We start from the raw sequence: 56,384 nt of genomic DNA on the forward strand, positions 1-56,384 counted from the left end.
TTCGCCGGGAACCAGGTCATCGCGCCCTGCGGCTCGCCCGCGACGAAGGCGCCGTCGTCGGTGGGGATCCAGCCGTCGAGGGAGCCGTCCGGGTCGGTGACGGGGGCGGGTCTGCCGGCGTAGGTGACGGTGACCCGGAACCACTGTCCCTTGTGCAGGGCCTTGCGCGGGGTGACGGTGAGTTCCTGTCCGCGGCGGCTGAACTCCGCCTTGTCGCGGCCCACCTTCAGCCCGGTGACCTTGAGGCCGTTCAGGTCCAGGTTGAAGCGGCTCAGGCCCTGGGTGGCGCGGGCGGTCAGGACGGCCGTGCCGTCGAGATGGCGGCTCGCCGGGTCGTAACGGAGGGTCAGGTCGTAGTGGTGGACGTGGTAGCCGCCGTTGCCCGCGAGCGGGAAGTACGGGTCGCCGGCGCCGGACGAGCCGGCCGTCGGGGGTGCCGCGGCGCCGAGCAGGGCGACGAGGGCGACGGGGACGGTTCCGAGGACGAAGGTGCGTCTGACGGCTCGTGGCACGGGCGCTCCTACGGTTGGGGGGCTGCTGTAACGGCCTCACACTAAGGGTGATCTCCGCGGAACTCTCCCTGCGTCGGGTCAAGTCACGCCCCGCCCCGAGTTACGCTCCGGCACACCCGCCGCCGCCCCGGAGAGGCCCTGCCATGAGCGTTCGCATCCGCCGCGTCTACGAGTCGCCCGAGCCGGAGGACGGCGTCCGTGTCCTGGTCGACCGGCTGTGGCCGCGCGGCCTGTCGAAGGACGCGGCCCGGGTGGACGAGTGGCCCAAGGCCATGACCCCGTCCACCGAGCTGCGCCGCTGGTACCACGCGGGCGAGGGTTCGTACGAGGAGTTCGCACGCCGCTACGAGGCAGAGCTGACCGCACCCGAGGCCGCCGAACTCCTTGCCCATGTCCGCGAGTTGACGGACAAGGGCCCGGTGACCCTGCTGACGTCCGCGAAAACCCCGGAGGAGAGCCACGCGGCCGTGCTCGTGCGGCTGTTGGGGTGAGGGCGCCGCGGGCAGGCGGCTGCTGAGCTGAAGGCGCCCAATCCCTCAGCGGCCGAGGTGAGGGCGCCCCGGTCACGCGGCTGTCAGCGAGAGGCCCAGAGCCGACCGCAGCCCACCGACGCGGCAGCTGGGCGATCGCACGGCTGCGGGGCGGCGAGCCCGCAGGTCACACGCCTGCCCGGTGGCGAGCCCGCAGGCCACACGCTTGCGCGGTGGCGAGCCCAGGGCGCATCCCTGCCGGGTGACGAGCCCCTGGGCCACAAGCCTCCCGGATCACGAACCCACCCGGGCGCATGGCTGCCGGGTGACGAGCCCGCAGGTCACCCACCTGCGCGGCGGCGAGCCCGCAGGCCACACGCCTGCGCGGTGGCGAGTCCAGGCCGCATCCCTGCCGGGTGACGAGCCCGCAGGTCACCCACCTGCGCGGCGGCGAGCCCGCAGGCCACACGCTTGCGCGGTGGCGAGTCCAGGCCGCATCCCTGCCGGGTGACGAGCCCGCAGGTCACCCACCTGCGGGGCGACGAGCCCGCAGGCCACCCACCTGCGGGGCGACGAGCCCGCAGGCCACACGCTTGCGCGGTGGCGAGCCCAGGGCGCATCCCTGCCGGGTGACGAGCCCCTGGGCCACAAGCCTCCCGGATCACGAACCCACCCGGGCGCATGGCTGCCGGGTGACGAGCCCGCAGGTCACCCACCTGCCTGCTGGCAACCCCGGCCGACCGCACGGCTGCCGGATGGCAAGCGCACCCGGTCACCCACCTGCCAGGCAACAAGCCCCCCGGTCGCACACCCGCCGGGCAACAAGCCCCCGGTCGCACGCCCGCCGGCTGCCAAGGCCACCAGACATCCGCAGCCGTACCGATAGCCCGGCCGCCACGGCACCGCCGGACTGAGCAGCCCGCCGGACACCCGACCTCACCGGACAGACCACCGCCGCACTGACAAGCCCACCGGACACCCGCCGCCGCACTGACGCCCCCGCAGGACTCACGCCCACCGTCGATCACGCCGCCGCTCAGACAGCGCCCTCGTGCGACGCCCCTCAAGTCACGCCTCACCCCGTCTGCTTCGCCGCCGCCCTGCCCGCCGCGCGGCCCGAGAACAGGCAGCCGCCGAGGAACGTGCCCTCCAGGGCGTTGTAGCCGTGGACGCCGCCGCCGCCGAAGCCGGCCACCTCGCCGGCCGCGTACAGGCCCTCGATCGGGGTGCCGTCGGCGGACAGGGCGCGGGAGTCCAGGTCGGTCTGGATGCCGCCGAGGGTCTTGCGGGTCAGGATGTGCAGCTTGACGCCGATGAGCGGGCCGGCCTCGGGGTCGAGGACGCGGTGCGGGGTGGCGACGCGGCCGAGCTTGTCGCCGATGTAGCGGCGGGCATTGCGGATGCCCTGGACCTGGGCGTCCTTGCTGTACGGGTTGGCGATCTGGAGGTCGCGCGCCTCGATCTGGCGGCGCACCACCGCGGCGTCGAGGAGCGGCTTGTCGGTGAGGGCGTTCATCTTCTCGACGAGCTCCTCGAGGCCGGGCGCGGTGACGAAGTCGGCACCCTTGCGCAGGAACGCGTCGACCGGCCCCGGCGCCCCCTTGCCCAGCACCCGCGTCTTGAGGAAGCCGACCCGGTCCTTGGCGGTGATGTCGGGGTTCTGCTCGGAGCCCGACAGCGCGAACTCCTTCTCGATGATCTTCTGGGTGAGGATGAACCAGGAGTGGTCGTACCCGGCGATGTCCTCGGTGGTGCGCAGGTGTTTGAGGGTGCCGAGGGTGTCGTAGCCGGGCAGGCACGGGTCGGGCAGTCGGCGGCCCAGCGCGTCGAACCACAGGGAGGACGGGCCGGGGAGGATGCGGATGCCGTGGCCGGGCCAGATCGGGTCCCAGTTCTGGATGCCCTCCGTGTAGTGCCACATGCGGTCGCGGTTGACGAGCCGTACGCCCGCCTCGGCGCTGATGTCGAGCATCCGGCCGTCGACGTAGGCGGGGACGCCGGTGACCATCTCACCGGGCGGGGTGCCGAGCCGCTCGGGCCAGTAGCGGCGCACGATGTCGTGGTTGGCGCCGATGCCGCCGGTGGTGACGACGACGGCCTGGGCGGTGAGTTCGAAGTCGCCGACGCGGTCACGGTTGGACTTCACACCGCGCGCGGAGTTGTCCTCGGCGAGGACCGTGCCGCGTATGCCGCGGGCCTGGCCGTCCTCGATGACGAGGGCGTCGACCTGGTGGCGGTGGTAGAAGGTCAGCAGTCCGTCGCGGGCGGCCTGCTTGGCGTGGTTCACGAAGGGTTCGACCACGCCGGTGCCGGTGCCCCAGGCGATGTGGAAGCGCGGCACGGAGTTGCCGTGTCCGTGGGCGCGCAGGTCACCGCGCTCGGCCCAGCCGACGGTGGGCAGGAACCTGATGCCGTGCCCCTCCAGCCAGGACCGCTTCTCGCCGGCCGCGAACTCGACGTAGGCGCGCGCCCAGCGCACCGCCCAGGAGTCCTCGTCCTCGACCCGGTCGAAGCCGGCGCTGCCCTGCCAGTCGCTCCAGGCCAGGTCGAAGGAGTCCTTGATGCCGAGCCGCCGCTGCTCCGGGGAGTCCACGATGAAGAGCCCGCCGAAGGACCAGAAGGCCTGCCCGCCGAGGTTGGCGGCGTTCTCCTGGTCCACCAGCGCGACCCGGCGGCCCCGGCTGGTCAGTTCGTGCGCGGCGACCAGGCCGGCGAGTCCGGCTCCGACGACGATGACGTCGGCATCCATGGCGACCGTCCCTTCCTCATACGGTGGTGTCGCTGCCGTCGGTCAGCAGCGCGGTGAGCAGTTGCTTCAGCCAGGCCCGGGCACGTTCGACGTCCCGGTCCAGGAGCAGTTGGGTGGTGACCCCGTCGTACGCGGCGACGACGGCGTGGGCGGCACCGTCGAGGCCGGCGAGCGCGGCGGGCAGTTCGGTGTGGCCCCGCGCGCGGGCGAGCCGTTCCTTGATCGCCTCGCGCAGCCGCGCCCGGTGTTCGAGGAGGCTCTCGGCGACGGCCGGTTCCCGGGCGGCGTGCACCAGGAAGTCCGTCTTCACCAGCAGCCAGTCCCGGTCGAGGAGCAGCACCTCGGTGACCCGGTCCACGGCGGCGGGCACGTCGAGGTCGGGTCCGTCGAGGGCCAGCGCGCCGGAGACCTGGTCGGCGATCAGGTCGGCGCGTTCCCGGTAGAGCGCGAAGAACAGCTCGTCGAGGCTGTCGAAGTTCGAGTAGAAGGCGCCTCGGCTGTACCCGGCGGCCTCGCAGACCTCCTCGATGGAGACCCGCCCGAAGCCCTTGGCGGCGAACACGGCGAAGGCGGCGTCGAGCAGGTTGGCGCGGGTGCGCACCCGGCGTTTCGTCACTCGTCGCACTGCGTCCACGGGCCGGCCTCCATTCGATACGGGAATGTATCCGATACATCGGTGTATCGAAAGAGGTTCGAGGAAGCCGTCCTCGCGCGATGAGGCCCCTCCCGCGATAGGAACAGATATTCGAATAAGGAGTACGCTGGATCCATGAGCACGCACCTCCAGTCCTCGCTCTTCGACCAGACCGACCGCCTGAGCCTCGGCCCCCTCGACGGAGTCGCCCGTACCGAGCTCGGCTCCGGCGCCTGGATCGACGTGCTGCCCGGCTGGCTGGCAGGCTCCGACACCCTTTTCGAACAGCTCGCCGCCGAGGTCCCGTGGCGGGCCGAGCGACGGAAGATGTACGACAACGTCGTCGACGTTCCGCGACTGCTCGCGTACTACGGCCGGGACGACGTACTCCCGCACCCGGTCCTGGCCGAGGCGCGGGAATCGCTCAGCGCGCACTACGCCGAGGAACTCGGCGAACCCTTCACCACGGCCGGCCTCTGCTACTACCGCGACGGCCGGGACAGCGTCGCCTGGCACGGGGACCGGATCGGCCGGGGTGCCCGCGAGAACACCATGGTCGCCATCCTCTCCGTGGGCGCACCCCGTGACCTGCTGCTGCGCCCGGTGCGCGGCGGCGCGGAGAGGACGGTGCGCCGGCCGCTGGGCCACGGCGACCTCGTCGTGATGGGCGGCACCTGTCAGCGGACCTGGGAGCACTGCGTACCGAAGACCGCACGCGCCGCGGGACCGCGCATCAGCGTCCAGTTCCGCCCGCACGGCGTGCACTGAGGCGGAGAGGCGGCCGCTTCGGACGCACGCGGGGGCTGCCTCCGGCGGACGGTGCCGGAGGCAGCCCTTCCTCTGTGCGGGACCGTGCCGCGCCCCCACACTGGGCGCGTGACCGTGGAAACCCCGGCCCGACGCGGCGAGTTGGACGCGCTGCGGGTCTTCGTCGTCCTCGGCCTCGTCTTCTTCCACTCGGCGCTGGTGTTCTCCCCGGACGACGACTACTACGTCAAGAACGCGGACACCACCGACGCGATCACCGTGCTGGCCGGGCTCGGGGTGATCTGGGCGATGCCCATGCTGTTCCTGGTGGCCGGGCTGGGTTCCCGGTACTCGATCCGGCGTCGCGGAGCGGCCCGGTTCACCCGCGAACGCCTGCTGCGGCTGGGCGTTTCGCTGGTCTTCGGAACGGTCGTGCTCTGCCCGCTCCCACAATGGCTGCGGCTGCGGGCTGCCGACTCCGGCTACCACGAGTCCTACGGGCACTTCTGGCCGCGCTTCCTCACCGTCCGACCCGACCTCGGCGACTTCCCGTTCGTGCTCGAAGGACGGTACTTCGAGACGGGCCATCTGTGGTTCGTGGTGCTGCTCGTCACCTTCAGCCTGCTCCTCGCCCCGGTGGCACGGCCGTTGGCGGGCTGGGGCGAGCGCGTGAGCGAGTCGGTGGCGCGCCGCCCGGCCCTGCTGCTGCTCCCCGCCGTGCCACTTGCCGCGATCAACGCGCTGCTGGGCATGGAGGAGGGTTTCGCGGGCTGGAACCGCTGGGCGTATCTGCTGTTCTTCCTCTTCGGTCACGTCTTCGCCGACGACGTCCGCGTCCGCGCGGGCCTGCGTCGGATCTCCGGACCGGTGGCCTGGACCGGCGGTCTGCTGTTCGCCGGGACCGCGCCGGGATTCCTCACACTCGACGACCCGTTCACCGAGTGGAACGCGCTCGCGCTGGTGACCCGGGCGGTGTTCGGGGCGGCGGGCTGGTGCTGGGTGGTGGCGATCCTGGGGCAGCTGGACCGGCCGCGCGGGCCCCGGCCGCCCTCGCGCGCGATGGTGTACCTCGGGATCGCCGCCCTGCCGGTGTATGTGCTGCACCAGCCGGTGGTGGTCGCCTTCGCCTACGGGGTGGTCGGCTGGTCGGCGCCGATCGTGGTCAAGTACGGGGCGATCGTGGCCGGTTCCCTGGCGGTGATCTTCGTGACGTACGAGTACGGGGTGCGCCGGACGCGCCCGACGCGCTTCCTGCTGGGCATGCGGGCGGCCCCGCCGAGGCCCCCGCCCCCCGTATCTGATGTGATGCCCCCGTCGGGCAGGGAACCTCCTCACACGCGGGACGATCATGCGGGCTGAAGTGCAGCAAGTCGCCGACGGCACCTATCTGGTGCACGGCTCCAACACCAACTGGGTGATCCTCACCGAGGGCGACGGCGTCACGCTCGTCGACACCGGCTACCCCGGGGACCGCGAGCAGTTCCTCGACTCCCTCACCCGGGTGGCCGGTTCACCGGAGGCGGTGACGGCGGTACTGATCACCCACGCCCACAACGACCACTTGGGCTCCGCAGAGCATCTGCGCGCCGCGTACGGCACCCCGGTCCTGCTGCACGAGGCCGAAGTGCCGCACGCCCGGCGGGAGTTCCTGCACCAGGTCACCGTCGGCGACGTGCTGAGGAACGGCTGGCGGCCGGGCGTCGTGCCGTGGGCGCTGCACGCGATCCGCTCCGGCGGCAAGGTGCACGTCCCGGTGACCGCGCCCGAGGCGTTCCCGAAGCCGGGTCCGCTCGACCTGCCCGGCCGCCCCGTCCCCGTGCACACGCCGGGCCACACCGACGGCCATGTCGCCTTCCACCTCCCGGAGTCCGGCGTGCTGATCTCCGGGGACGCCCTGGTGAGCGGCCACCCCACCTCGCGGATCGAGGGCCCGCAGCTGCTGCCGGACATGTTCCACCACGAGCGCGCCCGTGCCGTGGCCTCCCTCGACGTCCTCGCCGACCTGGACGGCGACCTCATGCTCCCCGGCCACGGCCCGGCCCACCGCGGTCCACTCCGTGAAGCGGCACTTCAGGCCAAGGAGCGCGCGCTCTAAGGTGAGGTGACGATCACCCGCGAGACGAGGACGAACGGCCCATGGCACTGCAGATCAGCGCGACGAACCCGGAGCATCCCGCGCTCCTGCTGGAACTGCCGTGGGACGTCCCCCTGGAGGAGTGGCCGGAGGAGGTCCTGGTCCCGCTGCCGCGCGGCATATCCCGGCACGTCGTGCGCTACGCCCGGGCGGGCGACGAGGTGATCGCGGTCAAGGAGCTCGCCGAGCGGCCCGCCCTCAACGAGTACGACATGCTCCGCGACCTCGACCGCCTCGCCATCCCCTCCGTGGACCCCTTGGCCGTGGTCACCGGGCGTACCGACCAGGACGGCAACCCGCTGGAGTCCGTCCTGGTCACCCGGCACCTGGGCGGTTCGATGCCGTACCGGTCGATGTTCGAGACGACGATGCGGCCCGCGACCATGCACCGCCTCATGGACGCGCTCGCCGTCCTGCTGGTCCGGCTGCACCTGGCCGGGTTCGCGTGGGGCGACTGCTCCCTGTCCAACACCCTCTTCCGCCGCGACGCGGGCGCCTACGCCGCCTATCTCGTCGACGCCGAGACCGGCGAGCTCCAGCCCCGGCTGAGCGACGGCCAGCGCGAGTACGACCTCGACCTGGCCCGCGTGAACATCAGCGGCGAACTCCTGGACCTGGAGGCCTCCGGGGCGCTGCACCCCTCCGTCGACCCGATCGAGTTCGGCATGGAGATCTGCAACCGCTACCGCAGCCTGTGGGAGGAGCTGACCCGCACCTCGGTCTACCCGGCGGGCAAGTACCACTACATCGAGCGCCGCATCCGCCGCCTCAACGACCTCGGCTTCGACGTGGCCGAGATGCAGATCGAGCACGCGAACAACGGCGACACGGTCACCTTCGTGCCCAAGGTCGTCGACGCCGGCCACCACCAGCGCCAGCTGCTGCGCCTGACGGGCCTGGACACCGAGGAGAACCAGGCCCGGCGGCTGCTGAACGACCTGGAGAGCTGGATGGCCACCCAGGACGACTACGCCCCGGGCGACCCCCTCGGCGCCCGCCCCGAGGTCCTCGCGCACCGCTGGGTGCGGGACGTGTTCCGGCCCACCGTGCGCGCCGTACCACTGGACCTGCGCGGCTCGATGGACCCGGCCGAGATCTACCACGAGCTGCTGGAACACCGCTGGTACATGTCCGAGCGGGCCCAGCACGACATCGGCCTGGACACGGCGGTCACCGACTACATCGACAACATCCTCCCCAAGGCCCGCGAGACCCTCCAGCCCACCGAACCGGTGCCGGAGGACTGACTCAGGCGGGCGGGACGACGGCCACCGGGCAGCCCGCGTGGTGCAGGACGCCGTGCGCCACGGATCCGATGCGGGCGCCCGCCGCCGTACGACGGGCCCGGCGGCCGACGACCATCAGCTGGGCCCGGCCCGCCACCGACAGCAGCACCTGCCCCGCGCTGCCCATCTCGACGTGCTCGACGACGGGGACGTCCGGGAAGCGCTTCCGCCAGGGCTCCAGGGCGGTCTCCAGCGCCTGCTTCTCTCGCGGTTCGAGGCCGCCCGCCTCGTCGAGGAGCTTCAGCGAGCCGGGGCTGTAGGCGAACACCGGCGGCAGCGTCCAGGCCCGTACGGCCCGTACCGTCGCCCCGCGCGCGGCGGCCGTCTCGAAGGCGAACCCGAGCGCGGCGGCGCTGTCCTCCGGGTCCTCGCCCTGCTGGCCGACGACGATCTCCCGCCCGGCGGCCTCGGCGGTGGGCTCGTCCCCGGCGCGGACCAGCACGACGGGCCGTACCGCCTCCGCGATCACCTGCTGGCCGACCGAGCCGAGCAGGAACCCGACGACCGGGCCGTGCCCGCGCGAACCCAGCACCAGCACCTCGGCGGTCGCCCCGGCCTCCACCAGCGCCTCGACGGTGCCGCCCTCCAGGACGTCGGTGGTCACGGTGAGCCCCGGGTGCCGGGCGGTGACCGCACGGGCGGCCTCGGCCACCGCGTCCCGCACCCATCCGGCCTGGGTCTCGGGGTCGGTGAGCACGTCGAGCGCCATGTCCGCCTGGAACCGCCAGGCCTGCACCACCCGCAGGTCCAGCCCCCGCCGGACCGCCTCCCGCGCCGCCCAGTCCAGGGCGGCGAGGCTCTCCTCGGTTCCGTCGAAACCCACGGTGATCGGGCGCGTCATACGGCTGTCTCCCTCTCCAGGAAATGATCAGGCACCTCGGCACCAGTCTTCACTACGCTGCCGCCATGAGCCTCGAATGGGAGCAAGTGATCGTGGACTCGGCCGACTCCGCCGCCCTGGGCCGCTGGTGGGCCGAGGCGCTCGACTGGGTCGTGGTCAATGACGCGCCCGACGAGTACGAGATCCGCCCGGAGCAGGACCGCGTGCCCGGACTGCTCTTCGTCCCGGTCCCCGAGCGCAAGACGATCAAGAACCGCCTCCATCTCGACTTCCGCCCCACCGACCAGGCGGCGGAGGTCGCCCGGCTCCTCGCGCTCGGCGCCCGGCACGTCGACATCGGGCAGGGCGAGCAGTCCTGGGTGACACTCCTCGATCCCGAGGGCAACGAGTTCTGTGTGCTCAGCGGTGGGACGCCGCATACCTGAGCGAAGCAGGACGTTCGAACATACGATGGGCGACAGCCACAGCCGACAACCCGGGGTGGGAAACGCATGACACAGGCCGCCGAAACAGCGCGGACCGTCATCCTGACCGTGGACGACGACCCGGGGGTCTCCCGTGCCGTCGCCCGTGACCTGCGGCGGCGCTACGGCGAGTCGTACCGGATCGTCCGCGCCGAGTCCGGCGAGTCCGCGCTGGACGCGCTGCGTGAGCTGAAGCTGCGCGGTGATCTGGTGGCGGTGATCCTCGCCGACTACCGGATGCCTCAGATGAACGGCATCGAGTTCCTTGAGCAGGCCCTCGACGTGTACCCGGGCGCCCGGCGGGTGCTGCTGACGGCGTACGCGGACACGAGCGCGGCGATCGACGCGATCAACGTCGTCGATCTCGACCACTACCTGCTCAAGCCCTGGGACCCGCCCGAGGAGAAGCTCTACCCGGTCCTCGACGATCTGCTGGAGGCCTGGAAGTGCAGTGACTACCGGCCGGTGCCCAGCACCAAGGTGGTCGGGCACCGCTGGTCGGCGCGTTCCTCGGACGTGCGCGAGTTCCTGGCCCGTAACCAGGTGCCGTACCGCTGGTACTCGGCCGACGAGCCCGAGGGGCAGCGGCTGCTCGCGGCGGCGGGGCAGGACGGGCAGCGGCTGCCGCTGGTGATCACGCCGGACGGGAGCCCGCTGGTCGCCCCCGAGGCGCCGGAGCTGGCCGCGCGGGTGGGCCTGGCGACCACGCCCACGTCCGAGTTCTACGACCTGGTCGTCATCGGCGGCGGTCCGGCCGGGCTCGGCTCGGCCGTGTACGGGGCCTCGGAAGGGCTGCGGACCGTGCTCGTGGAGCGGTCGGCGACCGGCGGACAGGCCGGGCAGAGCTCACGTATCGAGAACTACCTGGGCTTCCCCGACGGCGTGTCCGGGGCGCAGCTCACCGACCGGGCCCGGCGGCAGGCCGCGAAGTTCGGCGCCGAGATCCTCACCGCACGCGATGTGACGGCGCTGGAGATCAACGGCGCCGCCAAGGTCGTACGGTTCTCCGACGGCTCCGCGATCGCCGCGCACAGCGTGATCCTGGCGACCGGTGTGTCGTACCGGCAGTTGCAGGCGCCGGGCTGCACCGACCTGACCGGGTGCGGGGTGTACTACGGCTCGGCGCTGACCGAGGCGGCCTCGTGCCAGGGGCAGGACATCTACATCGTCGGCGGCGCCAACTCGGCCGGACAGGCGGCGATGTACCTGTCGAAGGGCGCCAAGTCGGTGACGCTGCTGGTGCGTGGCCCGGACCTGGCCGCGTCGATGTCGCACTACCTGATCCAGCAGATCGGCGAGGCGCCCAACATCTCGGTGCGTGCGCGGACGGTCGTCGAGGCCGCTCACGGCTCGGGCCATCTGGAGCAGCTCACGCTGCGAGATGTCGACACCGGGCAGACCGAACTCGTCGACGCGCAGTGGATGTTCGTGTTCATCGGCGCGGCCCCGCTCACCGACTGGCTGGACGGCACGGTGCTGCGGGACGACCACGGGTTCATCCTCGCCGGGCCCGACCTCACCGCCGACGGACGGCCGCCGGCGGGCTGGGAGCTGGACCGGCCGCCGTACCACCTGGAGACCAACATCCCCGGCGTGTTCGTGGCGGGCGACGCGCGCGCCGAGTCCGCCAAGCGGGTCGCGTCCGCCGTCGGAGAGGGAGCCATGGCCGTGATGCTCGTCCACCGCTATCTGGAGCAGTCATGAGCGGGCAGTTGATGCCGTGCAGCCCCGTGGAGATCGGGTCGCTGTTCCTGTTCGAGAAGCTGTCCCCCGAGCAGCTCGGGCAGTTGTGCAGCGCGGGCCGGGTGGAGAGGTTCGAACCCGGTCCCGTCTACACCGAGGGTGAGCCCGCCACCTGCTTCTACGTGATGATCGAGGGCACGGTCGTGCTGTCCCGCCGGGTCGCCGGCGACGACGTGGAGGTCACCCGTACCTCCCAGAGTGGGGTGTACGCGGGCTCGATGCAGGCGTATCTGGGCGACCGGGTGCCGCAGGTCTACAACAACTCCATGCGGGTCACCGAGCCCACCCGGTTCTTCGTGCTGCCGGGGGAGAAGTTCTCGGACTTCATGCAGGAGTGGTTCCCGATGGCGGTGCATCTGCTGGAGGGGCTGTTCTTCGGTTCGAAGAGCACCCAGCGGGCCATCGGCCAGCGCGAACGGCTGCTGGCGCTCGGCTCGTTGTCGGCAGGGCTCACCCATGAGCTCAACAACCCGGCGGCCGCGGCCGTACGGGCCACCGCGACCCTGCGCGAGCGCGTGGGCAAGATGCGGCACAAGCTCGCCATCATCGCCCAGGGGAACTACGCCCCCGAGGTCATGGCGAACCTCATCGACATCCAGGACCGCACGGCCGAACGGGTCGCCAAGGCACCGACGTTGAGCCCGCTGGAGGCCTCGGACCGGGAGGACGCGGTCACCGACTGGCTGGACGACCACGACATCCAGAACGGCTGGCAGCTGGCCCCCACCTTCGTGCAGGCCGGGCTCGACGTGGACTGGCTGAACCAGGTCGCGGCGGCCGTGGACGAGGAGCTCCTGCCGAACGCGATCGGCTGGCTCAACTACACCGTCGAGACCGAGCTGTTGATGGACGAGATCAACGACTCCACCAACCGCATCTCGCATCTCGTCGATGCCGCCAAGCAGTACTCGCAGCTCGACCGCGCGCCCTTCCAGAACGCCGACGTCCACGAACTCCTCGACAGCACCCTGCTGATGCTCTCCGGCAAGATCGGGCAGCGGATCAAGGTCGTCAAGGAGTACGACCGCACGCTCCCGAAGATCCCCGCGTACCCGGCGGAGCTCAACCAGGTGTGGACGAACCTCATCGACAACGCGGTCGCGGCGATCAACGGGGCGGGCGGGGAAGGCACGTTGACCGTGCGGACCGCGCTGGAGCACGAACGGCTGCTGGTGGAGTTCAGGGACACCGGGCCCGGGGTGCCGGCGGAGATCCGCGGCCGGATCTTCGACCCGTTCTTCACCACCAAGCCGGTCGGCGAGGGCACCGGCCTCGGCCTCGACATCTCGTGGCGGATCGTCGTGAACAAGCACCACGGAACGCTCCAGGTCGAGTCCGAGCCGGGCGACACCCGATTCCAGGTGCTGCTGCCGCTCACCGCCGAGGAGAACGACACCATCGAGGAGTTGGCATGACCGACATCCAGGGCCTGGACCCCAGCGTGCCGCCGAGCGGGAGCGGGTGCGTGGACTGTGACGCCGTCGGCGGATGGTGGTTCCATCTGCGGCGGTGTGCGCAGTGCGGGCACGTGGGGTGCTGCGACTCCTCCCCCGCCAAGCACGCGACGGCCCATTTCCAGGAGACCGGGCATCCGCTGGTGCAGAGCTACGAGCCCGGCGAGGAGTGGTACTGGAACTTCCAGACCAAGGAGATGTTCGAGTCGGGCCCCGCGCTGGCGGCGCCGGACAGCCATCCGGCGGACCAGCCGGCGCCGGGGCCCGAGGGACGGGTTCCCGCCGACTGGGCAAGGACGCTGCGCGGCTGAACGCCGAGGGCTCCCCCCGCGCCCGACCGGGTCGGCACAGTGACAGGATGGACGCGTGCCTCTGACCTCCTTCTCCTCGCCACTCGTCGGGCGTGACGACGAACTGGCCCGCCTCGCCACGGTCCTTGAGGGTGCGCGCGGCGGGGCCGCTCGGGCTGTTCTCATCGGTGGGGACGCCGGGGTCGGCAAGACCCGGCTGCTGGACGAGGTCACCCAGAGCGCCGCCCGGGGCGGGATGACCGTGCTCACCGGGCACTGCGTCGACCTCGGGGACGTCGGTCTGCCCTATCTGCCGTTCACCGAGATCCTCGGTGTGCTCGCCTCCGACGAGCGCTTCGCCCCCGTGCTCGCCGGTCATCCGGTCGCCGAACGGTTGCTGGGCGGCGAGGGCAGCGGCGGCCGGCTCCAGCTGTTCGAGGGCATCGCGGGGCTCCTGGCCGATCTCGCGGACGTGGCCCCCGTGTTGATCGTGCTGGAGGACCTGCACTGGGCCGACCAGTCCTCGCGGGACCTGCTGCGCTTCCTGCTCAGCCGGGGCATTCTGCAGCGCCCGGCCGGCGGGGCGCCCACGCATCGACTCGCGGTGTTCGCGTCGTACCGCGCCGACGATCTGCACCGGCGTCATCCGCTGCGGCCGCTGCTGGCCGAGTTGGTGCGGCTGCCCGCCGTGGAGCGCCTCGAACTGCGGCCGCTCGGCGACGCGGAGGTGACGCGGCTTGTGCAGGCGCTGCGGGGGCGGCCGTTGCCGGACGCCACGGTCCGGCGGATCGTGGAACGGGCCGAGGGCAACGCCTTCTACGCCGAGGAGCTGGTCGCCGCGACCGACACCGAGGTCGGCGGGGTGCCGAGCGGGCTGGCCGACGTACTCCTGATCCGGTTCGAGCAGTTGTCGGACACCGCCCAGCTGGTGCTGCGCACGGCCGCGGTGGCGGGGCGGCGGGTCGAGCACGACCTGCTGCGGGAGGCCGTGGGGCTTCCGGAGGACGAGCTGGAGTCGGCGCTGCGCGAGGCCGCCGGACGGCAGCTCCTCGTACCGGGCGACGGGGACACGTACTCCTTCCGGCACGCGCTCGCCCGTGAGGCCGTCTACGCCGATCTGCTGCCGGGTGAACGGGCCCGGCTGCACGGGGCGTTCGCCCGGCTGCTCTCCGCGCGGGGGCGTCGCGCGGAGTCCGCCGCGGAGCGCGCCCACCACTACCGCGAGAGCCATGATCTCGCCGAGGCCCTGGCCGCGTCGCTGGAGGCCGCCGATCACGCCCAGCGGGTCGGGGCGCCGGCCGAGGAGCTACGGCATCTGGAGGCGGCCCTCGACCTGTGGTCGGCGGTGGACGCGTCGGCGCGCCCCTCCGAGGACCGGGTCACGCTCACCCTGCGGGCCTCCGCCGCGGCGGCGCACGCCGGTGAGTCGCATCGCGCGGTCTCCCTCACCCGCTCCGCGCTCGCCGGCATCGACCAGGACGCCGACTCCGAACTCGCCGCCCGGGTCCGCTACACCCTCGCCGGGAACCTGATCAGCGTCGACAGTCTGACCGCGGCGTTCGCGTACAGCAGCGAGGCGCTCGCCCTGATCCCGGCCGATCCGCCGTCGCGGACGTGGGTGTGGGCGGCGGCCACCCATGTGATGGCGGCCCGTCATGTCGGTGAGAACGAGACCGCGTTGCGGATCGCGCACGAGGCGCTGCGGGTCGCCGAGCAGCTCGGGGCCACGGACGCGCGGGCCGACCTGCTCATCTCCCTCGCCGGCCTCGAAGGCGCCGGCCGGCGCACCCCGGAGGGGCGGGAACGACTGGCGCAGGCAAGGGAGTTGGCGCGCCGCTCGGGCAACGCACCGGTGGAGCTGCGGGCGTTGTTCAACCTCGCCATCGGCAGTTACGAGTCCGGCGATCTCGAAGAGGCGCTCCCCCATCTGACCGAGGGCATCGACCGGGCGCGGCGCGCCGGGCTGCTGTCCTCGCTGTACCCGCAGGCGATGCGCCATCTCCAGCTTCTGGTGCTGTACACGCTGGGCCGCTGGGACGAGGCACTGAAGGCGGCCGGCGGGGGCGGGATACTGCCGGCGATAGACGGGTACGCGGCCGGGCCCGCGCTCTATGTCGCCCTGGCCCGCGGCGACTTCACGGCCGTCGACCGGGCCCGCGCCCTGCTGCGGGGCCACTTCGACTGGATGGCCAGCCTGGTCGCGGCCATCGCGCTGACCGAGGCGGCGTCGTTGCGCGGGGACGCCGAGGCGGCGGTGGAGCAGGTGCGTTCGTCCGTGAAGGCCCTCACCGACGACGCGGGCACCCGTCCCGATGTCGCGGTCCGGCTGGCCGCCCTCGCCCTGTCCGCGGTCGCCGACACGACCGCCGGGCTGCGGCTGTCCGGGGACGAGGCGGGCGCGGGACGCTGGGCGGACCCGGCGGACGAGTTGCTGGAGCTGGCCCGGCACTCGGCAGCCCGGGGTGACGACGGGAATCCCCAGGGGCCGGAGGGGCAGGCGTGGCTGGCACGCGCCGAGGCGGAGTGGGTGCGGGCGGTGTCCGGTCCGGACGTGGTGGCCTGGGAGAAGGCCGTCGCCGCGTTCGACTTCGGTGACACCTATGAGCACGCCCGCTGCCGACTGCGGTACGCCGAGGCCCTGTTGGCGGCGGATCGGCGCGAGGAGGCGGCGGTGGCGGCCGGTGCGGCACGGGATGCCGCCGTACGACTGGGGGCCACGCTGCTGCTGGAGCAGACGGACGCGCTGATACGCCGGGGGCGGTTGTCCGCGGCGCCGAAGGCGGCGTCCGGGCCCTCGCCGCTGACCGCCCGTGAGCAGGACGTGCTGCGGCTCCTCGCCCTCGGCCGCAGCAACCGGCAGATCGGCGAGGAGCTGTTCATCAGCGGCAAGACGGCCAGCGTCCATGTCTCCAACATCCTGGCGAAGCTGGGTGCCGCGAGCCGTACCGAGGCGGTGGCCGTCGCCTATCGCGAGGGCCTGATCGCGCCGCGGTGACGGCCCGTCAATCCCCGGCGCATTCCAGGCTGTCGAGGTCGACGGCGTCCGCCATCGCCTGCATGCCCTTGTCGTTGGGGTGGATGTGGTCGCCGCCGTCGAAGAAGGGAAGCATCCGTTCGGGGTCGTAGGGGCTGCGCAGGATGCGGTCGAAGTCGGTGACCGCGTCGAACTCCCCGCTGTCCCTGATGAACCGGTTCACCTCCTGCCGTACGCTCTCGGCGGCGGGGTCCCATTCCGACCAGCCCTTGAAGGGGCCGACGGTGGAGACGACGAGGCACTTGCCGGCCGCGTGCACCCGGTCGGCGATCTCCCGGTAGCCGTCGATCATGTGCTGGGCGGTGACACCTGTGTGGGACTTGATGTCGTTGACGCCCTCCAGGAGGAACACCGTGCGCACACCCGGCTGGGAGAGGACGTCCCGGTCCAGTCGGTTCAGGGCGCTCTGGCCGGGGCCGTCCGTGAGCACCCTGTTCCCGGAGATGCCCTCGTTGGCCACGCCCTTGACGGTGGTCCGCGTCTTCTGGAGCCGCCGGGCCAGATAGTCGGGCCAGCGGCGGTTCAGGTCGGTCGTCGACTGCCAGCCGTCGGTGATGGAGTCGCCGAGCGCGACGACCGCACCGGTGTCCGGGGCGGCCCGCACGGAGACGGAGTCGAGGTAGGCCCAGGAGCCGATCGGCGCCGCCCACCGGGCGCCGCTCTCCTCGGCGGTGTGGTCGCCCTCGGTGAGGTACGACGTCTGCATGGCCATCCAGTGTCCGGTGACCGGGCCCGCCGCGTCCGGGCTGTGGACGCTGACGACCAGGTCGGTTCCGGCGGCCAGCTTCCCGGGCAGCGGATCGCTGTAGACGGTGGCACCGACCGGGACGGTGACGGAGTCCGCGCCGCCGAAGGCGAGCCGCCGGTTGCTGCCACGGACCAGCTCGGGGCCCTTCTGCTGGATCCCGGCGTAGACGCTGTCGAAGGTCACCGGCCGGTCGCCGAAGGCGTTGGAGAGCCGGATGCGCAGGTCCCGGCCGGCGACGCTGGTGTGCACGACCATGCGGTAGCCCCGGTCGGCGACTCCCTCACCCATGCGGTCGGCGCTCGCACCCCAGGTGACGACGCCGTAGGGCGGGCCGTCGGCGGCCGAGGCGGGGGTGATCTGGAGGGCCGCGACGGTCAGGCCGGCGGCCAGCAGGCGGCGGGCCCGGGTCATCGGTCGAAGTCCTTCAGTGTGACCGACGCGCCGGGTCGCAGCGTCACCGTGCGCCTCGATCCCCCGTACTCGACGGTCGTGGTACGGCCGTGGACGCTCCGTATGCGTGCCTCGATCGGTATCCCATCCCTCCACCGTAGATCGACGACGAAACCGCCCCGCGCCCCTACCCCGCTGACGGCTCCCGATGCGGCCCAGGCCGCCGGAAGTGCCGGGAGCAGTTCGATGTGGCCCGGGCGGGAGTAGACGAGCATCTCGATCACCGCGGCCGGGGTGCCGAAGTTGGCGTCGATCTGGAAGATGCCCCGGCCGCGCTCCACCTCGTAGATGTCGAAGAGGTTGAACGCGGTGCCGTTGCTGCCCTCGGTGGAGGGGCGGAGGTTGTTGACGACCAGCTGGTAGGCGTTCTCCGCGTTCTTGAGGCGGGCCCAGCACAGGGCGCGCCAGGCGTTCGCCCAGCCGAAGCTCTCCATGCCCCTGGCGGTGAGCAGGGCGGTCGCGCCCGCCACGAGGTCGGGCGGGGAGTCGGGGCGGATGCGGTCGCCGGGGAAGAGGCCGACGAGCGGGGACAGGTGCCGGTGGGTGGTCTCCCCGAGGTTGTCGGGGGACATCCACTCCTCCAGCCACCCCGTCTTCGGGCTGACCTGCGGCAGATGGAGGCGCTTGCGCAGACCGGCGACGGTGTCGGCGAAGCCGCTGTCCCGCTTCAACTCGGCCGCCGCCGTGCAGTAGTTGCCGAAGAGTGCCCACACCAGCTCCTGGGCGTAGGTGATGCCCTTGGCGTCGAGCGGCCCGTGTTCGGGCGACCAGTCGCTGTCGGCGACGAGCACCTCCCGTGTGGTGCCCGGCAGGGTGAGGGTGAGCAGCCGGGCCTCCCAGAACTCGCAGGCGCCCTTGAGGAGGGGGTAGATCTTCTCCAGATGGGTGCGGGAGCCGGTGAACTCGTAGTGCTCCCAGAGGGAGTTGCACAGCCAGGCGTTGCCCGCCGGGTGCCACCACCAGCCGCCCCCGCCGTACGGGCTGGTGGAGATGGCGACGGTCCAGCCGGCGTTCTTGCCGGTGGAGTTGCGGTAGCGGTTGCGCGGGTCGTTGAAGAGGCGGCGGGTCAGGTCCGTCCAGGACGGGAGCTGGGCGAGGCAGTAGTCGGTGAACGCGTCGAAGGACTGCGCGAGGCCCGCCCGGTCGGCCGCCCAGTAGTTCATCTGGAGGTTGATGTCGGTGTGGTAGTCGCCCATCCAGTCCGGGTCGTTGCCGTCCAGCCACAGCCCCTGGAGGTTCAGCGGAAGGCTGTCCCGTGATCCGGCGATCATCAGGTATCGGCCGAACTGAAGGTACTGGGCCTCCAGTTCGGGGTCGGGTACTCCGTCGCGGGCGCGGGCCTTCAGCCGCTCCCAGGTGTCCAGCGAGCGCTGGGCGGGCGTGGAGGTGCCGAGGGTGAGGTCGAGTTGCCCGAACAGGACGCGGTGGTCGGCGACATGGGTGCGCAGCAGGGTGTCGGCCGGGTGCGCGGCGGCGTCACGGACCTTGGTGCGGGCTAGCTTCTCGGGGTCGAGGGAGGGGTCGCGGTAGTGCGCGTTCGCGTCCGGCGCGTAGTTGGTGCCGCCGCTGACGAGCACGGTGAGCTCGCGACAGCCGGAGAAGTCGACGCGGGTGCCGTTGACGGCGACCCGGCCGCCGCTGCCGTACGCCTCGACCGCGGCGCCGTAGCGCAGCCCGTTGGGCAGGGCCGCCCCGAAGGAGACACCCGTCGCGCCCTCACCGTGCGTGCCCTCCAGCATCACCGAGCCGGTGTACCGGCCGCCGCCGCTCTGGGTGAAGTGCAGGACGATGACGTCGTCGGGGTGGCTGGCGAAGATCTCCCGGCGGTAGGTGACGCCGGAGCGGACGTACGACGTGGTGACCACGCCTCGGGCGAGGTCGAGGGTGCGGCGGTAGCCGTTGACGGCGGACAGGTCGTGGTCGGGGAGGTCCACGGCCAGTCGGGCGAGCAGGGTGAAGGAGCCGAAGTCCCCACGTCCGTAGGGGAACTGGCCGTCGGAGTCGAGGGTGTCGTTGAGGCCGCCGGTCCACATCGTGGCGTCGGTGACGAGGAGGAGTTCCCGGCCGGGGTCGTTGCTCGCGAGGGCGCCGAGCCGGCCGTTGCCGACGGGCAGGCCCTGTTCGATCATCGAGTGCTCGTCGGCGGGGGCCTGCCACCAGAGCGTGGTGCGGGAACCGCCTTCGTACGACGGTGAGTCGGCGGTGGGCCGGTCCGGGGCGGCGGTGGCGGTGTAGGTCGGCAGCGCGGCGAGGGCGCCGGTCGTCGCGGCGAGGGCCAGCAGGCCGCGTCTGGAGGGTTCGGTGGTCATGGCCGCTCCTGGTGGGGGTCAGGACTGGGGGACGTCGATCCGGTCGATGTCCGGCGCGTAGCCGGTGCCGCTGTCGAAGGTGACCGTGTTGGTGCCGGCCTTGAGGGTCACGGGCACGTAGACGCTGGAGACCGTGCCCCAGTCGCCGGTGGAGGGGAACTTGTGGGCGGTGCCCGCGCCGCCGTTGGAGGAGACGTTCACGGAGCGGGCGTCACCGCTGACGTAGGCGACCTTGATCTGGTAGGTGCCGGGCTCGGCGACCACGACGTTGTTGACGGTCAACTTGCCGCCGACGTAGAGGTTGCCGACCTTCTTGCCGTCGGAGCAGGCGGAGCAGTCGGCGACGGAGGCGTTGCCGGCGAGGGTGTTGGCCGGGGCCTCGGCCTCGATGCCGGTCCACCGCAGCGTCGTGCCGCGCGGGGTGACGGTGAACAGGCGGGAGCCGTGGGCGGGCAGGGCCTCGGTGATCCCGTTCTTGTGGGTGCCAAGGTTCTCGTGGTTCCACAGGTCACGGACGGCCGCCTTGCCCCGGAAGCCGAGGGTGGACCAGTCGGCGCTCACGGAGGCCGGTTTGTCGGCGAGGTTGAACAGGGCGACGGTGTAGGTGCCGTCGGCGTTCTTCGCGGCCCACACCTGCTGCGGGTCGGACGGGGTGACCGGGTGGGCGGGCGGGTCGGTGCCCTGGTCGACGGCGATGACCTCGCGGTTGGTCAGCAGGGAGAGGCCGTAGGAGTCGAGGCGGGTGAGGTCGTCGCCGGTGTAGAGCGGGGACTTGGCGATGGCCCACAGGGTGGCGTAACTCTGCCGCTCGGCCTTGGTCAGGCCGTCCATCTCGCCGTTGCCGACGTCGAGGGAGTCGAGGTCGTTCCAGCCGCCGGGTCCGGCGTGCCGCGTCCAGGCCGGAGTGTCGTCCCAGCGGTCGTCGACGGAGTTCTCCCAGCTGACGAGGGTGTTGCAGTAGCACTCGACGTCGGTGTCGACGCGCCAGCCCTGTGAGTACTTCTTCCAGTCGCCGGCGTGGCCGATGTCCAGGGACCAGGACAGTTCGAGGTGGATCGGGCGGCCGGTGGCGGCGATCGCCCTGTTCCAGGCGGCGACGTCGGCAACGTTGTCGTACTGGTCGCCGCTCTTGCCCGACCCGGGGCCGACGCCGTCGAGCTTGAGGAAGTCATAGCCCCAGTCGGCGATCAACTGCGCCTGGGAATCTATGTACTTCGCGGTGCAGGGCTTGGCGAAGTCGAGTTTGTAGGAGCTGTCCCAGCCGTTGGTGGTGCGCAGGTCGTCGTAGACGATGTCGGCGGTGGTGCAGCCGTCCGCGTTGCTGATCGGCGTTCCGCCACCGCCGTACGCGCCCTTCTCCAGGCCGGCCGGGAGATAGATGCCGGCCTTGAGGCCCTTGGCGTGGAGGTCGTCGGCGACGGCCTTCATGCCGCGCGGAAAGCGGCCGGGGTCGGGCTTCTGGCGGCCGTACTGGTCGAACCCGGACTTCCAGGTCTTGTCCATCCACCAGCCGGCGTCGATGTTGACGTGGTCGTAGCCGTACTTCTTCAGCTTGGTGGCCAGGGCGCCGGCCTGCTTCAGGACGTTGGCCTCGGTGAGATAGCTGTAGTCGCCGTCCGGGTTGAGTCCGGGGTACTTGGAGGACTGCATGCTCCAACTGGACCAGCCCATGTACGGCTTGGCGGCGAGGGCGGGCGCGGAGGTGTCCGCGGCAGGCGCGGGCGGGGTGGTGTCGGCGGCGTGGGCCGTGGGGACGGCGACCGCGGTCAGGGCGAGCACCAGCAGGGCTCGCGCGGGCAGGGCGAAGTACGAGGATGACCGCATGGGTCGTACCTCCTGGGGTCGGCTCGATTCAGCTGTCGGCTCGGATGAAGGACTGGATGGCAGTGGCGGCGGCTCCGCGCGCCCACTCCTCGAAGGGCAACGGGCGGGTACGGACGTCGCATTGGGCGGCGGAGCCGAAGGCGGCCGCGACGAAGGCGTCACGGATCTGCTCGGCGAACAGGTCGTAGGCGGCCAGGCCCTCACCGGAGATGATCACGCGCTCGGGACCGAGGAGGTTGGCGACGGTGGCGATGCCCCGGCCGATCGCCTCGCCGGCGCGTGCGTACACCTCCCGTGCCCCGGGGACGCCCCGGTGGGCCATGGCCAGGGCCTCGGCGGCGTCGGCGAGTTCGACGCCGGTGGCCTCCCGGATCTGGCGGACGATGGCGGCCTCCCCCGCGATCGCCTCCACACAGCCTCGGTTGCCGCAGTGGCAGCGCGGGCCGGCCGGGTCGACGGTGACATGGCCGATCTCCCCGGCCACACCGTGCGCCCCGGCGACCACCCGGCCGTGCACGACGAGACCGCAGCCGATGCCGGCGCCGACGGTCACCACGGCGAAGTCGGACAGTCCGGCGCCGGCGCCGAACCACTGCTCGGCGACGGTCAGGGCCCGCACGTCGTTGTCGACCGTGACCGGCAGCCCGGTGGTCATGGCGGCGAGTTCGGCGAGCGGCACGTCACGCCAGTCGAGGAACGGCGAGTAGCGGACGGCCCCTTCGCCGCGGTCGACGTCTCCGGAGACGGCGACGCCGAGGCCCAGGACGGGCGCCTGGAGGCCGTCCGCCTCGGCGAGGAGGGTCTGCGTCAGCTCGGCGATCGACGCCAGGACCGCCTTCGGGGCGCGGTCGGGCAGGGGTACGTGCCGGGCGTGGCGGATGCGGCAGCACAGGTCGGTGAGGACGCCGATGATCTCGTCGCCGGTCACCTTGACGCCGATGAACAGCGCCCGGCCGCCGTCGACCCGGACCAGGTTGGCGGGGCGCCCGAGCGCGGGCCGGGCTTCCGCGTCGACGTCCTCCACCAGGTATCCGGCCTCGATCAGCGGGCGGACCGCCTTGGTGACGGCGGCCGGTGAGAGCCCGACCCGCCGGGCCACCTCCAGCCGGGCGAGGGGGCCTTGGGTCAGGACGGCGGTGAACACCTGGGAGGTGGCGGGGGTGTTGACGGGGAAGGTCTCGGCTCCAGGGGTCGGACGCATGGCCGGAAACCTATGGGGGTTCTTTTCCGTCGTCAATAAAAGAAACAGAATTGACTGTGCGTCGGCTCTGTCGGCCCTGTGCCGAGCGGCCCGGCCGCCGGATGCGAGGCTTCCGACGGCCGGGCCGGTGGATCAGTGCCGGGCCGCGGGTGTGTTGGCCGCGGTCACGTTCACGGCGGCCCAGGAGCGGTCCACCGCCTTGTACTCCGTGCTGCCCGTGCCGTAGAGGTCCTTCGCCGCCTTCAGCGTCGCCTTGCGGGCGTCGTGGAAGTCGGTGGTGGAGACCATGTAGCGGGTCAGGGCGCGGTAGTAGATCGCCGTGGCCTTGGTGCGGCCGATGCCCTTCACGGGCAGGCCGTCGATGGTCGGCGAGTCATAGGTGACGCTGCCGATCGTCTTGCGGCCGCTGCCCTCGGCGAGGAGGTAGTACGCGTGCGAGGAGACGCCGGAGCCGGCGTGCACCTCGGCGTCGTAGACGGCCGGTGACCAGTAGTCGATGGCGCCTTCGAGCTCGTCGAGGGACGGCTTGTCGAGGCGGCGCAGGAACTTCTGGTCCAGGCCGAGCTTCTCACCGAGGAGGTAGTTCGGCGGGTTCTTCGGGTTGTTGGCGCTGAACTCGACGTTCGAGCCGAAGATGTCCGCCAGGGACTCGTTGAGGGAGCCTGCCTCGCCGTACTGGTTGCCGTCCGCGTCCACCCGGGTGGGCTCCAGGCGGGCGGTGGCGTCCACGACGCCGTGGGTGAGCTCGTGGCCGGTGACGTCGAGGACGACGAGCGGCTTCTTGAACATGTCGCCGTCACCGTCGCCGTACAGCATGCAGCCGCAGGTCGGGTCCCAGAACGCGTTGGCCACCTTGTTGCCGAAGTGGACCATCGCCTTGGCACCCTTGGAGTTGTTGGCGATGCCCTTGCGGCCGAAGGTCTTCTTGTAGAAGTCCAGGGTCTTGGTGATGCCGTACTGGGCGTCGACGGCGGCGCTGGCCCGGCTGGAGACGGTGCCGTTGCCCCACTTGTTGGTGGTGGAGGTGAACTTCTTGCCGCGGGTGAAGTTCTCCAGTTCCTGGCCCTTGGCGTCACGGGTCTCGGTGCCCCAGCGGCTGGGGTCCTTCAGGAGGTAGCTGCGCGTGCCCGTCTTGGTGGTGGTGAGCGTGACCTTGCCGGCGAAGAGCGAGTTCCCGGTGCCGGACGCCGTCGCCGCGAGCGCGGAGGCCTGCGGGGCGGTGCCGGTGGCCGGGTCGAGCGTCTCGCCGCGCTCCCGCAGGGCCTCGACGAGCTTGGGCGACAGGAACTCGTCGCTGTCGGGCGTGTTGCTGCGCACCTTGCCGGTGAGGGCGTCGACGACGACCGTGCGGGAGCCGCCGGCCTCGGTGGTGGCACTGTCGGTCACCCGCACCTGGTAGGCGAGGGCCGAGGCACCGTCCCGGGCGTCGACGACGAGTTCGGCCGGTTCCGCGGCGCCCTTCGCGACGGCGGCGGCCTTCTCCTCGGCCTGGTCGGCGGTCAGCCGGGCGCGCGCCGCCTTGGGCTCGACCTTGTGGTCGGCCGCCCGGGTGACACCCGCGTAGGTCAGCCGCTCGGTGAGGTGGACGACGAGATCGCCGCCGAGGACGGGCATGCCCTGGTGCGCCCGGACGAACCGGACATGCCGGGCCCCCTCCGGGTCGATCAGCACGTCCTGGGCGTGGAGTTCGTCACCCTGGGCCACACCGGTGGCGGTGGCGTTGGAGAACGCGGCGGCGCGGGCCGCGTCGACGACGGTCGTGGCGGTGACGGCCGCAGCCTGGTCGGGCTTCCCCGTGGACGGGTCGGCGAAGGCCGTACCCGCGAGCCCCGTGGCGGCTGTCGCCACGGTGACGGCGACAGCCAGGCTGCGTATGTGGGGTCTACGCACTGTTGAGGGTTCCTTCGTGCGAAAGCGGCCGGGATCACCAACCGCCCTGGGACATGGCGCGGTTGGGCGCCATGGGGGCTGGTCGGGCCCCGGTTCGCAACCCTTACGGATGAGTCATGTCCACGTAAAGCCTAAATCATCGGTTTTCTGGCTTTTCAGGGCAATACTTTGCAAATCCGCACCACCCAGTGATCAGCGGCTGACCAACTGTGCGTCGGCTGTGGAGATGTGACGGGACGCGAGAAGGTTGCCCGGCGTCCGTGTGACCGATCTCGCATCGAGGACTCACCGCCAGAAACGGGAGAAACAGTCGGATGTCATCACAAACACTGCGCACGGCAACGGTGTCGGGGACGGTCCTGCTGTCCCTGCTGGCGGTCCCCGCGCACGCCACGGCGGACAGCGCCCCCGCCCGGGCCGGCGCCACGGCCCTGGCGCAGCCGGACCTCGAAGGTGTCCGCGCGGTGCTGCGCACGGCCGTGCGGCAGGGCGCGCCCGGCGCACTGGCCCGCATCGACGACCGCGGCACGGTCCACCGGGCCGTCACCGGAGTCGCCGACCGCACGACCGGACGCACCATCAGCACCCTCGACCGGTTCCGCATCGGCTCCGTCACCAAGACCTTCTCCGCCGTGGTGCTGCTGCAACTGGTCGACGAGAAGAAGCTCCGGCTGGACACGTCCGTCAACCACTATCTGCCGGGACTGCTGCCCGACGACCGGATCACCGTGCGGCACGTCCTGAGCCATCGCAGCGGCCTGTACGACTACACGAACGACATGTTCGCGCGGACGGTCCCGGGCTTCGAGGCCGTCCGCACCAAGGTCTTCACCTACCGCGAGCTGGTCAAGCGCTCCCTGCGGCACGCCCGCACCAACGGCCCCGGCGCCGCCTACTCGTACTCCAACACCAACTTCGTCGTCGCCGGGATGCTCATCGAGAAGCTGACCGGCCACCCCGTGCAGACCGAGTACCAAAGCCGCATCTTCGAGCCCCTGAAACTGCGCGACACCTTCTACGTCCACCCGAACACGAAGCTCCCCGGCCGCCACGCCCGCGGCTACCTCACCCCGGACACGCCGGGCGCGGCCCTCGTCGACGCCACCCGGCAGACCACGTCCTGGGCACAGAGCGCGGGCTCGATCATCTCCACCGCCGGGGACCTCAACACGTTCCTGTCGGCACTGCTGCGGGGCAGGCTCACCTCCGCCGCGAGCCTGGACCAGATGCGCCGCTGGTGGACGGTCAACAGCAACACGTCGTACGGCCTCGGACTGCGCCGCCGGACCCTGTCCTGCGGGGTCTCGGTGTACGGCCACACGGGCGCCGTCCAGGGCTACTACACCTACGCGTTCACCTCGAAGGACGGCAGGCGCAGCCTGAGCGCGGCCGTCAACACCTCCAACAACGGGACGGTCCTCAACACCATGTTCGGCACGCTGGAGTCGGCGTTCTGCGGGAAGCGGGCGAAGACGCTGCGCGGCTCGGCGGCCGGGGTGGAGCGGTACGAGGACATCGCGCCCGGCGTGCCGAGGGACTGACGCGGCGGGAACCCGGGGTCGGGGGCGGACGTTGTCCGGACACCCCCCTCCCGGGGTTCCGCGCCACGACAGCAGCAGGACGGCCCGATGACCGAATTGGTTCCCGGGGGCAATCTGCCCCTGCCGGGCGGCATCGTGACCGTCCGGGTCCCCGGCCCGTTCGACGTGTCCGCGCTGATCACCGACGACGACGGCAGGGTCCGCGGCGACACCGACTTCGTCTTCTACAACCAGCCCGCCGCCCCCGGTGCCCGGCTGTCCGGCCACACCCTGACCCTCGATCCGGCCCGACTGCGCGCCGGTGCCTCCAGGGTCACGGTCGTCGCCAGCCCGGCCGACCCGGACACTCCCCTCGGCCGGCTGCCCGCACCCGTGCTGGACGTCATGGGCGCCGGCGGGCGTCTCCTGGCCCGGTTCGCCCCACCACGCCCACGGCAGGAGACGGTCCTGCTCCTCGCCGAGATCTACCGGCGCGGCACCGGCTGGAAGCTCCGCGCCCTCGGCCAGGGGTACGCCGACGGACTGGCGGGACTCGCACGGGACTTCGGCGTGGAGGTCACCGACGACCCGCCGGCGCCCCCACCGCGGCCCCTGAGCTCCAGGGCACCCGCACCACCGCTCACCCCCTCCTCCCCCGCCGACCCCGGCGGCTTCCTCGGCCTGGTCAACTCCGCCCGCGCCGTCGCCGGTTCACCGCCCGTCGCCCTGGACGCCCGGCTGTCCTCCGCGGCCCGGGCCCACGCCGCCGCCATGGCCGCGTCGGGCCGCCTCGGCGTCGAGGGCCCCGACGGCGTCTCCCTCTACCAGCGCCTGACCGCCACCGGATACAGCTACGTCACCGTCGGCGAACACCTCGTCTCCGGCCCCCGCACCCCGGCCGAGTTCATCGACCACTGCCTGCGCACCACACAGCCCCGAAAGACCGTGCACGACCCGGCGTTCACGCACGCGGGCCTGGCACACGTCTCCGACAGCCGTTCCGGCGAGACCTACTGGACCGCCCTGTGGGCCCGCCCCCTCACCCCCGCCGAGCTGGCCCGCACCGCGTCCGAGGTCGTCGACCTCACCAACCGCGAGCGCACCCGGCAGGGTCTGCCGCCCCTGGCCGTCGACCCCCGTCTCACCACCGCCGCGCAGGCGCACAGCGCCGACATGATCGCCCGTGCCTTCTACTCCCACACCGCGCCCGACGGGAGCCGGCCCTGGGACCGGGCCGCCGCCGCGGGAGCCACGCGGCGCTCGATCGGCGAGAACATAGCCTGCGGTCAGCGCTCCCCCGCCGAGGTCGTCGAGGGCTGGATGAACAGCCCGGGCCACCGCGCCAACATCCTCACCCCCGGCTTCACCCACATCGGGATCGGCTTCGCGGGCGGTGGTGCGGCGGGGACGTACTGGACCCAGCTCCTCGGCGCCTGACCCCGTGACGGAACGCAGCCCTCCGGGACACCATGCCCTCATGAAGGGTGACCTGTTTTCCAGTGAGCACATGGTCCAGCCGGCCACGGCGCCGGGCATGACCGTCGAGAACGCCAAGTGCATCAGGTACGCGGTGAACGGCGAGATGCTCGCCCGCCAGGGATCGATGATCGCCTACCGCGGCAACCTCCAGTTCGAGCGCAAGGGCCAGGGCGTGGGCGGCATGCTGAAGCGCGCGGTCACCGGCGAGGGACTGCCCCTGATGGCGGTTCGCGGACAGGGCGAGGCATGGTTCGCGCAGGAGGCGCAGAACTGCTTCGTCGTCGATGTCGACCCAGGCGACGAGTTCACGGTCAACGGCCGCAACGTCCTGTGTTTCGACGCCTCGTTGGCGTACCGCATCGCGACCGTGAAGGGTTCGGGCATCAGTGGCGGCGGCCTGTTCAACAGTGTCTTCTCCGGGCAGGGCCGCCTCGGCCTGGTCTGCGAGGGCAATCCGCTCGTCATCCCGGTCTCGGCGCAGTTCCCGGTGTACGTCGACACGGACGCGATCGTCGGCTGGACCGCCGGCCTGCGGACCTCGCTGCACCGCTCGCAGTCCATCGGTTCGATGCTGCGCGGTGGTTCGGGTGAGGCGGTCCAACTGATGCTGCAGGGCGAGGGATACGTCGTCGTACGACCGAGCGAGGCGACCCCGCACAAGCCGCAGCAGCACTGATGGCAGGGAAGGACTGCCGCGTCGGAAGGTGATCTGCGCCTCACGAGCAACCCCGACCCGCCCCTCCACGTCTTGATCTTCAACAGGTGACACGCCCTGGCCCGCAACGGGTCAGGGCGGGTTTTCGGCGCACTATACGCACTGTGTATACGCAACGTGTATACACAGTGCGTATATGCCCTTCGAAAGGCTTCCATGTTCGGCAAGGCATTCGCCCCTGAGTATCAGGGCGCGCTCACCACCCTGTCCGTGAACTCCTCGCTGACCGAGGTACTGGCCGTCGGCACCGAGCAGTTGAGGGCCGCCGAGCAGGCGGGAAAGAACGCGGAGGCGGCCCGTTCCGGCCTTGCGGTCGCCGAGGCGCACCGCCGGCTCGGCCGCGTCGGCGAGGCCGACCGGGCGTGGAAGGCGAGCTACCGGTCGGCCCGGGAGGCCGGTGACCTGGGCGCGATGGCCTGGGCCCTGTGGAGCGGCGGCACCCTGGCCCGGCAGCGCGGGGCGCTCGCTCTCGCCCGGCGGCTGCTGGGCCTGGCGGCCGAACTGGGCGAGCGCGGCGGGGACGTCGTCGTACGGGGCTACTCGCTGGCGGGGCTCGCGGAGACCGGCCGGATCCAGGGCGACTACGAGGCCGTCGGACGGCTGCACGAGCAGTTGCTGGCCGAGGCCCGGCGGCGCGGGGAGGCGCGGCACACGGTGTGGGCGCTGGAGGGCATCGCGCAGATGCACCGCAACACCGGTGCCTACGACACGGCGTACGCGCTCTTCGAGGAGGCCGCGGAGGTCGCCGCGCGGGCCGACGACCGGCGCGGTCACGCCTGGGCGCTGCGCGGGCTCGCCGACATCGTCTCGGTGCGTGACGGTGACGTGGAGCGCGCTCTGGCGCTGCTGTCGGAGGCGGAGGCGGGCTGCCGTGGCATGAGCCTGTCCGGCGCCCTCGCCTACAACCACAAGATGCGCGGCAACGTCCTTTACCGGGCCGGGCGTTGGGCCGAGGCCCGGGAGCTGTACGAGGAGGCCCTCGCGGAGTTCCGGGCGATGAGCGAGCCGCGCGGGGAGGCGCTGGCGCGGCTGGGGCTGGCCAAGTCGCTGGCCCGGCTGGGCCGCGACCGGGACGAGACGGCCGCCGAACTCGCTGATCTGCACGAGGTGTTGGGGCGCATCGGGCTCCGGCACGCGCAGGAGATGGTGGCGCGGGCCCAGGCGGAGTTCGGCGTGGAGCCGGGGGCCGCACGGTGACGACGGCCCTCAAGCAGCCCGTCCGGGCCGCTCACGTCCTCGACCGCTGCCGGGTGTTGGTGCGCCCCGCGCTGCGGACCGCCGTCGATCGGCTGCATCCGTGGGTCGGTGAGATGGCCGCCTATTCCTTCGGCTGGTGCGAGGTCGGCGGTGCGCCGACGGTCGCGTCCGGGGGCAAGGGCGTGCGGCAGGCGCTGGCGGTGCTCGGTGCGGAGGCCGCGGGGGCGTCCGCGCGGGCCGGGGTGCCGGCCGCGGTGGCGGTGGAGTTGTTGCACACCTTCTCGCTGACGCACGACGACATCATGGACGGCGACCCGGCCCGGCGGGGCCGCGCCACCGTCTGGCAGGCCTACGGCACGGGCCCCGCGGTCCTCGCGGGGGACGCGCTGTTCGCGCTGGCCGTCGAGACCCTCGCGGTCGCCGGGCAGGGGCCCGCCGCGCTGCGGCTGGTGAGCCGGGCACTCGGTGATCTGGTGCGCGGACAGGCCGACGACCTGCTCTTCGCCGCCCGCCCCTGGACCGGGCCTGGGCGGGTGGGTCCGGCCGAGTACCGGGCGATGGCCGAGCACAAGACGGGGTCGCTGCTGGGCTGTGCGCTCGCGCTGGGCGCCCTGCTGGGCGGTGCCCCGGCGGCTGTGGTCGACGCGCTGGACCGGGCCGGCCGGCACATCGGGGTCGCCTTCCAGGTCGTGGACGACGTGCTGGGCGTCTGGGGCGATCCCGCCGTCACCGGAAAGCCCGTCCACGCCGATCTCCGGGAGCGCAAGAAGACGTTCCCTGTGCTGGCCGCCCTCGACGCCCCCGGCCTGGCGGGGCTCCTGGAATCCGGGGACCGGCCCGAGGAGGCGGCCGCCCTGATCGAGGCGGCGGGCGGCCGGACGGCGGCGCTCACCGAGGCCCGCCGTCATCTGGCCGCCGCGGAGGCCGCACTCGCCGAGGTCCCCCTGAAGGCGAGCGCCGTCGCCGACCTGCGGGCCCTGCTGGACTTCCTGGTCCGACGCGACCTCTGAGGCGCCCTTCTCGAAGCGCTGTGTGATTCTGAAGCGGCGCGGGTCGTCCGTGCCGGAAGGGTGAGTGCCTTGATCGGGATCTCCGACATCGAAGCCGCGGCCGGGCGGATCGCCGGACATGTCGTCCGTACCCCCACCGTGCCGAGCCCCGGACTGTCCGCGCTGCTCGGGGCCCCGGTCACCGCCAAGCTCGAACTGCTCCAGCGCACCGGCTCGTTCAAGGCCCGCGGGGCGACCATGAAGCTCCTCTCGCTGAGCGAGGCCGAGCGGGCCGCCGGCGTGGTGGCGGTCAGCGGCGGCAACCACGGCATCGCGCTGGCGATGACGGCCGCGGCCCTGCAGGTGAAGGCCATGGTGGTCATGCCGCGCTCGGCACCGGCCCGTGCCGTGGAGATCGCCGAGGCGGCCGGGGCGGTGGTACGGCTGACCGAGGACATGGACGGCGCGTTCTCCCTCGTCACGCGGCTGCGGGACGAGGGACTGACGCTCGTCCACCCCTTCGACGATCCGCTGGTCATCGCCGGACAGGGCACCGTGGGGCTGGAGTTCGCGCAGGACGCCGGTGAGCTCACGGACGTCCTCGTCAGCATCGGGGGCGGCGGGCTGATCGCGGGGGTCGCGGCGGCGCTGCGGGCCCGTCGTCCGGGGGTACGGATCTGGGGTGTGGAGACGGAGGGCGCGACGGCCATGTCCGAGGCGCTGGCGGCGGGCGGGCCGGTGCCGGTCGCCCTGTCGTCGATCGTCTCCACGCTCAGCGCGCCGGCGGTCTCGCAGCTGACGTACGACCATGTGGCGGCGCTGGTCGACGAGGTGCTCGTGGTCACCGACCGGGAGGCGGTGCGGGGTTCGCTGCAACTCACCGACCACGCCAAGGTGTGGGCCGAGCCCGCTGCCGGCTGTCTGCTGCCCGCGGCCCGGCGGGTGCTGGAACGGGTGGGCGAGGGTGCCCGGTTGGGGCTGGTGGTGTGCGGTGGCAACGCGACGACCGGAGACGTCATGAGGTGGGCGGAACGATTCGGTGTTCTCTGACTTTTCGTCAATTCACGGCCGGTGACCACGTGTCAGGAAAGCAGTTGCCGTTCGGCTGAACACACCCGGTCACGCCCCTCGTACCTGTGGGAAAGGTGAGAGCCAGGGGTTCAGCGAGGGATGACCATGGTCAAGGCGCACGTCTCCACACAAGAGCTGATCGCCGGACGGTACCGGCTCCTCGACGTCCTCCACCGCGAGACCAACCGTGTCTGCTGGCACGGCGAGGACATCGAGGCCGGCGGTCCCTGCCTGCTCACCCAGATCGGTCTGCCGCCGGATCCGGACGGCGAGAGCGCGCGACGGGCCGTCGCCCGGGTCGTCCGGATGTCCGAGACCATGGGCCGGCTGGCCCCCGGCCGGGTCGCCGTCGTCGTCGACGCCGTCGAGGAGTACGGCACCCTGTGGACCGTCACCGAGTGGATCAACGGCGTCCCGCTGGGCGAACTCCTCAAGCAGCAGGGCTCGTTCACCTACGTACGGGCGGCCCGCATCGGTCTGGAGCTGCTCGACGTGCTGGAGGCCGGGCACGCCGAGGGCATCACGCACGGCGAGCTCAGCCCCGGCCAGGTGTTCGTGCGGGACAAGGGCCCCGTGGTGCTGACCGGCTTCGGGCTGGCCGGCGCGACCCTGGCCCCCCGGGTGAGCGCACCGTCGTACGCCTCCCCGGAGCAGGCCCGCGACGAGCGGATCGGACCGGCGGCGGATCTGTGGGCGCTGGGCGCGATGCTCTACTCGATGGTCGAGGGCCGGCCGCCGTTCCGGGACCGGGACAGCCCGGGGACGACGCTGAAGGGTGTGGACCGGCTGCCGCTGCGCAGCCCGGTGCGGGCCGGGCCGCTCACCCCGACCGTGCAGGGGCTGCTCCGCAAGAACTCCCGGGAACGGCTCGGTCGGCAGCCGGTCCGCGAGGCCCTGACCCGGGTCGTGACCGAGGACCCCGACGCGTCACTGGCGGCGGTCCCCGCGCCCCGGCTGCGCCGCCTGTACGCGGCGGGCCCTGGCCGCAGCCGGCGCACGATGGCCGCGGGCACGGCGCTGGCCGTGGTCACGGTCACCGCCGCGGTCCTCGCGGCGACGGGCCAACTGCCCACGGACTCCGACGACTCGGCGGCCGACGCGCCGCCGCTCAGACCGACCGCCTCGGCCACCGGCCGACAGACGGCGCAGCCCACACCGAAGCCGACGCCCACACCGACCCCGACCCCCACCCCCACTCCCCCACCGACCACCGCGGCCCCGTCGCCGTCCCCCTCGGCCCCGGCCTTCCAGCGCTACACCGCGCCCCAGGGGTTCTCCGTCTCCCTGCCCCGGGGCTGGGAGGTGCTGGACACGAGGACGCAGGACGACCTGGCCTACCGGGTCGTGCTCGGCGCCGAGGGCGACCCGCGCACGCTCGCCGTCACCTACAGCACGCGCGTGGGCGACGATCCGGTCGCGGTCTGGCGCGACGACGTCGAGCCGGGGCTGAAGCAGTCCGGGGACTACCGGCGCCTCGGGGACATCCGCGCGACGACGTACCAAGGTCGCGAGGCCGCCGACATGGAGTGGCTCTCCACGGTCGACGGCCGCCGTGTGCGGACCCTGGGCCGGGGCTTCCTGATCGGTGACGGGCGTGGCTACTCGCTGCGCTGGACGACCCCGGCGGCCGACTGGGACGAAGCCGCCGACCAGGAGGCCCTGGAGACGGTCCTGCGGACCTTCGAGGTGCCGTCAGCCTGAGTCGCGGGGTGCGCGCATCGCCAGGATCCGGGAGCTGTGCAGGGGTCGCGTGCGCCACTTCGCGGTGAACGTCCGGTCCGTGAGCGAGCAGGTCACCTCGACGTGGTGCGGTGTCTCCAGCAGTGCCACGTCGAGCACCAGGGTGTGCTCGTCGGTCCAGCCGCCGCTCACCGCGGCCGGTACCGGCCCTTCGGTGACGGTCCATCCCGGCTCGCCGAACCCCAGCTCCAGGCGGTGTCCGTCCTCGACGAAGGTCACCCGCCGCCCGGCGGCGTCGACCTCCACCGCCGTCAGCTTCGCAAGCTCGGCGCCGCCACCGTCGTACGGCGTGAACGCGACCGCGGTCTCCAGCGCGGCGGGTTTGCCCGCGGCGGGCGGGAGGGCGAGCCCGGCCGTCCGCTCGGCCAGCGAGGCGTCCGCCTGTGGCGTGGTGCGGCCGAACGCGGGAATCAGGTGCCGCCAGACGAGGTCCAGCACCGCCTGCATCTGGTCGGTGGCGCCGGTGATCGCGACCACGGCGTCCTGCTCGGGCAGCACGAGGCAGTACTGCCCGTAGGCGCCGTCCCCGCGGTAGCCGTACCGGGACATCCAGAACTGGTAGCCGTACCCGAGCCGCCAGTCCGCCGACCAGGTCTCGTCGCCGCTCGCCAGGTGGGACCGGGTCGCCTCCTCGACCCACCCCTCGGGCAGCACCCGCTCGCCGTTCCAGGTACCGCCCTGGAGATAAAGCAGGCCGAGGCGGGCGATCGCGTCGGTGGTGGCGTGCAGCCCGCTGTAGCCGAGCTGGCGTCCGGTCCGGCCCGCCAGCCAGGCCACGTCGCCGATGCCGATCGGGTCGAAGAGGCGGGGGCGCAGATAGTCGGTCAGGGACTGGCCGGTCACCCGCTGGAGGATCGCGGCGAGGGTGTAGGTGGTGGGCTGGTTGTAGGCGAAGACCGTGCCCGGGTCGCCGTCCGGCGGCAGCAGGAGGAAGCCGCGCACCGGCTCCTCGCGGTCCGTCTCCAGCGCCCGCTCATGGGTCTCGGCCGCGTGGCCGCTGGCCATGGTGGTGATGTGGCGGACCAGCATCGCGCGGCTGCGCGGGTCGGTGATGTCCGCGTCGAACTCCGGGAAGTACGAGATCACCGGGTCGTCGAGCCGCAGCAGTCCTTCGGCCACGGCGAAGGCGGCGGCCGTCGCGGTGAAGCTCTTGCTGAGCGAGTAGAGGAGATGGCGGCGGTCGGCGGTGTACGGCGCCCACCAGCCGGAGGCCACGACCTTGCCGTGCCGCAGGATCATCAGGCTGTGCGGCTCGATGTCGGGCGAGGTTTCGAGGGCGTCGAGGAGGGCGTGGACGCCGGACGCGTCGACGCCTTCGGCGGACGGGGTGCTCGTGGGCAGGGGGCGCGCGCTCATGCGGGCATCCTCCCCCCGTCGTCCCCCCATGATCCAGATGCCCGTCGGCTGTTTTCCGGAGCCCAGCCAGGGGACTCGCCGCTTATGGTGCAAATCGGATACACGATGATGACCGAGCAGGCCGGGCCGCGAGAGCTCGTCGACCATGTGGTGCGGGCCGAGGAGGCGGGTTTCGACTTCTCGGTGACCTCGGACCATTACTTTCCGTGGCTGCGCTCACAGGGTCACTCGCCGTACGCGTGGAGTGTGCTCGGTGCCGCCGCGCAGGCGACCTCGCGCATTCCGCTGATGACCTATGTGACCTGTCCGACGTTCCGCTACCACCCGGCGGTCGTGGCCCAGAAGGCGGCGACGATGCAACTGCTGTCGGAGGGCCGGTTCCGGCTGGGGCTCGGCTCGGGGGAGAATCTCAACGAGCATGTGGTGGGCGGCGGTTGGCCGTCCGTGGACGTGCGGCACGAGATGCTCGAGGAGGCGGTGGAGATCATCCGGGCGCTCTTCGCGGGCGGTCATGTCAACCGGCGCGGCACGCACTTCGACGTGGAGTCGGCCCGGTTGTGGGATCTGGCGGACCAGCCGGTCCCGATCGGGCTCGCCGTGTCCGGCGAGCAGTCCTGCGCCCTCGCGGGCCGGCTCGCCGACCTGGTGATCGCGACGGAGCCGAAGGCGGGCCTGCTCGACTCCTTCGACCGGCACGGCGGCGCGGGCAAGCCGCGCGTGGGCCAGCTGCCGGTCTGCTACGACCCCGACCGGGACGCCGCCGTCCATCGTGCGCACGACCAGTTCCGCTGGTTCGGCGGCGGCTGGAAGGTCAACTCCGAGCTGCCGCACCCCGACGCGTTCGAGGCGGCGACCCAGTTCGTGACGCCGGACGACATCACCGCGTCCATCCCCTGCGGCGACGACCCGGACGACTTCGTCGAGGCCGTACGTCCCTACGCGGACGCCGGGTTCACGGAGATCGCCCTGGTGCAGATCGGCGGCGAGTCGCAGCCGGCGTATCTGGACTGGGCGGAGAAGACCCTGCTCCCGGCCCTGCACGACGCCCTCGACCACTAGACACAGAGGGCCTGTCAAAGCATCGCCAATGGGTCGATATAGGCTGCCGGTCTGCACTCGTGCAGCCCCACCGGCACCTCCCCAGGAGAGACCCCTGTGACCCTAGCGATCGCTCCGTCCGAGACGTCGCCCGAGCCGACGCCCGAGCCGTCCCCCGCGCCCCTGTCCGACCTCGTGGCGCGGGACGCGCGCGAGTTCGGCGTCTACGCGCGGACCGGCGGATGGGCCTTCGGCCTGATGGTGGCGCGCAGCGTACGGCCCGGCGGCCAGGGCGCGGACGAGACGCCGAAGGTGTCGGCGAAGGAGTTCGCCGAACTCGCCGGCTGCTCCGCCGATCGCGTCATGCGCTACTACAAGGCGTGGGACCGGGCCGCCGACGACGGCATCGTCCCGCAGTTCGAGGCGCTCGCGCCGGGCCAGGAGGTGGAGCTGCCGGACGCCGACGTGTGGCTCAGCTACTACGTCTCCCGCAACAGCGCCACGTCCGAGCGCGGTACCGCCATCGCCGAGGCCGCCGAGGCGGAGGGCATCCGGCCGACGAAGGCGCTGGAGGTCGCCGAGAACCCGACCGCGCTGCGCGCCGCGATCCTCGCCGACCCCTCCACCGCGCGGGCGGCCCGCCAGGCGCTCCTGGACAGGGTGCGCGAGGACCCGGAGCTCCAGTCGGAGCTGGCCCGTGACGTGGTGCGCACCGACGACCTGAAGAAGGCCGTCGCCACCGAGAGCCGCGCCGCGGACCGGATCGGCTACGTCCGCCAGATCGCCGAGTCCGGCCAGATCAAGACCCCCGCGGGCCAGACCGTCGACGCGCCCGCCGATCTCCGCCAGGAGGCCGAACGCCATCTGTCGCTCCTCGACGAACTGGAGGAGGACGAGGACACCGGCGAGTGGGCCACCGAGGCCTACGACACCATGAAGACCCTCGTGGTCGAGGCGGTGGAGGCCGACCCCGAACTCCGGGTCCAGGAGCGGCGGACGAAGTTCTACAGCAGCCTACAGAAGGCGACGAGGGTGTTCGAGGAGCTGACCTTCGACGACGCGCAGGACTTCTACGAGGACGACATGGTCCAGCAGCTGGAGGAGTTGCAGCAGGCCATCGGCGCGTGCATCACGGCATTGCGCGGCGCCCACGGGAATCACTCGCCTGAGTGAGCATCTTGTGCGTGACGGGGGTACTAGAGGGAGCCAAGTCCGTTCTCCCCGGAGGCCCTCAGGTGAACCCCCTCGTGCACAAGTCGCTGGTCGTGCAGCTCCAGGCGGGCGTCACGCACCGTTTCCCCGTGCTCGCCCACCTGTCCTACGACCCCTCCGACCCGTTCGCCGTCACCGCGGTGTTCAGCCATGACGGCCGGGTGCTCGCCCGCTGGCGGCTCGACCGGGAGATGCTCACCGAGGGGCTGCTCGGGCCGGTCGGGGTGGGGGACGTCCGCATGTGTCCGGTGTCCACGGGCATGGGGCACGAGTTGCGGGTCGAGTTCCTCGGCGACGCCCACCCCGACGGCGGCCGGCATCACGCGGTGGTCTTCGTGTGGGCCCCGGCGGTGACCGCGTTCCTGCGCAGAACGCGCGAACTGGTCCCGCCGGGCAGTGAGAAGACGGGGGTCGACGACTTCCTCGCGGAGCTCTTCGCGCAGGACCGGGCCGAGTAGCGGGCGACCGAACTCGGGCCGGCCGGACGTCACTTCGTCGTGTAGCGGTGCCGGATCCACAGCGGCACGACGAACCAGCACACCAGGTACCACATCACGACCGCGGTCACCAGCCACGGCACGAAGGCGTCATGGGTGGCTACCCGGAGGATCAGCAGGAGCGAGGAGGCGGTCGTGACGAGGAGCAGCAGCAGCCCGATGAAGGTCAGCCTGGACGCCCACTCCACCGCCCGCGGCTTGATGCGCCGCCCGGAGACCAGCCGGTGCAGGGACACCGGGCCGATGAGGGCGCCGGTGGCGGTCGCGCCGAGGACGACCGTGACGATGTAGATGGTCTTCTCGGTGTCGCCGAGGTTCGCGTATTTCGGGGTGAACACGACGGTCAGCAGAAACCCGAACAGGATCTGTACGCCCATCTGGGCGACGCGGATCTCCTGCATGAGCTCGCCCCACATACGGTCGGCTCGCTCGTCGGCGGTCTCGTCACGGCCGGTACGCCTCTCCGCTGCCTGCACCATGCGGGACGGGTAACCCGGTGTCTGATCGTTCAAACAACCGGGCTCGCCGTCCGCACGGAACTACCAGCGGCTCTCGACCTGGTCCTTGATCCGCCGCTCGTAGATGTCCCGGACGGCCGAGAGCGTGTCGTCGGACAGCTCCGGCAGCGTGGCGGCGGCCGCGTTGGCGCGGGCCTGCTCCGGGTTGCGGGCGCCCGGGATGACGGTGGTGACGCCGGGCTGCTGAACGATCCAGCGCAGCGCCAGCTGGGCCGGGGTGTACCCCTCGGGAGCGAGGGCGGAGAACTCGGCGGCGGCCTCCACTCCGGTCGTGTAGTCAACGCCGGAGAAGGTCTCGCCGACGTCGAAGGACTCGCCGTGCCGGTTGTAGGTGCGGTGGTCGTTCTCGGGGAAGACGGTGTCCTTGGTGTACTTGCCCGACAGCAGCCCGGAGGCCAGCGGCACCCGGGCGATGATGCCGACGCCCGCCTCCTGGGCCGCGGGGAGCACCTTTTGCAGCGGCTTCATGCGGAAGGCGTTGAAGATGATCTGCACGCTGGCCACACCGGGCCGGGCGATCGCGGTGAGGGCCTCCTCGCAGGTCTCCACGCTGACGCCGTACGCGGCGATGCGCTCCTCGGCGACCAGGGTGTCGAGGGCGTCGTAGACCTCGTCGCTCGAGTAGACGGGCGTGGGCGGGCAGTGCAGCTGCACCAGGTCGAGGCGGTCGACACCGAGGTTGCGGCGGGAACGGTCGTTCCAGGCACGGAAGTTGTCGAGGACGTAGTTCTCCGGGATCTGGTCGACGCGGCGGCCCATCTTCGTCGCGACGAACACATGCAGATCGGGGCGGCTGCGCAGGAACGTGGCGATGGTCTGCTCGCTGCGGCCGTCGCCGTAGACATCGGCGGTGTCGAAGAAGGTGACCCCGGACTCGGCCGCGGCCTCCAGTACCGAAAGGGCTTCCTTGTCGTCGACGTCTCCCCAGTCGGCGCCCAGCTGCCATGTGCCGAGACCGATGACGGATGCCCGCTGACCCAACCTGCCGAAAGTACGCTCGTCCATGGCGTCAGTCTGTCATCCGTCCCGCTTGTGCGCGGAACGGGCCCCTCCGGCGCGGCACCTGTGAATGATTCACTCGCAAGAGTGAAAGGGCTCGACGGACAAGCGCTCTCTGTCAAGCAGATCCCTAGCTTGACCCCGTGACCCACCACTGGACCCGCAGAAGCTTCCTCCTCAGCGCCGCCGCCCTGACCCTGGTGCCGGCCGACCCGGCCGTCGCCGCCCAGGAGTTGCCGGGCTTTCCGGACGACGTCGCCCTCTACCGCTCGGCCTACCGGAACTGGGTGGGCGAGATCACCGCCGTCGGCCTGTGGGCCTGCGCACCGACCGACGGCGAGCAGGCGGTCGCCGCCGTCAACTGGGCCTGGCGCAACGGCTGGCGGGTCCGTGCCCGCGGGTTCTCGCACGGCTGGTCACCGCTGACGATCACCGAGGGCACCTCCTCGGACGCGCCGGTGCTCCTGGTCGACACGACCGCCCATCTGACCGACACGTCCCTCGACGCGGTGAACGCCGTGCGGGCCGGTGCGGGCGTCTCGATGGAGTCCCTCCTGACCTTCCTGGAGGGGCATGGCCTCGGGCTCACCGCGGCTCCCGCCCCCGGCGACCTCACCCTCGGCGGCGCCCTGGCGATCGACGCGCACGGCAGTGCCGTGCCGGCGCGGGGCGAGGAGCGGCTGCCGGGGCAGACGTACGGCTCGCTCAGCAACCGGGTGCTGTCGGTGACGGCGGTGGTGTGGGACGAGGGCAGCGGCGCGTATGTGCTGCGGACCTTCGAGCGCGACGAGGCCGACGCCGCCGCGCTGCTGACCCACCTCGGACGGGCCCTGGTCACCGAGGTGGTGCTGCGGGTGGGCGCGAACAGCAATCTGCGGTGCGTGAGCCGTACGGACATCCCGGCCGCGGAGCTGTTCGCCGCGCCGGGCGGCGACGGACGCACCCTCGCGAGCCACCTGGACGAGGCGGGGCGAGTGGAGGCGATCTGGTTCGCCTTCACGGAGTTCCCCTGGTTCAAGGTCTGGAGCGTCGAGCCGACGAAACCGCTCACCTCGCGGCGCGTGACCGCGCCGTACAACTATCCGTTCTCCGACAACGTCCCGACGCTGGTGGCGGATCTCGCCGGGCGGATGGTCGCGGACGCGGCCTGGTATCTGGCGCCGGTGCTCGGCAACGCGCAGGCCGACGCGGCGGCGCTGGGGCTGGTGACCACGCTGTCCGCGGACATCTGGGGGCCGTCGAAGAACACCCTGCTCTACATCAAGCCCACGACCCTGCGGATCAACGCCAACGGCTACGCGGTCCTCACCAGCAGGGCCCAGGTGCAGCGGGTCGTCTCCGAGTTCACCGACTTCTACCGGGAGCGGGTCGCGGCGTACGCCGCACTCGGCCGCTTCCCGGTCAACGGCTCGATGGAGATCCGCGTGACGGGCCTCGACCACCCGGCGGAGGCCGAACTCGACGGCGCCCAGGCCCCGTTGCTCTCCGCGCTGCGCCCCGACGCCGAGCACCCCGAATGGGACACCGCCGTCTGGCTGGACGTGCTGACGCTGCCGGGGACGCCGTACGCGGAGAAGTTCCTGCGTGAGCTGGAGCGCTTCCTGCTGGACCGCTACGACGGCACGGACGCCCTGACGCGCGTGGAGTGGTCCAAGGGCTGGGCCTATACCGAGGACGCGGTGTGGGACGACGACGAAGTGCTGGGCACGGTGGTGCCGGCGTCGCTCGGGGACGGGGCGTGGGAGCAGGCGTCGGGGATCCTGGACCGGCTGGATCCGCACCGGGTGTTCGGGAACGCGTTCCTGGACCGGCTGTTCGGCTAGGGACCGGCCAACTGGGCCTGCACCACGGGTGCGTAGCGGTCGACGAGGTCGTCGACCGCGCTCGCCCTGAGGTGCGGGCCGCGGGCGATGCCGAACATCACCCCGAGACCCAGCAGCGTACCGACGGCCAGTTCGGCGCGCAGTCCCGCGTCGGGGCCGGTGAGGCGCTCGGCGAGGCGCTCGGTCACCTGGGTGCGGAAGTTGGCGCGCAGGATGTCGCCCTGATCGTCGTGCAGGCGCGCGAAGGTGATGCGCAGCAGGGGGTCGGTGCCGCGTTCGGTCTGGCTCACCAGCACATGCCGGACCATGTGGCGGCCGAGCTCCTCCAGCGGAGCGTCCAGCAGCGCCTCCGCGTCGGCCTCGAAGGACATGACGCGGGCGAAGAGGGCGTCCTTGTTGCCGAAGTACTTGAGGATCAACGGCGGGCTGACCCCGGCGCGTTCGGCGACGTCCTTGAGGGTGATGTCGGTGTGGGCGTGCCGGGCCAGGAGGTAGCGGGCCGATTTCAGGATCGCCGCCCTGGTGGCCTCGGCGTCCCGGCGTGCGGGCGTGGGGTCGGAGACGGGGGGTGGGGTGCTCACGGCTCTCATGCTCCCTCCAACACCTCCTTCTTCGCCCCCCGGGCCCGCCGGGTCCCGCCCTGGTCCGGGTCGCCCGGGATGCAGAGCGCGGTGGCGCCGGCCGCCAGGGCGATGGCTCCCGCGATGCCGAAGGCGAGCAGATATCCGTGCAGGGTGGGCACGGGGAGGCCGCCGACGGGGCTGGTGTGCCGGAGCAGGACCGCGGCGACGACGGCGCTCGACACGGCCTGTCCGATCGTGCGCATCAGGACGTTGACGCCGCCCGCGGACGCGGTCTGTCCGGCCGGGACGGCGTGCAGGATGAGGGTCGGCAGCGCCGAGTACGCCAGGGTGGTGCCGGTGCCCACGACCGCCGCACCCACCATGATCATCCACAGGTCGTGGCTGTCGGCGATCCGCACCGCGTACCCCACCGCGATGACCGCGGCGCCCAGCGCCAGGGTGATACGTGGGCCGCGGGACGCCGAGATACGGGCGGACAGGGGCGAGAACAGCAGCATGATGAAGCCGCCCGGCAGCAGCACCAGGCCGGTCTGCACGATCGAGAGGCCGAGCCCGTAGCCGGTGGCCTCGGGCGCCTGCACCAGTTGGGCCGTGACGAGCGAGTTGGCGTAGAACGCGAAGCCGGTCAGCAGCGCGGCCACATGCGAGAGACCGACCCGCGGGCGGGACACCAACCGCAGGTCGACCAGCGGCCGTTCGGCCCGCAGCTGCTGCCACCACCACACGGCCAGCACGAGAACGGCCGCCGTGAACAGTCCGACGATCCGCGTGCTGCCCCACCCCCACTGCCCGCCCTGCGAGACCCCGAGCAGCAGACACACCAGCCCGGCGGCCAGCCCCAGCGTGCCGGGCACGTCGAACCGCCCCGGCTCGCGCACCGGCGACTCCCGCACCGCCCACCACACGGAGCCGACTCCGGCGGCGCCCAGAACCGCGGTCACCCAGAACATGGTGTGCCAGTTCGCGTACTGCACGATCACGGCCGCGAGCGGGAGCCCCAGCGCGGCACCGATGCCCACGGTCGAGCTCATCAGCGCCACCGCGCTCCCCCGGCGCTCCGGCGGCAGCTCGTCGCGCAGGATGCTGATGGACAGCGGTACGACGGCGGAGGCGGCGCCGGACAGGGCGCGGGCGGCGATGAGCACCCGGATGTCGGAGGACAGGGCGCACAGCACCGAGCCGAGGGCCATCAGCGCGAGCGCCGCCATGAGGACGCGGCGTTTGCCGTACATGTCCCCGGCCCGGCCCAGGACCGGGGTGAGCACGGCTCCGGAGAGCAGGGTGGCGGTGACCATCCAGGAGACGGCGCCGGGTGAGGCGCCGGTCAGCCGTGGCAGGTCGGGCAGCAGGGGGACGACCACGGTCTGCATGACGGCCATGAGGATCCCGCCGAAGGCCAGCACCGGGACGGTCAGGCGGTCCCGGAGCGGGCGGGGTATCGGGGCGGGTGCGTCCATCGGCACTCCAGGCATGAAAAAAGGGTGAATGGCTATTCACCATAGTGGGTGAATAGCCATTCACCTAGTGGATTTCCCGGCGGTCGCTCAGTGCTTGCGGGAGTCCAGGGCCCGTGCGTGGACGTTCCGTGCGATCTTCGGCCCCAGCCAGCGCTTGATCCGGCGCAGGGCGTCGAGGCGACCGGCCGCCCGGTCGAGCCGGTAGTAGAGCTGCGGCGGGACGTAGGGCAGCAGGGGCGAGTGACGCTGGCCGAGCAGGGCGAACATCTGCTGCGGGGGCAGGTCGATGTAGCGCGTCAGGTTCTCGTACCACTGGGCGCTGTAGCGGGCGGCGCTCTGGACCGAGAGCAGCTCGGCCTTGCGCCGCTGTTCGTACCGGGCGAGGGCCTCGGGGAGCGCGGAGTGCTCACGCAGGGCGTCCGCCAGGGCCATGGCGTCCTCCAGGGCGAGGGTCGTACCCGCGCCGATGGAGTAGTGCGTGGTGTGGGCGGCGTCGCCCATGAGCACGAGGTTGCCGTGGGACCAGGTGCGGTTGGTCAGGGTGCGGAAGTTCAGCCACTGGGCGCTGCCGTCGGCCGAGGAGCGGCCGATGAGGGCGTGGCCGTCCAGGATGTCGGCGAAGAGCTTCTCCAGCAGCGCCAGCCCGTCGCCCTCGTCGGCCCGGTCGAGGCCGAGGCCGGTCCAGGTCTCGGGGGCGCATTCGATGACGCAGGTGCTGCGGTCGGGGCCGAATCCGTAGCCGTAGCACCAGATCCAGCCGTGGTCGGTCTCGACGAAGGCGAAGGTGAAGGCGTCGAAGACCTTGGTGGTGCCGAGCCAGATGTAGTGATTGCGGCCGGCACTCGCCTCCGTGCCGAAGCGGTCGGCGTGTGCGGTGCGCAGCGCGCTGTGGACGCCGTCGCCCGCCACGACCAGGTCGGCGTCGGGCACGTTCTCCGGGGTGATGCCGTGCTCGAACTCCAGGCGGACGCCGAGCGAGCGGGCGCGGGCGGCGAGGAGTTCGAGGAGACGGTGCCGGCCGATGCCGTGGCCCTCGTCGCCGTCCTGACGGGTGGCCAGGTCACGGACGTGGGCGACACCGTGGTTCCAGCGCACGGAGTGCTCCTCGACGGCGCGGGCCGACTCGGGGTCGAGGGCGTGCAGCTTGTCGAGCAGTCCGCGCCAGTAGGTGACGCCCCAGCCGTAGGTCGAGCCCTCGGGATTGCGCTCGTAGACGGTGATGTCGTGGGACGGGTCCTGCAGCTTGAGCAGGATCGACAGATACAGGCCGGCGGGCCCGCCTCCGACACAGGCGACCTTCACGCGCACCCCTGGGAATCACTCAGAGCGGTCATTTGACGACGCAGGGTAGCAGGGGTTTGCGTCAGCTTCCGCGGGTGAGGCAGGTCACCGGCGAGGCGCCACCCCGCAAAAGATCACCGCGAGGCCGGGGGTACGCGGCGGAATTTCCCCCTCCGGGGCTCGGGATCCCCCCTCCACAGCAAGATCATCTTCGTTCAACCTTGCACCAGATATCAGTAATTGTCCGGATCATAGCCAACCGGTCGCAGTCGCCCCTTCGGCACCGATAGGCATACGGGGTCACCCAGCACCCCTCTCCGAAAGGACGACCCCTGTGCCCGAACCGACCCGGCGTCACGCCCTCGCCGCCGCGGCCGCCGTCGCCGCCACCGTCGCCGTCGCCGTCGCCCCGCAGGCCGCAGCCCACGACCACCACTCCCCCGACACCTTCGACGAGGTCTACAAGGGCCGCCGGATCCAGGGCCGGCCGGCCGCGGGGGGCGGTCATCACCACGGCGCCGGCTACGCGGTGTTCATCGACGGAGTCGAGCTGCACCTGATGCGGAACGCCGACGGCAGCTGGATCAGCGTCGTCAGCCACTACGACCCGGTCCCCACGCCGAAGGCCGCCGCACGCGCCGCGGTCGACGAGCTGCAGGGCGCGGCGCTCCTTCCCTTCCCGGCGTCCCCGGCCAACTGACCTTTCCCGTCACCGCTTTGGAGTACCGCACATGACCGTCCGCAAGAACCAGGCGAGCCTGTCCGCCGAGGAGAGGCAGCGGTTCGTCGCCGCCGTCCTGGAGCTGAAGCGCAGCGGCCGCTACGACGCCTTCGTCGCCACGCACAACGCGTTCATCATGTCCGACACCGACAACAGCGAACGTACGGGCCATCGTTCGCCCTCGTTCCTGCCCTGGCACCGCAGATACCTGCTCGAGTTCGAGCGGGCCCTGCAGTCGGTGGACGCCTCGGTCGCGCTGCCGTACTGGGACTGGTCCGTCGACCGCTCCCCGCGTGCCGCACTGTGGGCGCCGGACTTCCTCGGCGGCACCGGCCGCAGCCGCGACGGCCAGGTGACGGACGGCCCGTTCGCCGCCTCGGCGGGCAACTGGCCGATATCCGTGCGGGTGGACGGCCGTACGTTCCTGCGCCGCTCGCTCGGCACCGCCGTGCGCGAGCTGCCGACCCGGGCCGAGGTCGACTCCGTCCTGGCGATGGCGACGTACGACATGGCGCCCTGGAACAGCGCGTCGGACGGCTTCCGCAACCACCTGGAGGGCTGGCGCGGGGTCAATCTGCACAACCGGGTCCATGTCTGGGTCGGCGGCCAGATGGCGACCGGCGTCTCCCCCAACGACCCGGTGTTCTGGCTGCACCACGCCTACGTGGACAAGCTGTGGGCCGAGTGGCAGCGCCGGCACCCCGACTCGGGGTATCTGCCGACCGCCGGGACACCGGACGTGGTCGATCTCAGCGAGACGATGAAGCCCTGGAACGACGTACGCCCGGCGGACCTGCTGGACCACCGGGCGCACTACACCTTCGACACCGACTGATCAGGCCCCTGCCGTACGGCACTCCGGGTGGCCCCAGCCCTGGTCGTTCTTGGCGATGTCCGCGCCCGCCGCGTAGGGACGGCCGCACATGCAGCGGCCGGGGAACTTCGCCTTGATCGTGCGGGACGAGGACGAGGACGAGGACGAACCGCCGCTTCGCCGGGGCGACTTGGCCTTGGCGGGGCGGGAGGCCTTCGGGGTGTCGGGCGAGGGCGGCGGCTCGGGCGAGCCGTGGTCGCTGCCCGCGGGCTCCTGGATCGTGGCCGCCTGGCTGGCGGCGCGGTCGGCGAAGTCGTTGAGCCGGTCGCCGTCGACCTGGTGGGCGGGGACGTAACGAAAGTCGACGGTGCGGCCGTCGAGGAGTTCGTCGATGCGCACGACCAGTTCCTGGTTGGCGACCGGCTTGCCCGCGGACGTCTTCCAGCCGTTGCGCTTCCAGCCGGGGAGCCAGGTGGTGACGGCCTTCATGGCGTACTGGGAGTCCATCCGGATCTCCAGCGGCACGTCCGGGGCGACCGCGGTCAACAGGCGTTCCAGCGCGGTGAGTTCCGCGACGTTGTTGGTGGCCCGGCCGAGCGGCCCCGCCTCCCAGCGGGCCGGGGTCTCCGTCTCGTCGGCGACGACCCAGGCCCAGCCGGCCGGTCCGGGGTTTCCCTTCGATGCACCGTCGCACGCGGCCACCACACGTTCACGCATGGGACCGATCATGCCACGGTCGGCTCAGGCACACGGTCACCGGGTTTCAGGCACACGGTCACCGGGTTCTCAGCGCCGGGCGCCCTCGGCCGTCACACCTCGCTGATCTTCGGCATCTCGCCCTCGGTCGTCGACATGTCGATGACCGAGAAGCTCGCGCCCTGCGGGTCGCTGAGGGCGGCGAACCGGCCGAAGGGGCTGTTCACCGGGCCGAAGCGCAGGGTGCCTCCCAGCTTGGTGGCCTTGGCGACGGCGTCGTCGCAGTCGGCGACCGCGAAGTAGACGTTGATGTACGAGGGGACCTCCGGCGGGAACTCCTCCGTCATCCTCATCCGGCCGACGACCGTGTTCTCGCCCACGTCGAACATGCCGAAGTCCATCGAGTCGTCCTCCATCCGCTTCCTGGAGTACGGGAAGACGGCCGGGAAGAACGCGTCCACCTTCTCGGGATCCCGCGTGAAGATCTCCGCCCAGGCGTACGCACCGGGGGTGCCGACGGCCTCGAAGCCCTCGTGGACACCGGCCTGCCACACACCGAAGACGGCGCCGCCCGGGTCCCGGGCCAGGCACATGGTGCCGAAGTCACCGACCGCCATGGGCTCCATCAGGACCTCGCCGCCGTTGTCGCGGATCTTGGCCGCGGTGGCCGCCGCGTCCGGGCTGGCGAAGTACAGGCACCACTGCGAGTGCCCCTCCTGTCCGGGCATCGGCGGGACGACGGCCGCGACCGCCTTGCCGTCCGCGTAGGCCTGCGTGTAGTTGCCGTACTCCGACGACGACTCGCCGAAGGTCCAGCCGAGGACGTCGCCGTAGAAGGTCTTGGCGCCCTCCACGTCGCTGAACATCGCGTCGGCCCAACAGGGGGTTCCCTCAGGTTGCACGGCCATGGTGGCGGCCCTCTCCGATTCGGGTGGGTGGTCCGGTTTCTCACGCTAGCCACGTGTCCGCCCGGGCGCGCGCCGAACGGTGGTTCCCGCTCCGAGACCCGACCTCTTGACTCAGACCGTCCGGGTGGGCGAGCTTTAGCGACGGGTTTAACGATAAACCCATGGCAGGTTTAACGATAAATCTGACCAGCCGAACCTCGTCCTGGAGCGCCCCAGTGTCAGACAGCACCGCGGTCATCAACCTCGACATCGAGGGTCCGACGATCAGCCGCCATCTCTACGGTCACTTCGCCGAGCATCTCGGCCGCTGCATCTACGGCGGTTTCTGGGTCGGGGAGGACTCGCCGACCCCGAACGAGGGCGGCATCCGCCTCGATGTGGTCGAGGCGCTGCGCGCCCTGAACATTCCCAATCTGCGCTGGCCGGGCGGGTGTTTCGCCGACGAGTACCACTGGAAGGACGGCATCGGCCCGCGCGAGCAGCGGCCGACCATGGTCAACACGCACTGGGGCGACGTCGAGGAGAACAACCACTTCGGCACGCACGAGTTCATGGCCCTGTGCGAACTCCTGGGCGCGGAGCCCTACATCAACGGCAACGTCGGCTCCGGCACCGTGCAGGAGATGAGCGAGTGGGTGGAGTACCTCACCCGCGCCGGCGACAGCCCGATGGTCAGGTTGCGCAAGGCCAACGGGCGCCAGGAGCCGTGGCGGGTGAAGTTCTGGGGCATCGGCAACGAGACCTGGGGCTGCGGCGGCAACATGCGCGCCGAGTACTCCGCCGACCTGGCCCGCCAGTACGCCACCTACTGCCGTGACCACGGCGACAACAAGCTGTACCGGATCGCCTCGGGCGCCTCCGACGCCGACTACAAGTGGACCGAGACGCTGATGCAGCAGATCAGCTGCTTCGGCTGCGAGGCCACCCCGAAGAACTACTTCCAGGGCCTGTCCGTGCACTACTACACGCTGGCCGGCCCCTGGGAGGCGAAGGGCAGCGCCACCGACTTCGACACCGACGACTACTACCGGACGATCGCGGCGGCCCGGAACATCGACCGGATCCTCACCGGCCACTCCACCGTCATGGACGTCTACGACCCCGGCCGCACGGTCGGTCTGGTGCTGGACGAGTGGGGCACCTGGTGGGATGTCGAGCCGGGCACCAACCCCGGGTTCCTGTTCCAGCAGAACACCCTGCGCGACGCCCTCGTCGCCTCCACCCACTTCGACATCTTCCACAAGCACGCGGCCCGTCTGCACATGGCCAACATCGCGCAGACCGTCAACGTCCTCCAGGCGATGATCCTCACCGACGGCGACGCCCTGGTCCTGACCCCGACCTACCACGTGTTCGAGATGAACAAGGGCCACCAGGACGCCACTTCACTCACCGTCCACCTGAAGGGCGAGCAGTTGGACCTGTTCTCCGCCTCCGCCAGCGTCAAGGACGGCACGGTGCTCATCTCGCTGTCCAACCTCGACGCGGAGGAGCCGGCACGGATGACGCTCGACCTGCGCGGGGGCCGTATCGGCGATCCGGTCGCCCGGGTGCTCACCGCCGGCCGGCTCCAGGACCACAACGCCCCCGGCACGGCGGAGACGGTCGCCCCGCGCCCCTTCGACGATCTCAAGGCGACCGACCGGGGGCTCGTGCTCACCCTGCCGCCGCACTCGTTCGTCACCGTCGAGGGCCGGCTGGCCTGAACCGCTCCCCCGGCCGGGGTGTAATGGTTCCGAGGAACCGGGCGGCGCGGAACAGGGGGTGACCATGGCGACCATGCAGGACGTGGCGCGGGCGGCCGGCGTGTCGGCGATGACGGTGTCCAATGTCATCAACGGTCACTCCAAGGTGAGTGAGGCGACGCGGGAGAAGGTCCTCAAGGCCATGGTCCGCCTCGACTACCGCGTCAACGTCTCCGCCCGCAACCTCCGCAAGGGCCGTACGGGCACCATCGGCCTGGCCGTCCCGGAGGTGGACAGCCCGTACTACGGCCGGCTTGCGGCGGCCATCATCGCCGCGGCCGCGCCGCACGGTCTGCGGGTCGCCATCGAGCAGACGTACGCCCTGCGGGAGAGCGAACTCGAGGCGCTGGCCCTGTCCCGCAACCGTCTCTACGACGGGCTCATCCTCAGCACGGTGGGCATGGGGCCGCGGGACACCGAGTGGCTGACCATGGACCACCCGGTGGTCATCCTCGGCGAGCGGATCTTCGGCGGCCCGGTGGACCACGTCGCCATGCCCAATGTCGACGCCTCCCGGGCCGCCACCCTGCACCTCGTCGAACGGGGCTGTCGGCGCATCGCGTTCCTGGGGGGCGCGGTCGGTGCGGAGGTCGACGTGTCGAGCCTGCGCCACAGCGGGTACCGGCAGGCACTTGAGGAGGCGGGTCTGGTCCGGGACCCGGCTCTGCAACGCCGCCTGGCGGCCTTCTCCCTGGCCGAAGGGGCGCGCTGTGCCCGGGAGATGGTGGAGGGCGGGCTCGCCTTCGACGGGGTGTTCTGTGTGACCGACACCGTGGCCATGGGGGTGCTGCGCGGGCTGGCCGACGCCGGGGTCCGGGTGCCGGAGCAGGTCAGGGTGATCGGCTTCGACAACGTCACCGGGAGCGCGTTTCTGGTGCCGTCCCTGTCCACCGTCGATCCGAACCACGACGCGATGGCGGAACGGGCCGTCGGACTCCTGGTCCGGCGGATCGAGCGGACCGCGCCCGGGCCGGAGCCGGAGGAGTTCGTCAGTCACTTCTCGGTGGTGGCACGGGAGTCCACGGGCGGCGGCCCGGCCTGACGTCCACAGGCCTCCGCCCTCGTCAGGGCATCGCCGAGCGTGGCCGCCGGATCCAGCACGTCCAGCGTGCCGTGCGCCCGCAGAACCCTGCGTTGACCGGCGTCACACAGCAGGGCGAACCCGCGTTCCGCGGCGAGGATCCGGCCGCGGAAGCGGAGCAGCACGCTCAGGCCCGTGGAGTCGATGAAGGAGACCGGGCGCAGGTCGACGACGTGGCCGGGGGCGTCCAGCCGCGCCACGGAGTCCAGCCACAGGCGTAGTCCGCCTGCGGTGGCGAGGTCCATGTCACCGCGGAGTTCGGCGATGAGCAGGCCGTTCGTGTCCTTCAGGAGCGTGTGCTCCCCGGCCGGGGAGCAGTACGCCGGGCCGACCGGCTCCGGTGTGTGGTGGTGCAAGCCGTTCGTCCTCGTTCCCTACCGGTGGCGCCCGCCGGGCGACATGTTCCGGCGCGGGCGCCCGCGGTGACTCGTCATCCCCGCACCGCGAGCACCCGCGCCGGAACTCCCCCTGTGTGGCTCCCCCTTGAACCGTGGGCCTTTACTGTTCTACCTTCGCCACATGGTCGGGGCATCAACGCCCGCTCACCGGTGTCACAACGAGCGGACGGCAGTTGGGCCAGGTGATGCGGCATGCGTCCGCACCTCGCCTTGATCGAGGACGACTCCGACTTCGCACTGATGTGCCGTTCCTATCTGGAGCGGGCCGGTTTCACCGTCACCTGGGCCATGGACGCCCGGGTCGGCAAGGCGGCCCTGTACGAGGGCGGCATCGACCTCGCCGTGCTCGACCTGGGCCTTCCCGACGGCAGCGGTCTGGAGCTGCTGCGGGCGCTGCGTTCCACCAGCCGGCTCCCCGTCATCGTGATCACCGGCCGGGGCGCGGAGGCGGACCGGGTGGCGGGCCTGGAGATCGGTGCCGACGACTATCTGGTCAAGCCGTTCTCGCAACGGGAGCTGGTGGCCCGTATCCGGGCCGTGCTGCGCCGCTCGCAGCCGCCGCAGGCGCCGACCGCGCTCAGGATCGGCCCGCTGCTCATCGACACGGCCGCCCGCCAGGCCTCCTGCGACGGCTTCGTGCTGGCCCTGCGGCCGAAGGAGTACGCGCTGCTGGAGATGCTGGCCGCCGCGCCCGGCCGGGTGTTCTCGGCGGAGCAGCTCCTGGAGCGCGTCTGGGGCGCGGCCTGGCAGCAGCCCGCCACCGTCGTCGAGCACGTCTACCGGCTGCGCGGCAAGCTCGCCAGGCTGCCCGTGCCCGCCCCGCGGATCACGACGGTCCGCGGCTACGGCTATCGACTGGACCCCTGAGCGATCCCCCCGGAGCGCGCCATGACCGAGACCCCGGACTTCCGGCGCCTGTTCGACGCCGCCCTGTCCCCGCTGCTGATCCTCACGCCCGACTTCACGATCGTCGAGGTCAACCGCGCCTACCTCACGGCCACCCGCACCGAGCGTGCCATCGTCGGGCAGCGGATCTTCGAGGTGTTCCCCGACAACCCGGACGACCCCTCGGCCGACGGCGTGGCCAATCTGCGGCGCTCGCTGGAGACGGTGGTGGCGACGGGCCGTACCGACACCATGGCGCTCCAGCGGTACGACATCCCCACGGGTGAGGAGGGCGGGTTCGACGAGAAGTACTGGAGCCCGGTGAACACACCCGTCCTCGACGCGGACGGGCGGGTCACCCATGTCATCCACCGGGTCGAGGACGTCACCGAGTTCGTGCATGTGCGCCGGGTGGGACGGGAGCAGCGGCGGGTGGCCGCCGAGGCGCAGATGCGGGCCGAGGGCATGGAGATCGACCTGTTCGTACGGGCCCAGGAGATCCGCGAGGTCAACGACCAGCTGCTGCGCGCCAACGCCGAACTCGACGCTGCGGGACGCCGGCTGCGTGAGGAGCAGCAGGCCAAGGACCGGTTCATCGCCACGCTCTCGCACGAGCTGCGCAACCCGCTCGCCGCGGCCATGGCGGCCACGGAACTGCTGGCGCTCGACCTGCCCGACGGCCATCCGGCGCTGTCCGTGCTGGAGCGTCAGCTGGGCACCCTGGTGCGGATGAGCAACGACCTCCTCGACGGCACGCGGGCGCTCACCGGGCGGCTTGAGCTGGTGCGTGAGCGGGTGGACGTGCGGTCCGTCGTCGAGAGCGCGTGCGCCGACATCCGGGGTCTGTTCGGGCACGAGGGCCGCAAGCTCGACGTGGGTGTGCCACGGGAGCCGGTGGTCGTGGACGGCGACCGGCTGCGGCTGGCGCAGGTGCTGACGAACCTGTTGTCGAACGCGCTCAAGTACACGTCGCCGGGCGGTCGCACCGAGGTGGCCCTGCGTGAGGCGGACGGACAGGCCCGGCTCACCGTCCGGGACGACGGCATCGGCTTCGCCCCCGCCCAGGCCGAGGATCTGTTCGGTGTCTTCATGCGGGCGGCGCCGGCCGGTCCGGACACCCCGGAGGGCCTCGGCCTCGGTCTGGCGGTGGCCCGGACGGTGGTGGAGCTGCACGGGGGCACGATCGGCGCGCACAGCGAAGGGCCGGGCCGGGGTGCCGCGTTCACGGTGCTGCTGCCCGTCGCGGACCCCACGGCACCGGAACCCGCCCGGCCCGTGATCGTCCGCCCGGCCCGGCGTCAGCTGTCGATCCTGATCGTGGAGGACAACACCGACCTGGCCCAGACCTACCGCACCCTGCTCCAGCGTCAGGGCCACCACGTCACCGCCGTGCACACGGGCACCGACGCGCTCACCGCCACCGAGGACAGCCTCTTCGACGTCGTCCTGTGCGACCTGGGCCTGCCCGACGTCGACGGCTACACGGTCGCCCGCACGATCCGGGCCCGGCCGCACGGCGACGGGCTGCGGCTGATCGCGGTGTCCGGATTCAGCCAGGGCACCGACCGCGCCCAGTCCCGTACGGCGGGCTTCGACGCGCATCTGGCCAAGCCGCTGCCGCTGAACGACCTCCTCGACCTGCTGGAGCGCTACGACCCCGCGTAGCCCTGTCCCGACCGGTGTACGTCTTCCCCCTTGCGCCGGGCTGTGCTTGCCTGGTGAGCCGTTTACGGTGTCCGGGGCGGGAGTTGCCGCATGCGCAAGCCGTGGATCGTGGGGTTACTGCTGGCCGGAGCGCTGCTCGGCGCGTGCGGGGACCCGGAGTCGGGGCCGGAGACGCCGCCGCCCTCGGTCACCGCGGGCACCACCCACCAACGCGCCGCGGCCAGTGCCGGCACTCCGGCCAGGGCGCCGAAGGTCCTCTATCTCGGGGACTCTCTCGCGATGGAGGCGCAGCGGGTGCTCGGTCAGCAACTGCGCCGGGAGCTGCGGGCCGACTACACGAGCCGGCCGTACTCGGGGACGACGGTCTGCGACTACCTGGAGGGCACCGGCGCGAAGTCCCTCGTACCGGACGGCGACAAGGCGGCGGCGCTGGTGCGCTCGCTGCGTCCGGACTACGTGGTGCTCCAGTTCTGGGGCAACGCGTGGGGTTACACCTGGTGCATGGACGGCATCACCCACGCCGACGACCCGGCCACGTACTACAAGCGGTACCGGGCCGACATGGCCCGGCTGACCGAGCAGATCGCCGCCGCGGGCGGCGCCGCACGGCCGCGGATCGTGTGGGTGGCGCAGGGGCCGGACCCGATCACCCCCGACCGGGTCCGTCGCGTGAACGAGCTGTACGCGCAGCAGGCCGCCGCCTCCGGAGACGTCGTCGCGGACGCGGGGGCCCGGGTGAGCGCGGCCGGGGCCCGCTACAGCTGGGTCCAGTACCTGCCGTGCGACGCCTACGAGCGCGAGCACCCCGACTACTGCACCGAGCCGGGCCGGGACCGGACCGCCCTGCACCTCGACAAGGACTATCTGCACTTCTGTCTGGCGCCCACGACGTCCACGCCGAAGCCCTGCCCGGTCCGCTCGCCCGGCATCCTGCGCATCGCCCGGGAGATCACCCGGGTGATCTCCCGGACCCCGGCCGGCTGACGCTCACTCGCCCGCGTAGACCCGCTCCAGCTCGGCCTTGTCGAACTTGCCCATCGCCATGAACGCCTTGGTCACCCGGGTCGCCTTCACCGGGTCCGGGTCGCTGACCATGGCGATCAGGTTGTCCGGGACGATCTGCCAGGACACGCCGTACTTGTCCTTGAGCCAGCCGCAGGGGCCGGGCTCGCCGCCGTTCTCGGTGAGCTTGGCCCAGTAGTAGTCGATCTCCTCCTGGTCCTCGCAGAAGAGCTGGAAGGAGACCGCCTCGGTGAACTTGAACTGCGGTCCGCCGTTCAGCGCGACGAACTTGTGGCCGTTGGCCGTGAAGTCCACGGCCATCACGGAACCGGGCTCGCCCATGCCGGCCTCGTTGACCCGGGCGACCGAGCCGATGCTGGAGTTCTTGAAGATCGAGACGTAGTAGTGGGCGGCCTCCTCGGCCTGGCCGTCGAACCAGAGACACGTGGTGAAACCGTCGGTTGCCATGAGTACCTCCTGGGGCGTGGATCGCTGTCGTGGGTGTGGACTGATCCATGCCGCGAAACTCATCGGCCGTACGCCTGACTGCCCCGTCCGGCCTACCCTCCGCACCATGCCGTCCGCTCCCACGGACCACGGCACCGACGGCATCCGGCCCTACCGCATCGCCATCCCGCAGAGCGACCTCGACGACCTCCACGCCCGCCGACCTGATCCGCCGGACAGGCCCTGGACCGCACCCGCTGAGGCGCGGCTCAACGAGTGGCCGCAGTTCACGACGGTCATCGACGGCACGACCGTGCACTTCGCCCATGTCCGCTCCCCCGAGCCGGCCGCCACCCCGCTCGTCGTCACGCACGGCTGGCCGGGTTCGATCGCCGAATTCCTCGATGGGTCGGCCCGTTGACCGATCCCACGGCCCACGGCGGCGAGGCCGCAGACCCTGGCCTACGCCCCGACCGGAACGGCCGGTTCGGCCGCCCGTATCTACTACGAGAACGCCCACTCCCAGGGCGAGCGGGCGACGCGCCCCACCGAGCCGTCCACAGCACCCACCGCGGTGGCCGTCTTCCCGGCCGAGGCCCTGCAAGTGCCGGAGCTGTTGGTCGAGGATGTCCGCGCGTTCTTCCGGCAGTTGCACGAAAAGGCCTGGTCAGAGCGCCTTCATCGGTTTCTCTGCCCGTGGCGAATCTGCCACGGGCAGAGAAACCGCCTACCGGCGGCCGGTCGGGGTGAGAGTGAAGTCGACGGCATCCCCGACCACTCCGCACGGAGGCGAACCGATGACTCCACTCACCCCGCTCCTGCCGCGGGCCGAGGAGGGCGACACCCCGCCCTCCCGGTTCGACGACGATCTGGCCGCCCAGTTGCTCGGGCAGCGGATCGTCCTGCTCGGCAGCCAGGTCGACGAGGTCTCCGCCAACCGCGTCTGCTCGCAGCTGCTGATCCTGTCGGCCGAGGACCCGCGCACCGACATCAGTCTGTACATCAACAGCCCCGGCGGCTCGGTGTACGCGGGTCTCGCCATCTACGACACGATGCGGCTGATCCCGAACGACGTGTCGACCCTCGCCATGGGATTCGCGGCGAGCATGGGGCAGTTCCTGCTCTGCGCCGGCGCGCCCGGCAAGCGGTACGCCCTGCCCAACGCGCGGATCATGATGCACCAGGGGTCGGCCGGCATCGGCGGCACCGCGGCCGACATCGCGATCCAGGCGGAGAACCTGGACCACAGCAAGCGGACCATGGAGCGGCTGCTCGCCGAGAACACCGGCCAGACCCCGGAGACGATCGCCCACGACGGCGACCGGGACCGCTGGTTCACGGCCGAGGAGGCCAGGGAGTACGGCATGGTGGACCGGGTCCTGGAGTCCCTCGCGGACGTCCGCCCGGCCGCCTCGAAGCGACGGATGGGGCTGTGACATGGGGAACTACACGATTCCGTACGTCGTCGAGCGCACCGCGCACGGCGAGCGCTCCTCCGATGTGTTCAGCCGGCTGCTGTCGGAGCGGATCATCTTCCTCGGCACCGAGATCGACGACGGCGTCGCCAACGTCGTGATCGCGCAACTCCTCCACCTGGAGTCCTCGGCACCGGACCACGAGATCTCGATCTACATCAACTCCCCCGGCGGCTCGTTCACCTCGCTCATGGCGATCTACGACGCGATGACCTATGTGCAGGCCCCGATCTCGACGGTCTGCGTCGGCCAGGCGGCCTCCACCGCGGCCGTGCTTCTCGCCGGCGGGGA

General features: G+C 71.6%; 50 protein-coding genes (2 of these 50 running past the window's edge). 31 read left to right on the forward strand and 19 right to left on the reverse strand.

Annotated features, from left to right (window positions below; translation table 11 throughout):
• Positions 1-512, reverse strand: the 5' end (the start) of a protein-coding gene (locus OG885_RS04575) for a M1 family metallopeptidase (protein ID WP_405726368.1). It extends 874 nt beyond the left edge of the window; only the first 512 of its 1,386 coding nucleotides appear in the window; it begins with the start codon at positions 510-512; the stop codon falls past the left edge of the window.
• Positions 513-655: 143 nt separating this feature from the next.
• On the opposite strand from OG885_RS04575, the gene OG885_RS04580 reads away from it, so the two are divergent.
• Positions 656-1,003 carry a DUF488 domain-containing protein gene (locus OG885_RS04580; protein ID WP_405726371.1) on the forward strand — a complete coding sequence of 116 codons (348 nt, stop codon included), beginning with the start codon at positions 656-658 and terminating at the stop codon, positions 1,001-1,003.
• Positions 1,004-2,057: 1,054 nt separating this feature from the next.
• On the opposite strand, the gene OG885_RS04585 is transcribed toward OG885_RS04580, so the two are convergent.
• A complete protein-coding gene (locus OG885_RS04585) occupies positions 2,058-3,731 on the reverse strand; it encodes an FAD-binding dehydrogenase (RefSeq protein ID WP_405726374.1) in 1,674 nt (557 codons plus the stop codon).
• A 16-nt stretch (positions 3,732-3,747) separates the two neighbouring features.
• Complete coding sequence (locus OG885_RS04590; protein WP_405726377.1) at positions 3,748-4,365, reverse strand: TetR/AcrR family transcriptional regulator; 618 nt, start codon at positions 4,363-4,365, stop codon at positions 3,748-3,750.
• A 135-nt stretch (positions 4,366-4,500) separates the two neighbouring features.
• Between OG885_RS04590 and OG885_RS04595 the strand changes: the two genes are divergently transcribed.
• The 4 genes from OG885_RS04595 to OG885_RS04610 all read left to right on the forward strand — a co-directional run bounded on the left by OG885_RS04595 (position 4,501) and on the right by OG885_RS04610 (position 8,493).
• Entirely contained in the window at positions 4,501-5,133 is a 633-nt protein-coding gene (locus OG885_RS04595) for an alpha-ketoglutarate-dependent dioxygenase AlkB (RefSeq protein ID WP_399955110.1), read from the forward strand.
• Positions 5,134-5,241: 108 nt separating this feature from the next.
• Complete coding sequence (locus OG885_RS04600) at positions 5,242-6,471, forward strand: acyltransferase (protein WP_405726380.1); 1,230 nt, start codon at positions 5,242-5,244, stop codon at positions 6,469-6,471.
• Positions 6,461-7,207 carry an MBL fold metallo-hydrolase gene (locus tag OG885_RS04605; RefSeq protein WP_405726383.1) on the forward strand — a complete coding sequence of 249 codons (747 nt, stop codon included), beginning with the start codon at positions 6,461-6,463 and terminating at the stop codon, positions 7,205-7,207. The genes OG885_RS04600 and OG885_RS04605 overlap by 11 nt, the downstream gene beginning before the upstream one ends.
• A 41-nt stretch (positions 7,208-7,248) precedes the next feature.
• On the forward strand, positions 7,249-8,493 hold the full coding sequence (locus OG885_RS04610; protein WP_405726386.1) for a DUF4032 domain-containing protein: 1,245 nt from the start codon (positions 7,249-7,251) through the stop codon (positions 8,491-8,493).
• Position 8,494: 1 nt separating this feature from the next.
• Here OG885_RS04610 and OG885_RS04615 read toward each other — a convergent pair whose 3' ends face one another.
• Positions 8,495-9,373: a universal stress protein gene (locus OG885_RS04615; protein WP_405726389.1), complete on the reverse strand. Its 879-nt coding sequence runs from the start codon at positions 9,371-9,373 to the stop codon at positions 8,495-8,497.
• 65 nt (positions 9,374-9,438) lie between these two features.
• Here OG885_RS04615 and OG885_RS04620 point away from each other — a divergent pair, with 65 nt between their 5' ends.
• The 5 genes from OG885_RS04620 (at position 9,439) to OG885_RS04640 (ending at position 16,319) form a co-directional block, all read left to right on the forward strand.
• Positions 9,439-9,798 carry a VOC family protein gene (locus OG885_RS04620; RefSeq protein WP_405726392.1) on the forward strand — a complete coding sequence of 120 codons (360 nt, stop codon included), beginning with the start codon at positions 9,439-9,441 and terminating at the stop codon, positions 9,796-9,798.
• 66 nt (positions 9,799-9,864) lie between these two features.
• Positions 9,865-11,541 (forward strand): FAD-dependent oxidoreductase, encoded by a 1,677-nt coding sequence (locus OG885_RS04625; RefSeq protein WP_405726395.1) that lies wholly within the window; start codon positions 9,865-9,867, stop codon positions 11,539-11,541.
• Complete coding sequence (locus tag OG885_RS04630) at positions 11,538-12,995, forward strand: ATP-binding protein (RefSeq protein WP_405726398.1); 1,458 nt, start codon at positions 11,538-11,540, stop codon at positions 12,993-12,995. Before OG885_RS04625 ends, OG885_RS04630 begins: the two co-directional genes overlap by 4 nt.
• Positions 12,992-13,345, forward strand: a complete 354-nt coding sequence (locus tag OG885_RS04635) for a UBP-type zinc finger domain-containing protein (protein ID WP_405726401.1) — start codon at positions 12,992-12,994, stop codon at positions 13,343-13,345. Before OG885_RS04630 ends, OG885_RS04635 begins: the two co-directional genes overlap by 4 nt.
• 55 nt (positions 13,346-13,400) lie before the next feature.
• Complete coding sequence (locus OG885_RS04640) at positions 13,401-16,319, forward strand: AAA family ATPase (protein ID WP_405726404.1); 2,919 nt, start codon at positions 13,401-13,403, stop codon at positions 16,317-16,319.
• Between the two features lie 7 nt (positions 16,320-16,326).
• Here the strand turns inward: OG885_RS04640 and OG885_RS04645 are convergent, their stop codons facing one another.
• The 5 genes from OG885_RS04645 to OG885_RS04665 all read right to left on the reverse strand — a co-directional run bounded on the left by OG885_RS04645 (position 16,327) and on the right by OG885_RS04665 (position 24,780).
• Entirely contained in the window at positions 16,327-17,517 is a 1,191-nt protein-coding gene (locus tag OG885_RS04645; RefSeq protein ID WP_405726407.1) for an SGNH/GDSL hydrolase family protein, read from the reverse strand.
• Positions 17,514-19,865, reverse strand: coding sequence for a glycosyl hydrolase family 95 catalytic domain-containing protein (locus tag OG885_RS04650; RefSeq protein ID WP_405726410.1), 2,352 nt, complete (start codon positions 19,863-19,865; stop codon positions 17,514-17,516). The genes OG885_RS04645 and OG885_RS04650 overlap by 4 nt, the downstream gene beginning before the upstream one ends.
• An 18-nt stretch (positions 19,866-19,883) precedes the next feature.
• The gene (locus tag OG885_RS04655; RefSeq protein WP_405726413.1) at positions 19,884-21,689 is read right to left on the reverse strand and encodes an alpha-galactosidase D; all 1,806 of its coding nucleotides are present in this window, start codon (positions 21,687-21,689) and stop codon (positions 19,884-19,886) included.
• A 28-nt stretch (positions 21,690-21,717) separates the two neighbouring features.
• Positions 21,718-22,890, reverse strand: a complete 1,173-nt coding sequence (locus OG885_RS04660; protein WP_405726416.1) for an ROK family protein — start codon at positions 22,888-22,890, stop codon at positions 21,718-21,720.
• Between the two features lie 132 nt (positions 22,891-23,022).
• Entirely contained in the window at positions 23,023-24,780 is a 1,758-nt protein-coding gene (locus OG885_RS04665; protein ID WP_405726419.1) for a M4 family metallopeptidase, read from the reverse strand.
• A 314-nt stretch (positions 24,781-25,094) separates the two neighbouring features.
• On the opposite strand from OG885_RS04665, the gene OG885_RS04670 reads away from it, so the two are divergent.
• The 7 genes from OG885_RS04670 (at position 25,095) to OG885_RS04700 (ending at position 33,452) form a co-directional block, all read left to right on the forward strand.
• Positions 25,095-26,321, forward strand: coding sequence for a serine hydrolase domain-containing protein (locus OG885_RS04670; protein WP_405726422.1), 1,227 nt, complete (start codon positions 25,095-25,097; stop codon positions 26,319-26,321).
• 87 nt (positions 26,322-26,408) lie between these two features.
• Positions 26,409-27,737 (forward strand): CAP domain-containing protein, encoded by a 1,329-nt coding sequence (locus tag OG885_RS04675; protein ID WP_405726425.1) that lies wholly within the window; start codon positions 26,409-26,411, stop codon positions 27,735-27,737.
• A 40-nt stretch (positions 27,738-27,777) separates the two neighbouring features.
• The gene (locus OG885_RS04680; RefSeq protein WP_405726427.1) at positions 27,778-28,455 is read left to right on the forward strand and encodes an AIM24 family protein; all 678 of its coding nucleotides are present in this window, start codon (positions 27,778-27,780) and stop codon (positions 28,453-28,455) included.
• A 195-nt stretch (positions 28,456-28,650) separates the two neighbouring features.
• The gene (locus OG885_RS04685) at positions 28,651-29,691 is read left to right on the forward strand and encodes a tetratricopeptide repeat protein (protein WP_405726430.1); all 1,041 of its coding nucleotides are present in this window, start codon (positions 28,651-28,653) and stop codon (positions 29,689-29,691) included.
• A complete protein-coding gene (locus tag OG885_RS04690; RefSeq protein WP_405726433.1) occupies positions 29,688-30,701 on the forward strand; it encodes a polyprenyl synthetase family protein in 1,014 nt (337 codons plus the stop codon). Before OG885_RS04685 ends, OG885_RS04690 begins: the two co-directional genes overlap by 4 nt.
• Before the next feature lie 69 nt (positions 30,702-30,770).
• Positions 30,771-31,730 (forward strand): threonine/serine dehydratase, encoded by a 960-nt coding sequence (locus tag OG885_RS04695; RefSeq protein ID WP_405726436.1) that lies wholly within the window; start codon positions 30,771-30,773, stop codon positions 31,728-31,730.
• Positions 31,731-31,850: 120 nt separating this feature from the next.
• A complete protein-coding gene (locus OG885_RS04700) occupies positions 31,851-33,452 on the forward strand; it encodes a serine/threonine protein kinase (protein ID WP_405726439.1) in 1,602 nt (533 codons plus the stop codon).
• On the opposite strand, the gene OG885_RS04705 is transcribed toward OG885_RS04700, so the two are convergent.
• Entirely contained in the window at positions 33,444-34,847 is a 1,404-nt protein-coding gene (locus OG885_RS04705) for a serine hydrolase domain-containing protein (protein ID WP_405726442.1), read from the reverse strand. The genes OG885_RS04700 and OG885_RS04705 overlap by 9 nt on opposite strands.
• Positions 34,848-34,931: 84 nt before the next feature.
• Here OG885_RS04705 and OG885_RS04710 point away from each other — a divergent pair, with 84 nt between their 5' ends.
• The 3 genes from OG885_RS04710 to OG885_RS04720 all read left to right on the forward strand — a co-directional run bounded on the left by OG885_RS04710 (position 34,932) and on the right by OG885_RS04720 (position 37,555).
• Positions 34,932-35,906 (forward strand): LLM class F420-dependent oxidoreductase, encoded by a 975-nt coding sequence (locus OG885_RS04710; RefSeq protein WP_405726445.1) that lies wholly within the window; start codon positions 34,932-34,934, stop codon positions 35,904-35,906.
• A 96-nt stretch (positions 35,907-36,002) separates the two neighbouring features.
• On the forward strand, positions 36,003-37,058 hold the full coding sequence (locus OG885_RS04715) for a hypothetical protein (RefSeq protein ID WP_405726448.1): 1,056 nt from the start codon (positions 36,003-36,005) through the stop codon (positions 37,056-37,058).
• Positions 37,059-37,120: 62 nt separating this feature from the next.
• Complete coding sequence (locus OG885_RS04720; protein WP_405726451.1) at positions 37,121-37,555, forward strand: SsgA family sporulation/cell division regulator; 435 nt, start codon at positions 37,121-37,123, stop codon at positions 37,553-37,555.
• A gap of 29 nt (positions 37,556-37,584) precedes the next feature.
• Here the strand turns inward: OG885_RS04720 and OG885_RS04725 are convergent, their stop codons facing one another.
• Together OG885_RS04725 and OG885_RS04730 are read right to left on the reverse strand one after the other, a co-directional pair.
• Positions 37,585-38,073 carry a DUF6328 family protein gene (locus OG885_RS04725; RefSeq protein WP_405726454.1) on the reverse strand — a complete coding sequence of 163 codons (489 nt, stop codon included), beginning with the start codon at positions 38,071-38,073 and terminating at the stop codon, positions 37,585-37,587.
• A gap of 60 nt (positions 38,074-38,133) precedes the next feature.
• On the reverse strand, positions 38,134-39,117 hold the full coding sequence (locus OG885_RS04730) for an aldo/keto reductase (protein ID WP_405726457.1): 984 nt from the start codon (positions 39,115-39,117) through the stop codon (positions 38,134-38,136).
• A gap of 137 nt (positions 39,118-39,254) precedes the next feature.
• On the opposite strand from OG885_RS04730, the gene OG885_RS04735 reads away from it, so the two are divergent.
• Entirely contained in the window at positions 39,255-40,934 is a 1,680-nt protein-coding gene (locus tag OG885_RS04735; protein WP_405726460.1) for a cholesterol oxidase substrate-binding domain-containing protein, read from the forward strand.
• Here the strand turns inward: OG885_RS04735 and OG885_RS04740 are convergent.
• From OG885_RS04740 to OG885_RS04750, 3 genes are all read right to left on the reverse strand, one after another.
• Positions 40,931-41,524 (reverse strand): TetR family transcriptional regulator, encoded by a 594-nt coding sequence (locus tag OG885_RS04740; protein ID WP_405726463.1) that lies wholly within the window; start codon positions 41,522-41,524, stop codon positions 40,931-40,933. The two genes, OG885_RS04735 and OG885_RS04740, sit on opposite strands and share 4 nt — an antisense overlap.
• Positions 41,521-42,975 (reverse strand): MFS transporter, encoded by a 1,455-nt coding sequence (locus tag OG885_RS04745; RefSeq protein WP_405726466.1) that lies wholly within the window; start codon positions 42,973-42,975, stop codon positions 41,521-41,523. The genes OG885_RS04740 and OG885_RS04745 overlap by 4 nt, the downstream gene beginning before the upstream one ends.
• An 87-nt stretch (positions 42,976-43,062) precedes the next feature.
• Entirely contained in the window at positions 43,063-44,283 is a 1,221-nt protein-coding gene (locus tag OG885_RS04750; RefSeq protein WP_405726469.1) for an FAD-dependent monooxygenase, read from the reverse strand.
• Between the two features lie 307 nt (positions 44,284-44,590).
• On the opposite strand from OG885_RS04750, the gene OG885_RS04755 reads away from it, so the two are divergent.
• Entirely contained in the window at positions 44,591-44,956 is a 366-nt protein-coding gene (locus OG885_RS04755) for a tyrosinase cofactor (protein ID WP_405726472.1), read from the forward strand.
• A 31-nt stretch (positions 44,957-44,987) separates the two neighbouring features.
• Positions 44,988-45,812, forward strand: coding sequence for a tyrosinase family protein (locus OG885_RS04760; protein ID WP_405726475.1), 825 nt, complete (start codon positions 44,988-44,990; stop codon positions 45,810-45,812).
• Here the strand turns inward: OG885_RS04760 and OG885_RS04765 are convergent, their stop codons facing one another.
• Together OG885_RS04765 and OG885_RS04770 are read right to left on the reverse strand one after the other, a co-directional pair.
• Positions 45,813-46,520 carry a ribonuclease H gene (locus OG885_RS04765; RefSeq protein ID WP_405726478.1) on the reverse strand — a complete coding sequence of 236 codons (708 nt, stop codon included), beginning with the start codon at positions 46,518-46,520 and terminating at the stop codon, positions 45,813-45,815. It lies immediately after the preceding gene.
• 80 nt (positions 46,521-46,600) lie between these two features.
• Positions 46,601-47,395, reverse strand: a complete 795-nt coding sequence (locus tag OG885_RS04770) for a VOC family protein (protein ID WP_405726481.1) — start codon at positions 47,393-47,395, stop codon at positions 46,601-46,603.
• Between the two features lie 215 nt (positions 47,396-47,610).
• On the opposite strand from OG885_RS04770, the gene OG885_RS04775 reads away from it, so the two are divergent.
• Together OG885_RS04775 and OG885_RS04780 are read left to right on the forward strand one after the other, a co-directional pair.
• On the forward strand, positions 47,611-49,101 hold the full coding sequence (locus OG885_RS04775) for an alpha-N-arabinofuranosidase (protein WP_405726484.1): 1,491 nt from the start codon (positions 47,611-47,613) through the stop codon (positions 49,099-49,101).
• A gap of 64 nt (positions 49,102-49,165) precedes the next feature.
• On the forward strand, positions 49,166-50,182 hold the full coding sequence (locus OG885_RS04780; RefSeq protein WP_405726487.1) for a LacI family DNA-binding transcriptional regulator: 1,017 nt from the start codon (positions 49,166-49,168) through the stop codon (positions 50,180-50,182).
• Here the strand turns inward: OG885_RS04780 and OG885_RS04785 are convergent.
• Positions 50,134-50,577: an STAS domain-containing protein gene (locus OG885_RS04785; RefSeq protein ID WP_405726490.1), complete on the reverse strand. Its 444-nt coding sequence runs from the start codon at positions 50,575-50,577 to the stop codon at positions 50,134-50,136. The two genes, OG885_RS04780 and OG885_RS04785, sit on opposite strands and share 49 nt — an antisense overlap.
• 234 nt (positions 50,578-50,811) lie before the next feature.
• On the opposite strand from OG885_RS04785, the gene OG885_RS04790 reads away from it, so the two are divergent.
• The 3 genes from OG885_RS04790 to OG885_RS04800 all read left to right on the forward strand — a co-directional run bounded on the left by OG885_RS04790 (position 50,812) and on the right by OG885_RS04800 (position 54,153).
• On the forward strand, positions 50,812-51,486 hold the full coding sequence (locus OG885_RS04790) for a response regulator transcription factor (protein WP_405726493.1): 675 nt from the start codon (positions 50,812-50,814) through the stop codon (positions 51,484-51,486).
• A 21-nt stretch (positions 51,487-51,507) separates the two neighbouring features.
• The gene (locus OG885_RS04795) at positions 51,508-53,169 is read left to right on the forward strand and encodes an ATP-binding protein (RefSeq protein ID WP_405726496.1); all 1,662 of its coding nucleotides are present in this window, start codon (positions 51,508-51,510) and stop codon (positions 53,167-53,169) included.
• Positions 53,170-53,259: 90 nt separating this feature from the next.
• Positions 53,260-54,153 (forward strand): SGNH/GDSL hydrolase family protein, encoded by an 894-nt coding sequence (locus OG885_RS04800; RefSeq protein ID WP_405726499.1) that lies wholly within the window; start codon positions 53,260-53,262, stop codon positions 54,151-54,153.
• 3 nt (positions 54,154-54,156) lie between these two features.
• Here the strand turns inward: OG885_RS04800 and OG885_RS04805 are convergent, their stop codons facing one another.
• Positions 54,157-54,639: a VOC family protein gene (locus OG885_RS04805; RefSeq protein WP_405726502.1), complete on the reverse strand. Its 483-nt coding sequence runs from the start codon at positions 54,637-54,639 to the stop codon at positions 54,157-54,159.
• Positions 54,640-54,745: 106 nt separating this feature from the next.
• On the opposite strand from OG885_RS04805, the gene OG885_RS04810 reads away from it, so the two are divergent.
• From OG885_RS04810 to OG885_RS04820, 3 genes are all read left to right on the forward strand, one after another.
• Entirely contained in the window at positions 54,746-55,039 is a 294-nt protein-coding gene (locus tag OG885_RS04810) for an epoxide hydrolase N-terminal domain-containing protein (RefSeq protein ID WP_405726505.1), read from the forward strand.
• Positions 55,040-55,415: 376 nt separating this feature from the next.
• The gene (locus tag OG885_RS04815; RefSeq protein WP_399954993.1) at positions 55,416-56,054 is read left to right on the forward strand and encodes a ClpP family protease; all 639 of its coding nucleotides are present in this window, start codon (positions 55,416-55,418) and stop codon (positions 56,052-56,054) included.
• A gap of 1 nt (position 56,055) precedes the next feature.
• Positions 56,056-56,384 carry the 5' portion of an ATP-dependent Clp protease proteolytic subunit gene (locus OG885_RS04820; protein ID WP_329332074.1) on the forward strand. The gene runs 274 nt beyond the window's last position, so the window shows 329 of its 603 coding nt (coding positions 1-329); its start codon is at positions 56,056-56,058; the stop codon falls past the right edge of the window.

Source organism: Streptomyces sp. NBC_00028, assembly GCF_045041065.1.
Classification (GTDB): Bacteria; Actinomycetota; Actinomycetes; order Streptomycetales; family Streptomycetaceae; genus Streptomyces.

What these genes read in the sequence shown, in the direction of transcription:
- OG885_RS04800 (WP_405726499.1), top strand. Translation starts at nt 53,260, where the DNA reads ATGCGCAAGCCGTGGATCGTGGGGTTACTGCTGGCCGGAGCGCTGCTC.
- OG885_RS04615 (WP_405726389.1), bottom strand. Translation starts at nt 9,373, where the DNA reads ATGACGCGCCCGATCACCGTGGGTTTCGACGGAACCGAGGAGAGCCTC.
- OG885_RS04585 (WP_405726374.1), bottom strand. Translation starts at nt 3,731, where the DNA reads ATGGATGCCGACGTCATCGTCGTCGGAGCCGGACTCGCCGGCCTGGTC.
- OG885_RS04815 (WP_399954993.1), top strand. Translation starts at nt 55,416, where the DNA reads ATGACTCCACTCACCCCGCTCCTGCCGCGGGCCGAGGAGGGCGACACC.
- OG885_RS04745 (WP_405726466.1), bottom strand. Translation starts at nt 42,975, where the DNA reads ATGGACGCACCCGCCCCGATACCCCGCCCGCTCCGGGACCGCCTGACC.
- OG885_RS04740 (WP_405726463.1), bottom strand. Translation starts at nt 41,524, where the DNA reads ATGAGAGCCGTGAGCACCCCACCCCCCGTCTCCGACCCCACGCCCGCA.
- OG885_RS04760 (WP_405726475.1), top strand. Translation starts at nt 44,988, where the DNA reads ATGACCGTCCGCAAGAACCAGGCGAGCCTGTCCGCCGAGGAGAGGCAG.
- OG885_RS04655 (WP_405726413.1), bottom strand. Translation starts at nt 21,689, where the DNA reads ATGCGGTCATCCTCGTACTTCGCCCTGCCCGCGCGAGCCCTGCTGGTG.
- OG885_RS04770 (WP_405726481.1), bottom strand. Translation starts at nt 47,395, where the DNA reads ATGGCCGTGCAACCTGAGGGAACCCCCTGTTGGGCCGACGCGATGTTC.
- OG885_RS04795 (WP_405726496.1), top strand. Translation starts at nt 51,508, where the DNA reads ATGACCGAGACCCCGGACTTCCGGCGCCTGTTCGACGCCGCCCTGTCC.
- OG885_RS04620 (WP_405726392.1), top strand. Translation starts at nt 9,439, where the DNA reads ATGAGCCTCGAATGGGAGCAAGTGATCGTGGACTCGGCCGACTCCGCC.
- OG885_RS04685 (WP_405726430.1), top strand. Translation starts at nt 28,651, where the DNA reads ATGTTCGGCAAGGCATTCGCCCCTGAGTATCAGGGCGCGCTCACCACC.
- OG885_RS04635 (WP_405726401.1), top strand. Translation starts at nt 12,992, where the DNA reads ATGACCGACATCCAGGGCCTGGACCCCAGCGTGCCGCCGAGCGGGAGC.
- OG885_RS04710 (WP_405726445.1), top strand. Translation starts at nt 34,932, where the DNA reads ATGGTGCAAATCGGATACACGATGATGACCGAGCAGGCCGGGCCGCGA.
- OG885_RS04605 (WP_405726383.1), top strand. Translation starts at nt 6,461, where the DNA reads ATGCGGGCTGAAGTGCAGCAAGTCGCCGACGGCACCTATCTGGTGCAC.
- OG885_RS04580 (WP_405726371.1), top strand. Translation starts at nt 656, where the DNA reads ATGAGCGTTCGCATCCGCCGCGTCTACGAGTCGCCCGAGCCGGAGGAC.
- OG885_RS04650 (WP_405726410.1), bottom strand. Translation starts at nt 19,865, where the DNA reads ATGACCACCGAACCCTCCAGACGCGGCCTGCTGGCCCTCGCCGCGACG.
- OG885_RS04780 (WP_405726487.1), top strand. Translation starts at nt 49,166, where the DNA reads ATGGCGACCATGCAGGACGTGGCGCGGGCGGCCGGCGTGTCGGCGATG.
- OG885_RS04700 (WP_405726439.1), top strand. Translation starts at nt 31,851, where the DNA reads ATGACCATGGTCAAGGCGCACGTCTCCACACAAGAGCTGATCGCCGGA.
- OG885_RS04630 (WP_405726398.1), top strand. Translation starts at nt 11,538, where the DNA reads ATGAGCGGGCAGTTGATGCCGTGCAGCCCCGTGGAGATCGGGTCGCTG.
- OG885_RS04660 (WP_405726416.1), bottom strand. Translation starts at nt 22,890, where the DNA reads ATGCGTCCGACCCCTGGAGCCGAGACCTTCCCCGTCAACACCCCCGCC.
- OG885_RS04765 (WP_405726478.1), bottom strand. Translation starts at nt 46,520, where the DNA reads ATGATCGGTCCCATGCGTGAACGTGTGGTGGCCGCGTGCGACGGTGCA.
- OG885_RS04675 (WP_405726425.1), top strand. Translation starts at nt 26,409, where the DNA reads ATGACCGAATTGGTTCCCGGGGGCAATCTGCCCCTGCCGGGCGGCATC.
- OG885_RS04725 (WP_405726454.1), bottom strand. Translation starts at nt 38,073, where the DNA reads ATGGTGCAGGCAGCGGAGAGGCGTACCGGCCGTGACGAGACCGCCGAC.
- OG885_RS04810 (WP_405726505.1), top strand. Translation starts at nt 54,746, where the DNA reads ATGCCGTCCGCTCCCACGGACCACGGCACCGACGGCATCCGGCCCTAC.
- OG885_RS04645 (WP_405726407.1), bottom strand. Translation starts at nt 17,517, where the DNA reads ATGACCCGGGCCCGCCGCCTGCTGGCCGCCGGCCTGACCGTCGCGGCC.
- OG885_RS04705 (WP_405726442.1), bottom strand. Translation starts at nt 34,847, where the DNA reads ATGAGCGCGCGCCCCCTGCCCACGAGCACCCCGTCCGCCGAAGGCGTC.
- OG885_RS04625 (WP_405726395.1), top strand. Translation starts at nt 9,865, where the DNA reads ATGACACAGGCCGCCGAAACAGCGCGGACCGTCATCCTGACCGTGGAC.
- OG885_RS04680 (WP_405726427.1), top strand. Translation starts at nt 27,778, where the DNA reads ATGAAGGGTGACCTGTTTTCCAGTGAGCACATGGTCCAGCCGGCCACG.
- OG885_RS04670 (WP_405726422.1), top strand. Translation starts at nt 25,095, where the DNA reads ATGTCATCACAAACACTGCGCACGGCAACGGTGTCGGGGACGGTCCTG.
- OG885_RS04805 (WP_405726502.1), bottom strand. Translation starts at nt 54,639, where the DNA reads ATGGCAACCGACGGTTTCACCACGTGTCTCTGGTTCGACGGCCAGGCC.
- OG885_RS04610 (WP_405726386.1), top strand. Translation starts at nt 7,249, where the DNA reads ATGGCACTGCAGATCAGCGCGACGAACCCGGAGCATCCCGCGCTCCTG.
- OG885_RS04790 (WP_405726493.1), top strand. Translation starts at nt 50,812, where the DNA reads ATGCGTCCGCACCTCGCCTTGATCGAGGACGACTCCGACTTCGCACTG.
- OG885_RS04730 (WP_405726457.1), bottom strand. Translation starts at nt 39,117, where the DNA reads ATGGACGAGCGTACTTTCGGCAGGTTGGGTCAGCGGGCATCCGTCATC.
- OG885_RS04595 (WP_399955110.1), top strand. Translation starts at nt 4,501, where the DNA reads ATGAGCACGCACCTCCAGTCCTCGCTCTTCGACCAGACCGACCGCCTG.